Annotated in this window: 46 protein-coding genes and 1 tRNA gene (1 of these 47 only partly in view); 27 read left to right on the top strand and 20 right to left on the bottom strand. The window is 36.6% G+C overall.

Annotated features, from left to right (window positions below; all coding sequences use genetic code 11):
• The 4 genes from WC747_00595 to WC747_00580 all read right to left on the bottom strand — a co-directional run.
• A protein-coding gene (locus WC747_00595) for an ATP-binding cassette domain-containing protein (protein MFA5998505.1) crosses the window boundary here: on the bottom strand, positions 1-10 show its 5' end (the start). Its footprint begins 767 nt before the window's first position; only the first 10 of its 777 coding nucleotides appear in the window; it begins with the start codon at positions 8-10; its stop codon lies beyond the left edge, outside the window.
• A 3-nt stretch (positions 11-13) separates the two neighbouring features.
• Positions 14-796 carry an ABC transporter permease gene (locus tag WC747_00590; protein MFA5998504.1) on the bottom strand — a complete coding sequence of 261 codons (783 nt, stop codon included), beginning with the start codon at positions 794-796 and terminating at the stop codon, positions 14-16.
• Positions 797-856: 60 nt separating this feature from the next.
• Positions 857-1,177, bottom strand: coding sequence for a preprotein translocase subunit SecG (secG, locus tag WC747_00585; protein MFA5998503.1), 321 nt, complete (start codon positions 1,175-1,177; stop codon positions 857-859).
• A gap of 111 nt (positions 1,178-1,288) precedes the next feature.
• Positions 1,289-1,987, bottom strand: coding sequence for a hypothetical protein (locus tag WC747_00580; GenBank protein ID MFA5998502.1), 699 nt, complete (start codon positions 1,985-1,987; stop codon positions 1,289-1,291).
• Between the two features lie 101 nt (positions 1,988-2,088).
• Here WC747_00580 and WC747_00575 point away from each other — a divergent pair, with 101 nt between their 5' ends.
• Entirely contained in the window at positions 2,089-2,859 is a 771-nt protein-coding gene (locus WC747_00575; GenBank protein MFA5998501.1) for a hypothetical protein, read from the top strand.
• Between the two features lie 102 nt (positions 2,860-2,961).
• Here the strand turns inward: WC747_00575 and WC747_00570 are convergent, their stop codons facing one another.
• Positions 2,962-3,279, bottom strand: coding sequence for a hypothetical protein (locus WC747_00570; protein MFA5998500.1), 318 nt, complete (start codon positions 3,277-3,279; stop codon positions 2,962-2,964).
• Between the two features lies 1 nt (position 3,280).
• Between WC747_00570 and WC747_00565 the strand changes: the two genes are divergently transcribed.
• Together WC747_00565 and WC747_00560 are read left to right on the top strand one after the other, a co-directional pair.
• Positions 3,281-3,850 (top strand): hypothetical protein, encoded by a 570-nt coding sequence (locus WC747_00565; protein ID MFA5998499.1) that lies wholly within the window; start codon positions 3,281-3,283, stop codon positions 3,848-3,850.
• 16 nt (positions 3,851-3,866) lie between these two features.
• Positions 3,867-4,283: a hypothetical protein gene (locus tag WC747_00560; GenBank protein MFA5998498.1), complete on the top strand. Its 417-nt coding sequence runs from the start codon at positions 3,867-3,869 to the stop codon at positions 4,281-4,283.
• Between the two features lie 89 nt (positions 4,284-4,372).
• Here WC747_00560 and gatB read toward each other — a convergent pair whose 3' ends face one another.
• Together gatB and WC747_00550 are read right to left on the bottom strand one after the other, a co-directional pair.
• Entirely contained in the window at positions 4,373-5,845 is a 1,473-nt protein-coding gene (gene gatB, locus WC747_00555; protein ID MFA5998497.1) for an Asp-tRNA(Asn)/Glu-tRNA(Gln) amidotransferase subunit GatB, read from the bottom strand.
• 36 nt (positions 5,846-5,881) lie between these two features.
• Complete coding sequence (locus WC747_00550) at positions 5,882-7,417, bottom strand: Rne/Rng family ribonuclease (protein MFA5998496.1); 1,536 nt, start codon at positions 7,415-7,417, stop codon at positions 5,882-5,884.
• A gap of 584 nt (positions 7,418-8,001) precedes the next feature.
• On the opposite strand from WC747_00550, the gene WC747_00545 reads away from it, so the two are divergent.
• The gene (locus WC747_00545) at positions 8,002-8,658 is read left to right on the top strand and encodes an OmpA family protein (GenBank protein MFA5998495.1); all 657 of its coding nucleotides are present in this window, start codon (positions 8,002-8,004) and stop codon (positions 8,656-8,658) included.
• A 48-nt stretch (positions 8,659-8,706) separates the two neighbouring features.
• On the opposite strand, the gene mnmE is transcribed toward WC747_00545, so the two are convergent.
• The 3 genes from mnmE to WC747_00530 all read right to left on the bottom strand — a co-directional run bounded on the left by mnmE (position 8,707) and on the right by WC747_00530 (position 11,237).
• Positions 8,707-10,107 (bottom strand): tRNA uridine-5-carboxymethylaminomethyl(34) synthesis GTPase MnmE, encoded by a 1,401-nt coding sequence (mnmE, locus tag WC747_00540; protein MFA5998494.1) that lies wholly within the window; start codon positions 10,105-10,107, stop codon positions 8,707-8,709.
• The gene (locus WC747_00535; protein MFA5998493.1) at positions 10,085-11,056 is read right to left on the bottom strand and encodes a Jag N-terminal domain-containing protein; all 972 of its coding nucleotides are present in this window, start codon (positions 11,054-11,056) and stop codon (positions 10,085-10,087) included. The genes mnmE and WC747_00535 overlap by 23 nt, the downstream gene beginning before the upstream one ends.
• A 105-nt stretch (positions 11,057-11,161) precedes the next feature.
• Positions 11,162-11,237 (bottom strand) — tRNA-Gly (locus tag WC747_00530).
• A gap of 163 nt (positions 11,238-11,400) precedes the next feature.
• Here WC747_00530 and ruvA point away from each other — a divergent pair.
• From ruvA to WC747_00515, 3 genes are all read left to right on the top strand, one after another.
• Positions 11,401-11,997, top strand: a complete 597-nt coding sequence (gene ruvA / locus WC747_00525) for a Holliday junction branch migration protein RuvA (protein MFA5998492.1) — start codon at positions 11,401-11,403, stop codon at positions 11,995-11,997.
• A gap of 189 nt (positions 11,998-12,186) precedes the next feature.
• Positions 12,187-13,179, top strand: coding sequence for a hypothetical protein (locus WC747_00520; protein MFA5998491.1), 993 nt, complete (start codon positions 12,187-12,189; stop codon positions 13,177-13,179).
• 224 nt (positions 13,180-13,403) lie between these two features.
• Complete coding sequence (locus WC747_00515; protein MFA5998490.1) at positions 13,404-14,693, top strand: amino acid carrier protein; 1,290 nt, start codon at positions 13,404-13,406, stop codon at positions 14,691-14,693.
• Here WC747_00515 and WC747_00510 read toward each other — a convergent pair.
• A complete protein-coding gene (locus tag WC747_00510) occupies positions 14,690-16,876 on the bottom strand; it encodes an ATP-grasp domain-containing protein (GenBank protein MFA5998489.1) in 2,187 nt (728 codons plus the stop codon). The two genes, WC747_00515 and WC747_00510, sit on opposite strands and share 4 nt — an antisense overlap.
• Positions 16,877-17,070: 194 nt before the next feature.
• Here WC747_00510 and WC747_00505 point away from each other — a divergent pair, with 194 nt between their 5' ends.
• The 3 genes from WC747_00505 (at position 17,071) to orn (ending at position 20,553) form a co-directional block, all read left to right on the top strand.
• On the top strand, positions 17,071-17,856 hold the full coding sequence (locus WC747_00505) for a hypothetical protein (protein MFA5998488.1): 786 nt from the start codon (positions 17,071-17,073) through the stop codon (positions 17,854-17,856).
• Between the two features lie 128 nt (positions 17,857-17,984).
• On the top strand, positions 17,985-19,889 hold the full coding sequence (locus tag WC747_00500) for a hypothetical protein (GenBank protein ID MFA5998487.1): 1,905 nt from the start codon (positions 17,985-17,987) through the stop codon (positions 19,887-19,889).
• A 91-nt stretch (positions 19,890-19,980) separates the two neighbouring features.
• A complete protein-coding gene (orn, locus tag WC747_00495) occupies positions 19,981-20,553 on the top strand; it encodes an oligoribonuclease (GenBank protein MFA5998486.1) in 573 nt (190 codons plus the stop codon).
• On the opposite strand, the gene priA is transcribed toward orn, so the two are convergent.
• Positions 20,534-22,498 (bottom strand): primosomal protein N', encoded by a 1,965-nt coding sequence (gene priA / locus WC747_00490; GenBank protein ID MFA5998485.1) that lies wholly within the window; start codon positions 22,496-22,498, stop codon positions 20,534-20,536. The two genes, orn and priA, sit on opposite strands and share 20 nt — an antisense overlap.
• 32 nt (positions 22,499-22,530) lie before the next feature.
• Positions 22,531-23,244, bottom strand: coding sequence for a hypothetical protein (locus WC747_00485; GenBank protein MFA5998484.1), 714 nt, complete (start codon positions 23,242-23,244; stop codon positions 22,531-22,533).
• A gap of 206 nt (positions 23,245-23,450) precedes the next feature.
• On the opposite strand from WC747_00485, the gene WC747_00480 reads away from it, so the two are divergent.
• Positions 23,451-24,374, top strand: a complete 924-nt coding sequence (locus WC747_00480; protein MFA5998483.1) for an endonuclease/exonuclease/phosphatase family protein — start codon at positions 23,451-23,453, stop codon at positions 24,372-24,374.
• A 17-nt stretch (positions 24,375-24,391) separates the two neighbouring features.
• Positions 24,392-26,485 (top strand): hypothetical protein, encoded by a 2,094-nt coding sequence (locus WC747_00475; GenBank protein ID MFA5998482.1) that lies wholly within the window; start codon positions 24,392-24,394, stop codon positions 26,483-26,485.
• A 15-nt stretch (positions 26,486-26,500) separates the two neighbouring features.
• Here WC747_00475 and WC747_00470 read toward each other — a convergent pair whose 3' ends face one another.
• Positions 26,501-28,018 (bottom strand): YifB family Mg chelatase-like AAA ATPase, encoded by a 1,518-nt coding sequence (locus WC747_00470; GenBank protein ID MFA5998481.1) that lies wholly within the window; start codon positions 28,016-28,018, stop codon positions 26,501-26,503.
• Positions 28,019-28,197: 179 nt separating this feature from the next.
• Here WC747_00470 and WC747_00465 point away from each other — a divergent pair, with 179 nt between their 5' ends.
• Both WC747_00465 and WC747_00460 read left to right on the top strand, forming a co-directional pair.
• A complete protein-coding gene (locus WC747_00465; protein ID MFA5998480.1) occupies positions 28,198-30,963 on the top strand; it encodes a hypothetical protein in 2,766 nt (921 codons plus the stop codon).
• Between the two features lie 20 nt (positions 30,964-30,983).
• Positions 30,984-32,297 carry a hypothetical protein gene (locus WC747_00460; GenBank protein ID MFA5998479.1) on the top strand — a complete coding sequence of 438 codons (1,314 nt, stop codon included), beginning with the start codon at positions 30,984-30,986 and terminating at the stop codon, positions 32,295-32,297.
• A 78-nt stretch (positions 32,298-32,375) separates the two neighbouring features.
• Here the strand turns inward: WC747_00460 and WC747_00455 are convergent, their stop codons facing one another.
• Positions 32,376-33,584: a hypothetical protein gene (locus WC747_00455; GenBank protein MFA5998478.1), complete on the bottom strand. Its 1,209-nt coding sequence runs from the start codon at positions 33,582-33,584 to the stop codon at positions 32,376-32,378.
• 123 nt (positions 33,585-33,707) lie between these two features.
• On the opposite strand from WC747_00455, the gene WC747_00450 reads away from it, so the two are divergent.
• From WC747_00450 to WC747_00415, 8 genes are all read left to right on the top strand, one after another.
• Positions 33,708-34,910 carry a type II secretion system F family protein gene (locus tag WC747_00450; GenBank protein MFA5998477.1) on the top strand — a complete coding sequence of 401 codons (1,203 nt, stop codon included), beginning with the start codon at positions 33,708-33,710 and terminating at the stop codon, positions 34,908-34,910.
• Between the two features lie 46 nt (positions 34,911-34,956).
• Positions 34,957-35,379 (top strand): type II secretion system protein GspG, encoded by a 423-nt coding sequence (locus WC747_00445; protein MFA5998476.1) that lies wholly within the window; start codon positions 34,957-34,959, stop codon positions 35,377-35,379.
• Positions 35,318-35,935, top strand: coding sequence for a hypothetical protein (locus tag WC747_00440; protein MFA5998475.1), 618 nt, complete (start codon positions 35,318-35,320; stop codon positions 35,933-35,935). The genes WC747_00445 and WC747_00440 overlap by 62 nt, the downstream gene beginning before the upstream one ends.
• Positions 35,913-36,371, top strand: a complete 459-nt coding sequence (locus WC747_00435) for a prepilin-type N-terminal cleavage/methylation domain-containing protein (GenBank protein ID MFA5998474.1) — start codon at positions 35,913-35,915, stop codon at positions 36,369-36,371. Before WC747_00440 ends, WC747_00435 begins: the two co-directional genes overlap by 23 nt.
• A complete protein-coding gene (locus tag WC747_00430; protein ID MFA5998473.1) occupies positions 36,368-37,327 on the top strand; it encodes a prepilin-type N-terminal cleavage/methylation domain-containing protein in 960 nt (319 codons plus the stop codon). Before WC747_00435 ends, WC747_00430 begins: the two co-directional genes overlap by 4 nt.
• Entirely contained in the window at positions 37,320-38,354 is a 1,035-nt protein-coding gene (locus WC747_00425; protein ID MFA5998472.1) for a hypothetical protein, read from the top strand. Before WC747_00430 ends, WC747_00425 begins: the two co-directional genes overlap by 8 nt.
• A 13-nt stretch (positions 38,355-38,367) precedes the next feature.
• Positions 38,368-39,915 carry an MlaD family protein gene (locus tag WC747_00420; GenBank protein MFA5998471.1) on the top strand — a complete coding sequence of 516 codons (1,548 nt, stop codon included), beginning with the start codon at positions 38,368-38,370 and terminating at the stop codon, positions 39,913-39,915.
• A 101-nt stretch (positions 39,916-40,016) separates the two neighbouring features.
• On the top strand, positions 40,017-40,301 hold the full coding sequence (locus WC747_00415; GenBank protein ID MFA5998470.1) for a hypothetical protein: 285 nt from the start codon (positions 40,017-40,019) through the stop codon (positions 40,299-40,301).
• An 85-nt stretch (positions 40,302-40,386) separates the two neighbouring features.
• On the opposite strand, the gene WC747_00410 is transcribed toward WC747_00415, so the two are convergent.
• A complete protein-coding gene (locus tag WC747_00410) occupies positions 40,387-41,595 on the bottom strand; it encodes a M23 family metallopeptidase (protein ID MFA5998469.1) in 1,209 nt (402 codons plus the stop codon).
• Positions 41,596-41,735: 140 nt separating this feature from the next.
• Here WC747_00410 and WC747_00405 point away from each other — a divergent pair, with 140 nt between their 5' ends.
• The 5 genes from WC747_00405 to WC747_00385 all read left to right on the top strand — a co-directional run bounded on the left by WC747_00405 (position 41,736) and on the right by WC747_00385 (position 54,182).
• Positions 41,736-43,340 carry a hypothetical protein gene (locus tag WC747_00405; GenBank protein MFA5998468.1) on the top strand — a complete coding sequence of 535 codons (1,605 nt, stop codon included), beginning with the start codon at positions 41,736-41,738 and terminating at the stop codon, positions 43,338-43,340.
• The gene (locus tag WC747_00400; GenBank protein ID MFA5998467.1) at positions 43,340-44,620 is read left to right on the top strand and encodes a hypothetical protein; all 1,281 of its coding nucleotides are present in this window, start codon (positions 43,340-43,342) and stop codon (positions 44,618-44,620) included. The genes WC747_00405 and WC747_00400 overlap by 1 nt, the downstream gene beginning before the upstream one ends.
• Positions 44,617-50,283: a hypothetical protein gene (locus WC747_00395; GenBank protein MFA5998466.1), complete on the top strand. Its 5,667-nt coding sequence runs from the start codon at positions 44,617-44,619 to the stop codon at positions 50,281-50,283. Before WC747_00400 ends, WC747_00395 begins: the two co-directional genes overlap by 4 nt.
• A 17-nt stretch (positions 50,284-50,300) precedes the next feature.
• The gene (locus WC747_00390; protein ID MFA5998465.1) at positions 50,301-51,533 is read left to right on the top strand and encodes a GIY-YIG nuclease family protein; all 1,233 of its coding nucleotides are present in this window, start codon (positions 50,301-50,303) and stop codon (positions 51,531-51,533) included.
• Between the two features lie 87 nt (positions 51,534-51,620).
• Positions 51,621-54,182: an AAA family ATPase gene (locus tag WC747_00385; GenBank protein ID MFA5998464.1), complete on the top strand. Its 2,562-nt coding sequence runs from the start codon at positions 51,621-51,623 to the stop codon at positions 54,180-54,182.
• Positions 54,183-54,231: 49 nt separating this feature from the next.
• Here WC747_00385 and WC747_00380 read toward each other — a convergent pair whose 3' ends face one another.
• From WC747_00380 to WC747_00365, 4 genes are all read right to left on the bottom strand, one after another.
• Entirely contained in the window at positions 54,232-55,134 is a 903-nt protein-coding gene (locus tag WC747_00380) for an AAA family ATPase (GenBank protein MFA5998463.1), read from the bottom strand.
• A 28-nt stretch (positions 55,135-55,162) separates the two neighbouring features.
• Positions 55,163-55,525, bottom strand: a complete 363-nt coding sequence (locus WC747_00375) for a hypothetical protein (GenBank protein ID MFA5998462.1) — start codon at positions 55,523-55,525, stop codon at positions 55,163-55,165.
• A 24-nt stretch (positions 55,526-55,549) separates the two neighbouring features.
• Entirely contained in the window at positions 55,550-57,322 is a 1,773-nt protein-coding gene (aspS, locus tag WC747_00370; GenBank protein MFA5998461.1) for an aspartate--tRNA ligase, read from the bottom strand.
• A 27-nt stretch (positions 57,323-57,349) separates the two neighbouring features.
• The coding region (locus tag WC747_00365; protein MFA5998460.1) for a hypothetical protein at positions 57,350-57,671 on the bottom strand (322 nt) is incomplete at its 5' end.

Raw genomic sequence — 57,671 nt, 5'->3', positions numbered from 1 at the left:
TTTTATCCATACGTTAGATCTTTTCAAATATCATTGTAGACAGGAAATAATTTGAGACCAGTATCATAATTGAAGAAACAACTACAGATTGAGTTGTTGACGTTCCAACTCCTTTAGCACCACCTCGAGTCTGATACCCAAAGAAAGAACCAATTGTTGTTAAAATAAATCCAAAAAAACTTGATTTAATCAAGCCGCCTCTAATGTCAGACAGCTCAAGCATTTTTTTAATACCTTCAATGAAATCAACTGGATTTAAATTGTAAACATACACGTAGACAACGTAACCACCCACAATCCCAAAAAACATCGCAAACATGGTTAAAAATGGCAAAATAATAATGCCCGCTAAAACGCGTGGCACCATAAGATATTGGAAAACGTTGATGCATAAAGTTTCAAGAGCATCAATTTGCTCGGTAATGCGCATGGTCCCAATCTCTGCCGCAATTCCAGATCCACAACGACCTGCAACCATGAGGCCTGTAAGAACCGGCGCCAGCTCACGAGTAAGTGACAAAGCAACGACAGGACCAATCATGTTTTCTGATCCGAATTTAGAAAATCCGTAATAAGCTTGCAGTGTCATAACAGCACCTGCAAAGATCCCTGTCAAAACACTAATTAAAAAAGAATCAACACCGATGCTTTCCATTTGAACAAAAAGCTTATGAACTTTTATACGTTTCGTGAACATGTTCAAAATTGTTTTGGCTACAAACTCGCCATACTCTCCAACCCTGTTACATGCTCTAAGAGTTGTCTCACCAACTGCATTAACAAATTGTATAATCACATACTCCCTTTTCTAGTTATCGCAGCACTTGCTATAAAGCAAAGTGTTTTTATGTACGACTTAAATTTCGTCAGACATAGGATATTGATCATCTGGCATCGATTGTTGAGATCTTGATGATGAGCTAAAGCGAGAGCTTGAAAGACTATTTTTACCTTTAACAATCGATAGAACTAAAGACCCAGCAAGCAACAAGAAGCAAAAAAACCACGTAGCTTTTTGAAAAATGTCTTGTCCGCCAGAACTTCCAAATAAAGCTTGGTTGCCTCCGCCAGCATTACCAAGACCCATATTTCCTTTTCCGCGTTGATAAAGAACTGTGATAATAATTAAGAAACATAAAAAACCATACAACGATGTAAGCAATGATAAAAGAAACATTGATAATCTCCAACTTGATAAAAAACAATTATCAAAATTATACCAGGGATCTTACGTAAGACAAGTTTGAAAGACATGAGTCAATCGACAACCACCATCAATAGTAAAATCTTAAAAATCTCGCAGCCTAGGTCGCGTCCTTCCTTCTATCTTTTCATCATTGTTACTAACATATCTCTCTCCGAAATAATCCGACCCATACCCGGCTTCGCCATTCGAGCTACGGCCAGGCACGTCAGATCCATAAAAGTTATGCTCTCGATCAAACCGTGGTTGCCGCACTCCTCGTTTTTGTTTTTCTTTGTTGTGTTTGTACAACTCTTTCATCCATAAAACAACTATAACTAAAGCACTTGTAATGTAAGCACATTTTTTAATTTTAACTCGTAAAGGAATGTGTGGGTTACTTACAAGCTTGGGAATATGCCATGCAACTATTTTTCCTAAATGTATGGCATCTCTACCTATTTCAACTAAAATTTGATCGTACACGCTGTAAGAATCCGGATAATATCCGCTACAGTACAAAGCCGTAGTTTCAATAATTTTTCTATAAACTCGTCCTAAAATAGCCCACAATTCTTGCAACAATTTTTCTTCTTCTTGCAACAATTTTTCTTCTTCTAAGTCATCCGATGCCTCAATTTTTTCAATAACTTTTTGAAGCCTACGCGATATATCGCACATGTCTTCTTTTAATACTAGATACGATATTTGCTCGTCGTCTGAAAAATTAGATTGCATTGAGCTAAACGCACTCAGAAAAACAAGAATCATATATTTAATGCATTTTCTTGAATCAAGACCCATATGTATACCATCTTGTTTAAAGAAATGTTTTTATAATTTGACTACCTCACCACATCAGCCAATGTAAACTTTTAAAGCATGCAATGTAAAAGGAATTCTAAATGCTTCAAAAAAACCAAGCTTTGTATGTTTTTTTATTGTTCACTTTTAGTGCAAACTTGCCGCAAAACATGCCACACCGTAAAGAAATCACGACGGACTTGATTGTGCCGTATGTTTATAACTTTTCGCCTGTTGTAAATGATTTACAAATACAACAATGGCTCTCAAAAAGCAGACTCATCATGATTCCTACCATTGTTGCCATAGCACTTTATGTTAAGAAAGAAAGCATCGCAAATATGATCGCCGACTATCCTCTTACATTTCTTGCCACATCATGCTTCGCCTGCAATTACTTAATCGATACCATTTCGAAATATCGACAAATTAACCAAACCCTTAATTATTTTCTCTTTTCACAAAGCATGAGCCGCTACATGCTCTGCGCCATGGCCATAAAAAACACTATGAAACAACAGTGTGAAATAAAGAATATATCGTTTGATGAAGATGATTTTTTTAAAGCTATCCAGGCAGAAACAGGACATTCATTTCAGGAACTGGAATCATTTACCTTTGAATTAATCAATAGCAGCCTACATTCAATTAGTAATCTCTGTATCGATATGCACAAAACAGACATCGAAGAAAAAATATATTTTTTATTTAAAGATAAAATCTCCATTGAACAAATGTTATTTTTATCAAAAAATGATAAAAAACTACATTCAGAATTATTAAAATTTTACAACAATCCAGAGCAACAGTACCAACATATAACAACGACTCTCTGCACTCTTTTAAAGAAACATCTCAATTGCTTCCTGTAAAAAAAGCTTCACTTTAAAAATTCGTCAATGTATACATATAAGGTCCAAAATATTTCATAAAAAATGAATCAAGGAGACCTTTGTGAAAAAATCATTTCTGCTTTACGCAATGATAACACTTTTTTCTTTTTCCACGCTAACACCAGCTGTTCCCGCAGCAAAAAAAACTGTAACGCCTGTTGTAGCTGCTGTAAAACCACCAGTTGCGATAAAGCCTATTGTAAAACCAGCAGTTGTTGTAAGACCAGTAGTTGCACCGAAACCAGTTATGCCGAAACCTGTTGCTCCAAGGCCTGTTGTGATAAAGCCCGTTGTTGTAAAACCTGTTGTTATGCCTGTTGTGGCAAAACCAACACCACTGGTTGCAGCAACCCCTGGTAAATATACACTTATTATTCCAACAGCAATAAAAGTTAACAATATGCATCCTTCAAATACTACCACTCTTACAAGCGTAACTATTAAATATTCAACATCAGATGAACCGACAAAAATAAAAACTATTACAGCTTCTGGGCTTACAGCATCAATCGCGGCAAAGAGCACGTTAAGCTTTCGTCCAAAACTGATCATACCAACATCTTCAGCAGCAGTCAGCGCATCATTCATAGGAGTTTCTGAGTTAGGTATAAATAACAAACCACTCAAACTTGCTAAGGTATGGACAGGGCTTGATAGTGATAAAATTTCAGTCACCATAAAAAAAGGGGCCCCTAAAATTGCAACTAAGGCTGAAATAAAAGCATACAAAGAAAAAAATGCTGCTACTGCCTCAACTAAAACTGACGATAAACTAGCGAAACCTACGTCACCAAACCCTTCAACTATCGAAAACTTAGCCGCTTCAATGGTAAATACAAAAAAGATTAAATCTTCAGCTGCTAATAAAACTAAAATTACAAAAACAAATAAAAAATCAAAAACTGGAAAAGCTTCTGCAAAGGCCATCAAAACAACAACGGCAGCAAAACCTACAGCGCAAGTAGCTTAGAAGTAAAGAGGTACTCATGAAAAAGAATTTGATTTTATGCATTTTAGCAACTTTTTTCACTACGCAACAGATACAAACATCCTTCGATTGTTCTTGCCTTGCTGGATGCTTTGGTTGGTTAATTTCTAAATGTAAAAAACCATCAACACAACAAAACATTAATCAGCAAGTACTAATTACAGCTAAAGATCCATTTCAAGCGTTTGAAGAAGAAATGCAACCCCGAACAGCGCTCTCTACAAATCAACTCCCTCTTCCTGAGTATAGTAACATTAAATTCACCGATCTTCTTGAGACTTCAGAATCTTCTGCTCCTACTAACAGTTTATCTAATGCTGCAGAGCAACATTCAAGATCTTTATCAACATGTTCTTCTTTTGATATTATTTCTTCTAATATTAATTCGCCTATTGAAGAAAAGAAGGATAAATAAATAACCCGGCTTCGCTTTCAGCTACGCCGAGGCACAAGTATAAAAAGGCGCCTGGTTAAAGGCGCCTTTTAAAATTCGAATATTTGCGTTTACTGTAAATGTTTTTTTAGCAAATCTTGTAGCATTTTAGGATTACCTTTTCCGCCGGTAGCTTTCATACAAGCTCCAACAAAAAATCCAAAAACGTTTTGTTTGCCAGCTTTGTACTGCTCAATAAGCGCTGGATTTTCTTGTAAAATAGTTACAACTATTTTTTCTAGCTCATCTTGTGATCCGATTTGTTTCAAGCCTTTTTGCTCAACGATTGCTTCAGGCTCTCCACCCTGCGCAGCAATAAGTTCAAAGACTTCTTTTGCAGCTGTATTATTAATGATACTTCCATCAAGCATCTCAACAATTTTTGCCAGTTTTTCAGGAGTCACAGGGCATGCTGACAACTCTATTTTTTGCTCATTAACCAAACCGATCACATCACGCAAGAACCAATGAACCGCTGTTTTTTTCGGATAGATTTTCATTACAGCTTCAAAATATTTCGTGAACTCTACATCAGAAGTAATGACATCTGCTTCGTACGCAGAAAGATTCCACTCTTTCATGTAGCGATGATATTTTTCATAAGGCAATTCTGGAAAATCTTTTTGTATCGCTGCTAAAGCGTCAGTAGAAACTTGCACCAATGACAAATCAGGATCTGGACAAAATCGGTAATCTGCAGATTCTTCTTTTGATCTCATCGGCATTGATTTGCGGTTCTTTGAATCCCACAATCTTGTTTCTTGTCTTATTTTTCCGCCAGATTCAAGCGATTCAATTTGACGCTCTGTTTCATATTCAATGGCGTCGGAAATAAATTTAAAGGAGTTAATGTTTTTCAATTCACAACGAGTACCCAATATCTGAGATGTTTTTTTGCGAACTGACAGATTGGTATCAGCTCTAAACGATCCTTCTTCCATGTTGCAAGTGCTTACGCCCAAATATTGCATAATCAAACGCAATGCTTTCAGATACGCTTTTGCTTCTTGAGCATTTTCAATGTCTGGTTCGGATACAATTTCGATAAGCGGAGTTCCGGTTCTGTTTAAATCAACATAGCTTTCACCAGTCAAATCAGAATGCGAGTTTTTTCCAGCATCTTCTTCGATGTGAATTCGATTAATGCGAATTTTTTTCTCAGTTCCATCTTCCAAACGAATCATGACATAGCCATTTTTGCATATTGGTAAGTTGTTTTGAGTGATTTGATAATTCTTAGGAAGATCAGGATAAAAATAATGTTTACGATCAAACTGTGAAACAGAAGAAATTTCACAATATGTTCCAAGCCCGGCCATCACAGCAAACTGCACAACTTGATGATTAAGTACCGGCAAAACTCCTGGATACCCAGCACAAATCTGGCAAATATTCTTATTTTGTTCATCGGTTAAAGCATTAGAACAAGAACAAAATATTTTACTTTGTGTATTTAATTGAACATGAACCTCTATCCCAATATCCATTCTATAATCAGGATATCTTTCAAGCGCAAAAGATTTTTCAACGGAAGACTTTTCCATGTTTTTTCCTCTGAGATTTTGTATATATCTAGAATTTTATTTTTCTTTTATTGTAAAATCATGACGCTTTATCTGATCATTGCTGAGCAAAGTGATATTGCAGCTAAAGTCCTTCTCAAGCTGTAAAATCGAATTGAATTCAATGCTCGATATAAAATCAAACACCGCACCATTTATTTCAAAAAGTAGATTTTTTTTAGCAAACTTTGTTTGAATTTCAACTTTTAATTTTCTAAGAATTTCATAGCTCTCTGCACGCACAGATGGCAACCGGCCAAGCCCTGAGCAGCAATAACAAACGTCAGTTAGCTGACGCATGAGTGTTTTACCTGAGCGCTTACGCGTCATCTGCACAATGCCAAATTCAGAAACTTGTAAAACGACCGCTTGAAACTTATCAAGCTCTTTAAGCGTTTGCTCAAAATAAGAAACCAATTTTAATTTATTTTTGGTATTAACCATATCAATAAAATCAATAACTATGAGTCCACCAATGTTGCGTAATTTTAATTGCAAAACTACTTCGCGAGCAGCTTCTAAATTAGTTTTTGAAATCGTATCTTCTAAGTTACCCTTACCAACAAATCGTCCCGTGTTAACGTCAATAACCGTTAAAGCTTCTGTTGTTTCAATAATAATTGAACCGCCCGATTTTAACGAAACTTTTTTCTCAAGAGCGCGCTCAATTTGTCGATCAATGTCATATCTATCAAATAAATTTCCGACAGCTTCATAAAGTTTTACTTTGTATTTAAATTCAGGAGCTACCTTGCTTAAATATTTGTATATCTCTGCGTGATTTTCTTTATTGTCGGTAATGATTTCTTCTATGTCGCCATCCAAATGATCTCTAACGACTTGCAAAGAAACGTCAACATCTTCATAAATTTTTGTCTTCGACTCAGCTTTTGCATACAACGCTAAAACACTGTCCCAATCGGAAGTTAAAAATGAAAGATCTTTTTGAATTTCACCTTCACTTTTTCCTTCTGCCGAAGTACGAATCACAGCGCCCATTCCTGATGGCAAATGCTTTGAAATAATTTCTTTTAAACGAACTCGTTCTGCTCGATCTTCAATTTTTTTTGAAACCCCAATGCGCGGAATATTGGGAGTAAGAACAATAAAGCGACCTGGTAATGTAAAACAGGTTTTTAACTTTGCACCCTTTTCGTCAACAGGTTCTTTACTTACCTGCACCAAAAGATCTTCGCCTTCATGCAAAATTTTGGAAATATCCATTTTTTCAGAAGACATGCGAGGCTTAACAACCTCATCATCAGTGTCTTTTTCGCTGTCTTTGATTTCATCAATTTGATCAGTTCCCATGATCCGGTTGAGAGCAAGATCATGATCAATTTCTGATATGTGTAAAAAGCCAGCTCGCTCTTCGCCAATATCAACAAAGGCTGTTTGAATTCCTGGTAAAATTTTTGAGACTCTACCTTTAAAAAAAGATCGTTCAAGCTCCGTGTTGGTGCTTTTGCCGAAAAATAGATTTTCAAGCTTGTTATCGCGAACGATTGCGATTCTGGTTTCCCATGGACTTTGATTTATTATTATTTTTTTCATACGACCAAATTTATTTAATGACCAAATCTTTTTTTAAGTTAAAAAACTTTTCCTCCATTTTTTTAGTATACACCATTCTTCAGGGCAACAAAGTTTTAAAGGGGTAAGTTTCTACTGCCAAGTCCTTGCCCGAGCCAAATGTAACAAAAATACAAACAGATCGATGAATTCATTAGCCGCATCTCAGCGACTCATTGACTTTTTTATAGGCAAAAAATAGACTGCTTGCAAATCAATATCTTTAAAAAAAAAGGATTCTTTAATGCAAGCTAAATCAAACAAATTTATTTTATTTTCAGTTACCATCCTAGCTTTATTTCTTAGTGGTTGTGGAAACTCTTGTTGTAATAAAAAAACTACTCCAAGAAAAGCTACACCAGTTGTAAGGGTTCGAGAGGTTTAATACCAACTTCTTATTTTCAGCCTTTATTTAGTACTAAGAGTAACGAAAATATAAACCAGCTCGATAAATTCATTAGCCGCATCTCAGCGACTCATTGACTTTTTCATAGAGCAAAATAAACTGTTTGAAAATCGATCTTCACAAACAATAAAAACTCAAAAAAACAAAAAAGGTTTCTCGTATGCAAACAAAGTCTAACAAAGTCATTTTGTTCTCATTTGCCATTCTAGCGTTACTTCTTGGCGGCTGTAAAAAAAATCAAAATAAATCTGAACCAAAAAAAGATTCATTTTTTTCAAAAGATCAAAACAAATTTAGCAAAAATAAAAAATCATCTGCGACAGAACCTTTTGACCTTGATGATAACTCAATGAAAACTTTTGCTCTTGATGATCATCTATCAAAGCATAAATCAACGGAACAAGGCTTACAAACCCCATCAGAAAGCAAACTGTTTTCTTGGGAAGATTCAGCAGCAGAAGAAAGCAAACATCTTTTCAAAACACTGTATTTTGACTTCGATAAAGATATCTTGAAACCTGTTGAACACAGCAATTTACATAAAAATATTGATCAAGCTAAAAAAATGATCAAACAAGGTAAAACTATTGTTATTGAAGGACATGCTTGTCACTCAGCAGGATCTGCAATTTACAACTTAGCTCTTTCTGAAAAACGTGCTCGTCATGTTGCTCAAAAGTTTGCTGAAGCAGGAATCGATTCATCAAATATCAAAATTGCTCCTCGTGGCCAAGAAATGCCAGTCGTAAAAGACGGCAACAAAAAACAACAAGCTCCTAACAGACGTGTTGAAATTTTTGCAATTGATTCAAAATAAATTTAATTTAGACCTAAAAAATGGCTGCCTAAAAAGCAGCCATTTTTTTTATTTTCCAACACAAAAAGATTGAAATACTTTATCGAGAACAGCTTCGCTAACGGACCGACCGGTCATTTCTGAAAGCAAAACTAACGATTCTTTTAGTTGGTATGAAACTAATTCATAATCAACAGAATTTTGTAGCATTGGCAGCACTTGCTTAATATGCTCTAAGAATTTTACCAAAAGATCATGTTGACGATTGTTGAGCAGACACGTAATTGCCTCTGATCCTTTTAGCTCGTCTATTTTTTTTGCAGTAGCATCAAATAAATCTTGAACATGCTTATTTTCTTTTGCAGAAATTTGTACAACAGGCCCATCAAATATTATTTTTGACGTTGCTTTATCAAGATCAATTTTATTCTGAACTAAAATAATTTTTGGTAAGTATTTTTCTATAATTTCTGTATAAGCTTGCTGCTCTTGCTCAGACAACTGCTGCGATTGGTCAACAATGAGTAAAATTATATCTGCACTTGCAGCTTCCTTAAAAGATCGATCAATGCCTTCTTGTTCAATTTCATCATCTGTTTTTCTAATCCCTGCAGTATCAACAATGGTTAAAAAGTTGCCATCACGAAACATTCCAGCTTCTATCGTGTCACGAGTTGTTCCAGGAATTGGTGTGACAATTGCACGTTTTTTATCAAGTAAACAATTCAAGAGTGATGATTTTCCGGCGTTAACAGAGCCAATTAAAACAATGCGAATGCCTTCTTTAATGTATTGCTGCTTGCTGTATGTTTTCAGTAAAGCTTCAATTTTTTGTATTAATTTTTCCATTTTTACAGAAACATCGTGAGCAAATTCTATCTCTTCATCAATAAATTCAAAGCTTGCTTCGCAAAAAGCAACCATTTCAACGACTGCAAATTCAGCGTCTGCTATCCATGAAGAAAAACTACCTTCAAGCTGCTGTAGCGAGTATTTTAAAGACTCGGCCGTTTGAGCATGAATCAAATCATTCATAGCTTCTGCTTGAAGCAAATCAATTTTTCCAAGCATGACAGCTCGCTGCGTAAACTCTCCTTTAGAGGCCAAACGAGCTCCGCACTGCAAAGCTCTATCAATAATTTTTTCAATTAAAAATTGATTATTATGACATGAAATTTCGACAACGTCTTGTCCTGTAAATGTTTTAGGTGCTCGCATGAGCAAGAAAAGAACTTGATCAATGTGAGTTTGATTGTCGTCAACGACCCATCCATAGTGAATGGTATGACTTACTTGCTGCGATAATTTTTTTCCAGACGGCAAAAGACTTAAACTGTCAGCTATGGCGAGTGCGTCACTGCCCGACAAACGAATCAAACCTATTGCCCCTGAACCCTGAGGGGTGCATAAAGCAACGATAGTCTGTTCATGCTGAGCAAGTAAACGATTAGAAGTTGTCGTCGGAATCATTAGTATTTTTTGGAGTAGTTGATGTCGAACTTCCACCATCGCCATCAGTTTGTCGAGGTCGAGGTGAATGGTAACGAGATCTTCTGCGATTAGGATAATTAGGTCGCTGTGATCTTTCTGATCCAGAATCCTGCAAACCAGATCTTTCTTGACCTGACTGATCAGATGAAAAACTATCATCTCGACGAGGCTGCTCTCGGCGAGGCTGCTCTCTACGAGACTGGTCTTTGTTAAATTCGTCTCTATTAAATTCGTCTCTACGAGACTGGTCTCTGTGAGGTTCATTTCGACGAGCTTGATCTCTGTCAGAAGCTTCACTGCGAGGCTGATCTCTAGTGAATTCGTCTCTAGCAAATTCGTCTCTACGAGACTCGTCTCTGCGAGATTCATCTCTGCGAGGCTGATCACGACGAGGCAATTGACGCTGAGGAATATCTTGTAGTCTGCGCTGCGGTCTTTGCAAGCTATCTGTTTTTTCTAAAGATCGAACTTGTTGAGGTCGGGCCTGAGGTTGATTTTCTTTAACTTGAGGAGTTACCGGTCTCAGCTCTCTTTGCAGAAATTGATTTGGTCTTCTTACTGTTGTTTGTGCAGGAGCTTGAGGCCTTACCACGACTTGTGGTCGAGGAGCGACTGGAGCTGATGGCGCCGGTTTCACATCTTTTTGAGATGGCACATCTCTTTGTTGATTGTCTATTTGTTTTTGCATGGATTGATTATTGAAAAGTTTTTCGTATGAACTTTGAGCAAGAACTCCATCGCCTCTTTGCTCAAAAGACTCTTTTCTAAAAAATAATGCGATTTTTGCTTTTTTTGATCCAAAGCCCAGAAAGCCCGATTGAGCTTCTTCTAGAATTTTTACAAAAAATTCTTGTGGCATGTCTGCTTTTTTCAACGCTTCTTCGATAGCCTTAACAACGGTTGCACCTTGCGCAAGGACTGATTTCATCGAATTTCTTGTCTGCATATTGTATTTACCCAAAAAAATTGTCTGCTTATTTAGTACTAGAATAATCTAAAAGAATCTGTGTTTGCAATAGATTTGAAGGATTTTTGGAGTGGGAAACGGGACTTGAACCCGCGACCTTTGCCTTGGCAAGGCAACGCTCTACCAACTGAGCTATTCCCACAAATTTGATAACTCTTAAAGTTTAACAGCTTTAACGGCCATGTCAAACCGCTTTTGCGCACGCAGCGCGTATTATCAGTGAACGACAAGATTTAATCTTGATCTTTTTAGTTCATAGTTAATACTAGTAGTGCTTAAAAACCTTATAAATACTGGTGTAATCAATGATTGGATCAATCTCTGGGATCATAACAAGCATTCAAGAAAATAAAATAATTGTACAACAATCAGGCATAGGCTTTGAATTATTTTGTCCTGAGGCAAAAACTTTAACCATAAAACAAGAAGTTGCACTGCATACCTACATGCATTGGTCTGCTGAAAACGGACCTAGCTTGTTTGGATTTACTCAACAGCTTCAAAAAGACGTTTTTTTGCTTATCATCGGTTGCTCTGGCATCGGCCCAAAGCTTGGACTATCAATTCTTGAACAAGTTAATCCTTCGATTTTTTTAGAAATGATTTCGCAGGAAAATATGTCAGGACTCAATGCAATTAAAGGCCTTGGAGCAAAAAAAGCAGAACAGCTCTGCATTCATTTGCGAGAAAAGGCGCCAAAATTAATTAAGGTCCATCCACACCTTGCTACGCAAACGTCACTAAGTGCGTGGGGCGACCTGCACGACACGCTCGCGTCACTGAATTATTCACCTCTTGAAATCAAACAAGCAATGAGCATGCTCAAAGAAAGTATAACCGATCAAGCGCCAGCATTTGATCTACTGCTTCGCAAAGCCCTTACAATTTTAGCCAAAAAATAAATGTTTTCTGTAAAAAAACTTCATGCTCACAATACTCGATTCGAGTCCATGATTAGCTTGATAAAGAGTTCGATTGTTAGATAAATTCAATATTAATTTTAAAAATTTTATGATAATGCTTGCCCTTGCGTACATATTTTTGTTATCCGATACATAACATGATGATAAAAATAAAAAAAGGATTAGCTCATGAACTTTCATAAACTTTTTAAAATAATGTATAGCTTATTTATAACATATTGCTTTTGTGGGATAATACATGCCGCCGCAACTACAAATCCACCTCGTCTTTATCGACCAGAATTTGGTGATATTAATCCAAAAATAAAAACCCCTGAAGAAATTAAAGCTGACAAAAAACGTAAAAAACTTGCAGATCAAAAAGAAACTCAAGGAACTCGAGAATTAGGAAATACAAAGCTTAGCGCAGAAACTATAAACTCGCTGAAAGAAAAATATCCAACCATAGCAAAATCTTTTCACGATTCAATGACTATTCAAAAAGCAATGTCTATTGTTGTTAATTCTGATTTAGATGAAACAGAAAAAGACAAGTTTTTCTATAAACTGAATGACTCTCTGAACCTAGAAGATATATTGAAAATAGACTCTATTGTAAAAGAATATAGATTGCAAGAGCAGAAGGCATTTTCTTCATTACTTTCAAAAGAAAAGAAGGTTTTTTTAGACTCAGAAGCTCGCAAAAGCAAGAAGGCTATGGAAGAAGGCAGAAAAGAAGGACGTCGTGACCGTAAAAACCCTGATAAAGTAAGAGAAGATTTTTTTAATGAACCAATATCAGATCCAACTGCTACACGTGAAATAAGTTCTAAATATTATCAAGGATCTCCGGAACTATATAAGCCCGGAGTAACTACTGTATCTGATTTATTAAAACAAATTGTTAAAAAAACGCATGACCCTAAATATGATAAAAATCTTTTAAGAAACCCGGTTGAAACCGTTCATAGAACTATGCATAATGCATTTATCTCTGATCCTAGAAAAACAGCTAAATATTTTAATGATAAAAACCCGATTATTGATGAAAACATTATCAACAACCGAATTGAAAAACTAGAAAAAGAGCATGCAGAAGAGATGAGTAAAAAGTTTGATCAAGCAAAACAAGAAGCCCTTACTTTATCAAGAGACGCAACAAGATCACATGGAGAAATGTAATAAAACAGTCAAACTGCAATAAAACTTTATGGGGCTGGCATGAATAAACGCATATGCCAGCCCCATAAAATTTTGCTAGATGTAAATCGAACAAAAAACAACCGTCATTCATATTCAAATAAAAAACTTTTCAACCTATTAATGTGTGACTAAATAAATTTATACATTTATACGTTCTGAGCTATTCTAAGCAAAACATGTTTTTTCATAATGTAAGGGCTTTGATGATCACACTGAAAACAATTATTCATGCGATAGATGTTCCCCTTGCGTGTATATTTTTAAGCTCAGGAATCATTTTATCTTTCATAACTAAATTTCCACAGCTCAGAAAATTCAAACAGTTTTTACACATCATCCAATTAAAAAAATCACAACATTCAACACAAAACACCTTGAGTCCAATGCAGGCTTTGTACACTGCAATGTCAACTAGCCTTGGCATGGGTAATATTTTAACCCCACCTATTGCGATTGCCATTGGTGGTCCGGGTGCTCTTTTTTGGATGGCAATTTATGCTTTTTTTGGATCGGTTACGAAGTTTACTGAAGTTACCTTTGCGGTAAAGTATAAACGTTACGCTAAGGATGGATCTATCATTGGTGGGCCGACTGGATATCTGTATCAAGTACATCCGTTTCTTGCAAGCTGGTATGGAACCTTAAGCATTTTTCTCTTTTCATCTTGGTCAGCACTGCAGTCAAAAGCACTGGCTGCCACGTACGCTTACCACGGAGTTCCTGAACCAGTCACCGGACTGATCATTGCCATATTTGTTTTATTCATGTTGATTAGTGGCACAAAAACGATCGGTTTTTTTGCTTCAAAAGCCGTACCTTTAATGTACACGACCTATTTGTTCTCATCTTTTTTTATTATTTTTGCAAATATCCCAGCACTCAAAAGCGCTATCATTTCAATTTTTACTCATGCATTTTGCCCGACTGCAGCCGTTGGTGGATTTCTAGGATCAACAGCTCTTATGGGACTTCGTCAGGGAATTTTTAAAGGTGCATTTACGACTGAGGCCGGTGTAGGAACCGCAGCAATTCCCCATGCATACTCAGACACTGACAGCGCTACCAATCAAGGAATTTTGGGAATGTATTCAATTTTTATGAATACCTTTCTATCTATAATTTCAGGACTTGTCACTCTTGTCACTGGAGTATGGACTATGGGAAAAGTCTCTAATGACTTAGCTATGCATGCTTTTAAAATTGCACTTCCAATTTTTGGTACCTTTGCCTTGACTACAACAGTTACCATATGCATTATTGGTGCAACACTCGGTAATAGCTTTAACGGAAGTAAATGTTTTGGATTTTTAACCAACAATCGTTGGTTAACTATTTATTACGGCTTTGTCTGTTTCTTTATTTTCCTTGGAGCAATCGTTGACACTCCAATGCTTTGGGATATTGCTGATTTAATTTTACCGCTTATAGTTTTGCCAAACATTGCAGGACTTTTTATTTTAACGCTGCGACACAGAAAAGAATTGTCAGCTTAAAGCTGCTTATGGCTCTGTAAAATTTGATCGACGCTGACAACTTCATCTTGTTGGTGCGCTTGAAATCCAAGCTGAACTATTTCATCAAGTAAATCCATTGGGCGCAACCCTTCTTCTGCCGCTTGATGAAACAAGCATGTTGCGGGTGTTAGTGCAGGAAGCGTGTTACATTCTAAAATCACAACTCGCTTTTTACCCGTTGGTGACTGCTCTGCTGTTTGGAAAAAACAGTCAATGCGAGAATAGCCAGCGCATGTCATAGCCACATAAGCATCTTTAACTGTTTTTTGAACCAGTGCAATATCTTCTGGAGAAAGCCGAGCTGGAGTTTGATTTTCTCCTGCTCCTGGTAAAAATTTTTCTTCACTGCTTAAAATACCAGCTTTAGCAACAGACTCACTTGGCGCAAGAGCTCGTGGATTTTCATTTCCAACTACTCCAACCGTTAATTCCATGCCAAAAATTCGCTCTTCTAACAGTACCGACTGTTTTTGCATAAAAATAGCTTGTAATGCCTCTTGCAGTTCTTGCTCATTTTTTGGAGAAAACACCATCACGCTGCATCCATCATCATGAGGCTTAACAATGCACGGAAATCCAACATTTTCGGTAAACGCGTTCACACTTTCCATGTTTTTTTGTTGCCACTCTTCTTTTGAAAGAAGCAGTGATTGTGGCACTTGAAAACCTTGAGCTCGCAGAAATTGTCCCGTTTTATATTTATCCATGCATAAAGCACTCGCAAAAACTGATGGGCCATTGTATGGCAAACCTAGCATTTCAAGCGTTCCTTGAACTATACCATTTTCACCTGGACCACCATGCAATGCAATAAATACAAAATCAGTAATGTTTTTTAAATCAGACCAAGAAATTGCCTTTGCTTGCGCAATGTTTGCTTGAACTTCTCGGGTCGATGTATGAACAAGCAAACGATTGTCCAATATATGAAGCTTCATATTATTATCTACAAACACTGGCGTGACATCATATTTTTCTGGAGATAATTTATAACAAACGTTACGTCCTGAATTAAAAGAAGTTTCTTTTTCATTGCTCGGACCGCCAAGCAAAACAGCTACACGAATTTTTTTGGATTCAACTTGTTTTTTCACTTGTTTTTCCATGTTATAACTTTTCAATTCTGTTTTAATAAGGTGATTGATAAGCTGGCCGTGCCCTATGCCTACTTCGGCAGCTTGTCGGAATAAAAACGTAGCAGGTCCCATGCCAGATAAAGGATTACTATCAATTATAATCACACGTTTATCTGCCGTTAAAAATCCATCAATGCGTGCCATGTTAGTAAATTGCAGCGCCTGCATAGCTTTTACGCAAGTATCTTGAATCAATTGTAGATCTTGCGCACTGCATGAAGCTGGTGTTCTTTCATTGGCTGCACCAGGCATATATTTTTGTTGGTAATCAAAAATTTCAGCGCCCTTTTGGAGTAAAATTTCTGTTGGCGGCAAAGGCAAAAACTGATTATTGATATAATCAGTTAAAATAATGCACGTAAATTCCATTCCAACAATTTTTTCTTCAATCAAAACTCCTTGACCGACAGATCCACTGATAAAGCATGCTTTTGTTATAAACTCTTGTAGCTTTTCTGGCCCATGCACCACAAAAACACCAAAACTTGAGCCTTCGTTTTGAGGCTTAACAACTACAGGAAATGTTATATTTTTTTCTTCGAACTTTTTTTGAATTTGAATTACGTCATATAATTTTACTTCATGAACCGTTAAACCAAAACATTTTGGAGTTTCAATCCCTTGAAAATGTAAAAAATGATTATGTAAAAGTTTATTCATGCCAAGAGAGCTACCAAAAACTTTTGAGCCAAGATATGGAATTTTAAGCAACTCTAGCATCGCCTGGAGTCGTCCATCTTCAGCGTATTTTCCATGAGTTGCAATGTACATAAAATCTACAAGGCTTGGCAGATCATCCCATATAATTTTTTGAGCTTCTTTTTCTAATCGATGCTCAAAGTCAGCAATTTTTCCACGATATAAAAAAGACCAAGGTAATAAATATAAATCGCCGGCTGCTGTTTGAAATATTGGTAAAACTTCAAAAAGCTGCGTGTCTAAATGATCACAAATTGTTCTGCCAGAATTAAGCGATACTTCTCGCTCAATCGATTTTCCGCCCAACAGCACACCAACTTTTAACATGTCTTACCCCAATATGATCACTATGAAAACTTATAAAATCTACTTTTTAGTGTACAGAATTCATGATGTTTTTCAAAAAAACATCTTCTGCTATGCAATAATGATTTTTGACTTTCTATTTGAAAACATTACACTTTTTATAGTTTTTATTTCATACTTTTTACTTTTTCACTTTATAAACTTTGGAAAATTATATGCATAGTTCTAAACGACTCCCAATCTTATTTTGTCTTTTTAGTTCAATGCTGCTTGAAGCTGCTTTTCCTACCAAACCAGAAACTGAGATCTCTGTAAAAAAAACTCAAAGAAATTATTACACACATAATCCTTATGCTTTTGGAGAAAAGCTTAAAGCAGAAAAAACTGCTTCATGTCTAATCCAAGCAGTTATAGCTCAACAAAATAATTCTCAAAATCTTGCAGCAATTGCTCAAAATAATGACGATAGCGACAATGACAACACAGTAACAACTCAACGTCGATTTAATTTTCAATCTCAGCAAGAGTTTCTGTCTGCTCTACAGCAAGAACAAAACCCACAGACCATGTTAGAGATTCTTAGGTCTATTCCAAAGGAAATGTTAAATGAATATAATAACAAAGGACAAACAGTTGCTCACAAATTCTTTCGCATATACAGAAAGTATGATCCTGTCCTAGAGGCTGCTGCTTTAGGCGTAGATTTTACAAAACCTTCAAGCAACAATGATAAATATCCTGGTTCAACCATAGCTCATGATATTGCAGGATTGTTAATAAAACTTGCAAAAAGTCGCAATTCTAATCAAAATTTTATTAAAAATAAATTACAACGTTTACACTTATTATGGCAAATTGACAACGGTGTTCACTTTAACACAAAAGAATCAAACGAACGTCAAAGGACCGTATGGGACCTACTAGAATTCTCTGGTCTTTTAAATGATTTTCTTGATCTTTTAAAGGATCATACACGTGTGCCAGAAAACTATCAGAAGTGATATCAAACCTACTGTGAGCTCAAAAATAATATTAAAAAGGTTATTGTTGAAAACAATTTACAACAATAACCTTTTTAACTATAGTTGCAGCAAAGTTTTAATTTCTCTTAAGTGCTTTGGAAATTTATATGAATAGTTCTAGCCAACTCACAATCTTATTTTGTCTTTTTAGTTCAATGCTTCTTGAATCTGCTTTACCAACAAAAGAAGAGGCTTACTTTCCTATAAAAAAGACTCAAAAAAAATGTTACACCCATAATCCTTATGCCTTTGGAGAAAAACTTAAAGCAGATAAAATTGCTTCATACCTAATCCAAGCAGCTACTATTCAACAAAATAACTCTCAAGATCTTGCAGCAGTTACTCAAAATAATGACGATGATGACGATGACAATGCAGTAACAACTCAACGTCGATTTAATTTTCAATCTCAGCAAGAGTTTATGTCTGCTCTACAGCAAGAGCAAAATCCACAGATCATGCTAGAGATTCTTAGATCTGTTCCAAAAGAAATGCTAAATGAATATAACAAAGAAGGACAAACGGTTGCTCATAAATTCTTTCGCATATACAGGAAGTATGATCCTGTCCTAGAGGCTGCTGCTTTAGGCGTAGATTTTACAAAACCTTCAAATAACAATGATAAATATCCTGGTTCAGCCATAGCTCATGATATTGCAGGATTGTTAACAAAACTTGTAAAAAGTCGCCGTTCTAATCAAAAATTTATTAAAAGTAACTTGCAACGCTTACATCTATTATGGCAAATTGACAATGGTGCACATTTTAACATTAAACGTCCAAGCTCTGTGTGGAGCCTTTTAAAAGGGGCTGGTCTTTCAAAAAGCTTTAAGAAAGAATTAAATAACTTAGACCATCTGCTTGCTTATCATCAACCAAAAGATCAATCGGTCAAGCCTTTAAATTACGACAATTCAGTTGATCAAGTATCTGATTCAACATCTAAAGCTATCGCTCAAGATGACGATAAAGCCTGCGCACAGCAACCTCTTCAATATCGTATACGACGTTACACTCATAATCCTTATGCTTTTGGAGAAAAGCTTAAAGCAGATAAAGCTGCTTCTCTCCTGCACTCAACGCCTACGATTCAACCACCAAGCTGTTTGCAGCATCTTGCTTCTCAACAATTATCAGTAGCTCAAAATGATAACGATGATGACGATAACGCGCAGCAATCTCAACGATCTCGTATACGGCGTTACACTCATGATCCTTATGCTTTCGGAAGAGAGCTTGCAAAGAACGCTGCAGAGATTAAAGCAAAAAAAGATGCGTCGTGCCTAAACCAAACAACTACTGATCAACAACAAAATCAGTTACAACGTTTTTTACCAGCTCCTCTAATTGGTGGTCATGATGACGATTGCAAGCTAGTAACAACATCTACCTATAAACAACCAAATCACTCACACAATTTGGTGCGTATTTCTCAAAATGATAACGATGATGACGATAACGACACAGTAACAACTCAACCTCGATTTAATTTTCAATCTCAGCAAGAGTTTATGTCTGCTCTACAGCAAGAACAAAATCCACAGACCATGTTAGAGATTCTTAGGTCTGTTCCAAAGGAAATGTTAAATGAATATAATAACCAAGGGCAAACAGTTGCTCATAATTTTTTTCGTACAGATAGGAAGTATAATCCAGTGCTAGAGGCTGCCGCTTTAGGCCTAGATTTTACAAAACCAACAAACGACAATGATAAATATCATGGTTCAACCGTAGCCCATAATATTGCAGGAGTATTAATAAAATTTACAGAAAAACGCCATTATAAACAAAAATTTATTAAAGCTAAGTTACAATGCTTACATCTATTATGGCAAATTGACAATGGTGCTCACTTTAACACAAAAGAATCAAACGAACGTCAAAGGACCATATGGGACCTGCTAGAATTCTCTGATCGTTTAAATGATTTTCTTGATCTTGTAAAGGATCATACACATGTACCAGAAAAATATCGAAGGTCATATCAAATCTACTGTGAGCTTAAACAATAATAACTAGCAACTATTATTGAAAATATTTACAACAATAACCTTTTTAACTATAGTTACAGTAAAGCTTTAATTCCTCTTAAAGAAAGTTCATATGAAAAAAAGTAATAATTATTTGGTATGGATTGACCTTGAAATGACAGGTCTCGATTATAACAATGATGTTATTTTAGAAATCGCAACCATTATCACAGACAATGACCTTAACGTTATTGCAACTGGTCCAGATTTAGTTATCAAACAATCTAATGAGGTTTTAGAGCGTATGAATGCTTGGTGTGTTGAGCAACATGGTAAAACTGGACTCACTCAAAAAGTTAAAGATTCTACTATCACTCTTGAGCAAGCAGAAGAAGAAACTTTAAATTTTTTAGAAATGTATTGTGAAAAAGGCTCTTCTCCTCTTTGTGGTAACACCGTATGGTTTGATAAAATTTTTCTAAAAAAGGAAATGCCTCTTCTTGTTGATTTTTTACATTATCGCGTTGTCGACGTTACAGCATTTAAAATTATGCTGAGCAGATGGGCTGGGAAAAAGATTGAATACAAAAAAGTAAATTCTCATAGAGCTTTAGATGACATTAAAGAATCGATTGAAGAATTAAAATTCTATCGCGCAAATTTTATTACTATCCCTGAAATCTTACCTAAACAGGGTCAATCGTAAAATAAACAGCTGATTTCATTTTATAGTTTTTAAGATCTGAAAAAAGTTCTATCATAGAGCTTCTAGAAAAAGATTTTAGAAATAGCTTTTGGCTGTACACAGTTTTAATCTTATAAATCATAGCTGGAATTGGTCCTAAAATCTGCACATCAAATCCTTGTTGCTCTGCGCATTGACGAAGCATAACTGCAAATCTTTTTGCATCTTGTTCAACTATTTTTTGATCAGAACCTTTTAATTCAATTTCAGCAATGTGTTTGTAAGGAGGATACTGCGCATCAACTCGATTTTGAATTTCTTGATCGTAAAAAGCTTGATACTTAGTTTCATCCACAAATCCAAAAATCTTATGCTCATCAAACGCTTGAATAATCACCGTACTTTCCTGCGACTGTCGACCAGCACGTCCTGCAACTTGAATTAGTTGTTGCAAAGCAGTTTCTGCAGCGTTATACACGGGAAAATGCAGGTTCAAGTCAGCCCACAAAACTCCAACTAACGTAACGCCTGCAAAATGATACCCCTTGGTAATCGACTGTGTTCCCACCAAAATATCAATAGCCCCTTCTTGCATTTCTTCAACAGTATTTGCCCAACTTCTTTTTTTCACCGTTGTATCTAAATCTGCACGCTCAATGCGAGCTTGAGGAAATAATTTTTGCAAAATTGAGACAACTTGTTGCGTACCAATACCTTTTTTTAAAAATTCTTCATGACTCACGCCACACGTAGGACATATTGTGGGAATAAAAGATCTGTATCCACAATAGTGACACAACAATGAATCATCTTGGTGCAACGTCAAGCTTACTGAGCACTGACCGCATGAAAACACAAAACTGCAGGGACATTGTACAAAAAAACTATATCCACGACGATTTAAAAAAATAATGGTCTGCTCTTTTTTTTCCAGGCGATCTTGCATTGCTTTGTGTAGTTCATCTGTAATCCAAAAATGTTTTCGTTTCTTTTTCGTTTTCAAAGAAGCAAACTGAATTTTAGGGAAGTTACCTGAAAATCGGTTAAGCATGGTCAGCAAAGTCCATCCACGCTTTTTAACGTTCCATAAAGATTGAAGTGATGGCGTAGCAGAACCGAGAACAACAGGTACTCCATACATTGCAGCTTTTAAGATTGCCATGTCGCGAGAATGAATTTTTGGATGTTTCTTTTCTTGATACCCATGGTCATGCTCTTCATCAACAATGATTAATCCTAAATGAGCTATAGGTAACAAAATAGGCATATGAACACCTATGATAATAATCGGCTTTTGTTCAAGCAGACATTGCCAAAGCAGTCGTTTTTGCCCTGTAGGTGCAGCAGAATGAAATCCTATGACGGGAGTTTGAGCAAAATATGAAGCAAATATTCTTTCGAAGCGCAAAGCTAAAGCAACTTCTGGTAAAAGCAAGATCACTGCTTTACCCTGCTTTATAGCATCCTGCGCAAGCCTTTTATAAATTTCTGTTTTTCCAGAACCAGTAACTCCATGAAGTAAAAACGTTTGATGTTTTTTATCTAAAACATAAGGAGCAATTTTGCTGTAAGCATCTTCTTGCTCACTGGTAAAAGAAACTTGCTCTGCGTGAGTTACAGACTCAAGAGGTACTACAATATCTGTTATTTGCTGCTTTTCTGATAAAAATTGCTGCAAGCGCTGCAGAAAATATAAAGAATCTGTTTGAGAGTAGTTGCCAATCGTTTCAATAAATGAAGCGTACAAAGTATCTTTTGGAAAAGGATAAATCGAGTGAATTGGCTTAATAGTAAAGGTATATTTTTGTGCTGGGTCAGCAACTTGGGATACGACTGCAGGAATAATACGATTGCCAAGTGGAGCTTTGACGAGTACTCCTGGAGAAATTTGATGCTGCAATTCATGGGGCACACTGTATGTAAAAAATTTTGATGCATAGTGCAACAAACGGACATGTATAATCATATTTTATTTTTCCATAGCCTGCTTAGGCTGCATTACCACTTAGGATAAACCGATTTTATATTCATACCATTATACAGAGGATGAAAATAAGCAGCGTTTCGTAATCGAATTAATTCAATTTTATATACATAATTTGCCAGTTTTAAATCAATCCAACGAGTATGCAGCCTATCTTCATACTCACTTACTTTTTTTTGATCTTGTTTGACCATTACAATAAGTTCTTTAAGGCCTGTAACGTTTGCCTGATCAACGCCACAATCTTGCAGCAATAAAACAATATCTTCACCTTGATTAATACAGTCCCATAGCGTAGACCATCTTTGTTTTAATCCTTGATGAAACACAGCAATGTCATTATTCAAATCATATTTTTTTATGTAAGAATACATATCTACATAGTCTTGATAATATTTTTTCAGCTCTTCGATACTTTTTTCTAAAACAGAGTCTGTAGTCTTTTTACGTCGCTGCAACCTTTTAAGTTTTTTTAAAGCTTTTTTCAAAACTGCGTTATCGCCTCTCATCTGCCGGATAAGTTCATCAGATGGTTTATTTATCAATAAAAAAAGATCGTTCATCGATAAACCATCAGCAAGCAACTTTTTTTGTTTCATGGAAAGAAAAAGGCTGAGCGACTCTTGATATTTTTTTTGAATTTCATCGACAGACGGCTTTTGCGCACAGACAAATGCGCCAAAAATAAACAGAATAAAAATAATTTTAAAATAAAACTTTTGAAACACAAAAAACCCTAAATGTTACCATGTTGCCGTATAAACATGCCATGCACTTTAACAAGTATACCACCTGCAAAACCTTAGTCCAAGAAAGCTCTGTTTTAATCAATTAAATCTGCGCATGCTTTTACACGCACTTAGATATTCCTACAAAACTCTTGAAATAACCAGTTGTCACCAAATAGATTATTTTTATTTATAAAAGGACGCGCGTGAAGAAATCATTTTTTATCATGAGTTTGTTTTTGGGCATCGGACTTTTTGACAATGTCTATGCTGCGGCAAAAAGCAAACCCATGTTTAACAAGCCAATGCTTGGCAAACCAATGTTTTCTGTGTTCAGCTGGAATATTTTAGGACCAAACACACAAGACGTAGATAGTTTTTTTCCTGAAAAAAAAGGTGACTATAGTAGATTAAATCAAACTTTAAAACACATACCAAATTATGCAGACAAAGCATCATTTATGCCGTCAATATTATCATTTCAGGAAGTTGACCAAATATCTCGAAAAAAATTAGGTAACGCACTTAAAGCAAAAGGCTATGTTGAAGTTGCATACCAACCAAAAGGTCGGAACGGTGGAACAGTTTTGTATGTTAAGCAATCAGACTTTAAAGTAATTAAAAGAGGTGGTATTGATTTGGGCGATGGCGGTTCTGCTGCTTTAGGACTTTTACAATCGAAAAAAACTAACACAAAAATACTAGCAAGCTCTCTGCACCTGAGCAGAGGAGATGATAGTCGAACAGACAATATACAAAAAGGCGAGCGTCAGCTTACAAAGCTGCAAGCAGCTTCCCAAAAAATACTGGCTGGAGAAAATTCTAAAAAAGTTCATAAAATTTTTGCTGGCGACTTCAATACCAATGCTCAAGAAATGAAAACTAGCTCATTAGGATTCCTACAAAGAATTGATAACGATTTCAAAAAATATTTTGATATTTTTGCTGGAGCTACAACTTCAAACGATGTATCGGGCCAGCGTAAAGGTATCGACCATATTGTGTCGTCAGACAACCTGCTCAAAGTTTGTCAGTTCTCTAAGATCATAGGAAATAACCCCGGAAAAAGAATTCATGATCAGGTGCCATCAGATCATGCAGTGCTTTATGCTGTATTCCAAGACCAATAAGCTAAAAAGGAATGTTCATGGTGTGTAAAAAACAATTATTTATCATTACGCTTTTATCAATTAGTCAAACGTTTGGAGCTGACCTGCAACAAGCAGAAAAAGCAAAAAACTCTGATTATTCATCTCCGCAAGAACGTATAAAAAACATCGTCATTATTAATGATTCTTTTGAAACTCAATGGTTAAAAAAACAAGAAAAGCCTATTTTGTTTTTACAAGATCAAGATATTGAAAATATAGCTTCTTTTGCCACCTCTTATTTACACGCAGCTTTACGACAAGAACAAATCGTTCTTTGCAGTAAATCTTTATGGAGAAATCTGCACTTTAGAGCTCAAATCTGGTCAGATTTTTTAAATATGACTATGCCCGATCTTTGGATAAAATATAATTATCATTCCAATTTTTCAAAATCTAATTTCGCTTTCATAAAATCTGCGATAACTAGGATTAGTCTTCATATGGCCAAAAAAGACCAGCTAGACAGTGATGATTATTATAAAATTTTAACATCTATAATTCATGATAAAGATGTAAGTGAGCATTTATTATATTTTTTATTTGCTGAACATAAAGGATACCAAAATATCATTACAGAAGACTTATATGATTGCTTTGATCTTGATGCCTATCTTTTATTTATTCCTAAAAACGAACGCTTTAATTTTAAACAAACAAAAAAATCTGCGTCACAAAATTTCGATAAAAACCTATATGATTTATATATGGGCTTAAACGTGGCATCTTTACAGCCTTATCATTATAAAGATAATTATTTCTTGGAAAAATTTAGAGAAATAGACAAAGTTACAACTGAACAGTTAAATAATGAGCGGCTGGGAATATTGCTGCAAAACGTTCTTGAAAAATTATTTATAAAAAAGTCAGAATTTGAAAAAAATACCGAATTACAATCAAAAATATTATTACCTCATTTTAATATTTTTATGACTGGTCACGGAGAACCAAGTGCTAGTATCGCAGGCATAGAAAATAATAGTCTTAAAAAAATTATATCATTTTTAAATAACTATGTTTGGACTAAAAGCTTAGGACTACAATCTTGTTATATCGGTGGACTTCGTTTTAAAGAAATCGTCCAACATGACCTGCAAAAATCCAGCTCTTGGGCTGGAGATCTGCATTATCCAATTCTTTTTATTGGAAGCTTTTTTACAGTTACTTATGGACCTAGTTCCAATACATATTTTGATGAAACGATACCGCTTACTTATGAATTTGAAGATTATTTTGCAGCACTTAGTCTTGAAAAGCAAGATTACAATGAGGCTTTAAAAGTTTTTACCACAAACGACTTTGCAGATTCTTATTTGAACAATTATGGAAGTATTAAATTTCCCCATACCAATTGGATTATGACAAATGATTATGATAAAAATGTAGCAAACATTACCAATGTAAAAGTTGCAACAGCACCTGATAATAATATTGTAATTCCTACTTCTAAAGAAATAGTTCTCATGAGTACCAATAAGCTATTTGTATCGTTAACAATCGAGCATGTAGCAGACATGAAAAAAACACATTTACCTCAATTTTTACCCGTTCATTATCTCGATCAAAATTATTTGTTATTTGATATGAAACTTTTAAACGTGCTAACAGAACTAGATACTCCTAAAAAATTTGTAGTTGCTGAAGTATTAACAAAAATGTTTCTTTTGATGTCCTTCGAAAGCATTGAAGAATCAATTGATATTGTAATTTTGTCTGCACAAATTGGCGACAGTAAGGTACAAAATATTTTATGTGATTTACGCAATAAAACACTTTATTTTGAGCTACACGATCAAGGAACCATTCAGCATCATTGTGCCACAGCAGATCAAGAATTTATTAATTTTAGAGATTGTAACTACCAAGAATATAAAAATAAAATTAATTCCATTTATCAAAGGGTTCTTTCTTCAGATCAGACAAATATAGACAGACAGTTCACACAGAAATTAGAACATGCTTTACGTACTGGTCCTATCAAAAAAACTGCTTTAAAAAAACCTGCCATAAATCAACGCAATGGCAACCTACCTGCTAAAAAAAGGTATACTCACAATCCCTACCAAAAAACAGTTACGCCTAAAACTCAATAATAGTGCTGTAAGAATCTAGGATTTGTACATAATCGCTTCTTGAATGTGTTTGCTGTCGATTTTTTCAGAGCCGTCCACATCAGCAATGGTTCGGGCAATTTTTAAAGTTTTGTGATAACTGCGCATGCTCAAATTCAACTTTGCAAAAGCTTTTTGCATAATAATTTCTGCTTCAGGTGTTAGCACACAATAAGTTTTAACTTCTTGTGCTGTCATCATACCGTTTGCTTTACCTTCAACTCCAAAGCGTTGCTGCTGAACATCAAGAGCTTTTTTAACGCCAATTTTTAAAAATTCAGAACTGATTTCATCAGCTCTGTTATCACGAGTTGCGTCTTGATAGCTTACCGCTTGCACTGACACTCGAATGTCAATTCGATCAAGCAGTGGACCAGAAAGTTTATCTTGATATTTTTGTATTTGGGCTTGTGAGCAAGTACATATTTTTGTTGTGTCACCCAAGTAACCACACGGACATGGGTTTAGCGCTGCAACGAGTAAAAACGATGCAGGATACTGCACTGATTGTTGCACACGAGCGATATCTGCAACACGGTTTTCAAGCGGTTGACGAAGCGCTTCAAGCACATCGCGCTTAAATTCTGTCAGCTCATCTAAAAATAAAATTCCATGATGAGCAAGGCTCACTTCACCTGGCTTTGGAAAAGTTCCACCGCCGATAAGTCCCGCCTGAGAAACTGAATGATGCGGACTTCGAAAAGGTCGCTGAACAACTAATGATTTATTTCCAAGCTTTCCGCTAATTGAATAAACTTTGGTTGTATCAATAATTTCATCAAAGGTCATATCTGGCATGATAGTGAGCAGCCGCTTAGCAAGCATTGTTTTTCCAGATCCAGGTGGACCAGAAAATATCACATTGTGCCGCCCTGCTGCTGCAATTTGTAATGCACGCTTAGCCCAAGCTTGCCCTTTTACATCAGCAAAATCGAGCTCTGTTGTTTTTTGAGAATTAATAAATTCAGAAACGTTTGTTTTAGTAGGTGTTATATTTGATTCACCGTTTATATAATGAATTAAATCGACCAAGCTGCTTACGCCGATAACATCTACGCCATCAATAAGTCCAGCCTCTGCTGCATTTTCTTTAGGCAAAATAAGACGTTTTTTTCCTAAACGTTTTGCGTCGCATGCAATTGAAAGCGCACCTTGAATTGGATTAATTTTACCATCAAGTGATAGCTCACCAATAATAATTGTTTCTTGTAAAAATGATTGCGATAGCTGAATCATGTTTCCTGCTTTTAAAATTCCGAGTGCGATAGGAAGATCAAAAAGAGTTCCTTCTTTTTTTAAATTTGCAGGAGCTAAATTAACCGTAATCTTTTTTTCTGGCATTCGAAAACCGGAATTTTTCACAGCAGTGAGTACTCGTTGTCGACTTTCTTTAATGGCAACATCGGGTAACCCGACAATGAAAAAATTGATAAGTCCAAATGCTAAGTCAACTTCAACGTCAACTTGATGAGCATTGACTCCTATGGTGGTTGCTGAAAAAATTTTTGTATGCATAAAAAGATCTAATTTTTTTGAATTTTGTGTAAACTACCAATACATAAACAGCTCAGAACTACTCACACGAAATTAAAGATATCATTTTTGAAGCAGTTAGAAAAGTTATAATTATAAAAAAACGCAATTCTGCTCATGTTTTTTAACAAAATGAATGCTCTTAAGTAAGGATGAATACAATGAACAAAATCTTTCATATTCTCGTGCTCACATCTGTTTACTGCGCTCACTTGCATGCTCCACTTGCTATCGGAGACTCAAGTGCTACAACTGGCGAAACATTTAGTTTCGATATCGGTTTTGCATCTTTTGACGCTGGATCAGACACATCTTTTCCTCGCTTATGGACCGCATCAAACGATCTCGCTATGAGCACCAAAGCAGACTCAGTCAAACAATATGGTCTCAGTTTCATTAATCAACTTTCTTCATATGTAGCTCCAAACGTAAGACCAGTTGCAATCCCAATGGCAAATTCAGAAAATGCAATAACTTACGCATGGAATGGAACATCGGCAATGATAGGATCTGTTGCAAATCCAATTTGGGGAGGCATATTTTCTTTCTTCGACGTATCAATACAAAAACCAGTGTTTACGGTTACCAGTGATCCAACTAAAATTTACGCTGTAGAAAATCTTGTACATTATGCTGTTACAGATGATAACCATAAAAATGTAACCGAACTTTTAGTTCATGATTTTGGAACTGGCGATGAAGTAAAAACACTTTTAGCTTCTGGAAATGAAATTTACGCAGCTCATGCTGTTGGAGCCTTTGGAGCTGACGCAACTTCAAAAATAACATTACTTGCGCGTTCAAAATTCACAAGTGAGCAAGGCGTAATTCCTTATCTTAAACTAATTGCTGATACCGAAATCACTACAACAACACCTGCTCTTTCTGGTGGACTTGCTCCACTTCTAGAACTTTGCCCAAGCGTCACCATTAGCAATTTGTTTGGACAAGTTTACGTAGGAGTTGACGCCACTGCATCGTTAGGATCAGTCGCAGCAGGTATAACTATTGCTCAATTAAATTCTGTAAATCCTGATGGATCTGGTGGTTTTCTTTTTCAGTTCAAGCAAATTGCACCAACGTCTGTTTTAAATCCAGGATTTGATACGGTTATTTCAGCTAATTCATGCAATGAAATTCGTATTAAAAATATTACCGGAATGAAAACAAGCACAGGCCTTGATTACTTGATCGTTGCGCGTGACAACGGTGCTGCTCCGCAAACTATTTATGCTGTTCCAATTGTTTCAACAGGTTCTGATACAGGAAAAATTGCAGATTTTACCAGTGTGAAAAATTATTTTAATACGAAGCCTGCTATTTTTTCATCTCGACAATTTACTACCGTCATTTCTGACGCGGCACAAATTGATCCAGTGGGCGCTTACAGCGCGCAACTTTCAGTTGGTGCTGGAGCTCTTCCTTTAGACGCTCCAAATTCAATTCAAAGTTTGTATGCAGTTGGTGATTCAGTTTATGCAGTCATTGGTGATGCTTACACAGCAACACAATCTCCTGGAACTTGGCATAGTCAGGCTATCTTTGATCAAGATGGACACATCACTTCTTGGTCGCCATGGGCACGAGTGCTCGGTTCAGATGAACAGATGAATTATAGCGTTGTTGATAGAAAAACAATCTCTGGTTTTTATGTGGCTCACGTAACTACCAATTTTAGAGCGGTGCAACAAACAACATTTGTAACCGATAGCAACTTAGCTCCTTTTTTAACTGTTGCTCAAGGTGCTCCAGGAGGCATTCAAGGACTTTTTAATTTTCCACAATCAACTTCCGGTTTTAACAATGCAGTGTCACTTCTTTTGGCAACAGGCTACGGAAAAGTAACCATTGGACAAACTGGCGCTTTAAATGCAGGAATTTTTGAATCTTTAGCTATGACTTCAGCAGATGTTATTTCTTTTGAGGGATCAGATTTAAATGATCATCGAGCACTTATTGCATCAGACATTGCACACAATGGGGCAAATCATTGGATCTTTGTCGGTGGAATCAATGGAGTTTCTGTTTTAGCAGAAGACATTACGAGTTTAGGAGGCCCTTCGGGCTGTAGCTGGATTGGAAACTTACCAAACGTTGCGGCTCTCAATACAGGACAAACATGGAAAACAGTTGGTGAGTTTACATCAGTAAAAAAACTAGTATGGGATCAAACATACATTTACATACTTACGAGCACAGAGCTCTATCGCATTGCGCTTAATCCAAATAAATTTTTAACAACTCCAACAGTCGCTTTAGGTGAGCAGCTTGTTGCTTCATCTTCAGATATTTCAAGTGGTAGTTATTTCCTTGATATCATTATCGACAATGGATTTGCGGTAATTGGTACAACAAACGGACTGTTTACAGTCAACGTTGGTTCTAAGCAAACAACACAAATCAAAATTCCCAACGGACTGCCAGCAGTTACAAAGCTCATAGCAGTTTCACCAAGCTTGCAACCACAACGTACATTTAAAACATTATCAAACTTAATAGTGCTCAGTAATTCATTTGGAACGCAACAAGCACGCTTAAACAGATTTGTAATTGAAAATTCTGTGCTCACACCGTTTGATGATTTTCTAAGTGTTCAATCCAATGGCACTGGTGCTCCATCATCATTTATTAAATTCGATAATTACATGTCCAGTTATTTCACCAATGGTTCTTGGAATCTTGCAAGTTCATATTTTCTTGGTTTAACTCAACCATTGCAAGGTGTTCATACAACACCACTTGTACAACAAATATTTGCCGGTGTTAGAGCAGGACTTTCAAGCAGCCAAATTATTATGACCAAGCTTTCTGCTTACGCTCCACTTCCATTTGCTTTCGGAACAGACAACCTGGGTGGATTTGTCCAAGAGAGTGTTACAGGTAGCTTGATACTGTTTGGTAATTTTGCCGCACATGCAAACGTTTAATACAAAAAAAGGACTCAGAAATGAAAACAACAACCAATAACAATTTTTCTAAACAACTCATTGCGCTGTGCTTTTTTATGAGCATGCATAACACACAAGCAATAACTCCGCTTGGAATGTTTGTGCCATACGATATCAACCTCAGGCTCAAAAAACCTGCTGTTAAAAATTGGCAAGGACACATTCTTGGCGAAAAAAGTTATAACGTCAAAGGCTTTGCGACTGATTGCGCAGAAGAAGAAACTTTTGAAGTTAACGTTTTGCAAATTTATGAACCAATACAAAACGTCGTTTCTATGTACCAAGGATTTGACACCAACGGAGCAACTGTTCAAAAATTATCCACACCTTTCACACAGCTCCTTGATAGCATTGCTGGAGGACCTGGTGGTGGCGTGAGCAACCTTGAAAATGGTATCTACAGACCGACAGGAACCCTTTCATGTGGTCAAATAGCGCTCGGTACTACCTACAGCTTTAGCAACTCTTTTTATGTAAGCGCTTATCTTCCAATATACTTTGCAAAACTTTGTAACGTGCAATGGCAGTATCTCGGAAATAACTATTTATTTTCTGGTGAAAAAATTCAACAAGAGCTTATTGATTCATTTGCGCAGGATTCGCAAAAATATTTTGGCTTATGCGTTAACGGCTGGAAACAATCTGGTCCTGGAGATTTAACGGTACTTTTGGAATGGCAACAAGATTTTCCGCAACGTCGTCAAGTCCTTAGAAATGTTCAAGCAAACATTCGCGTAGGATTAAGTTTTCCAACTGGTGTAAAAACAAACGAACATATCATTATGCCTGTATCTTTTGGAGCTGATGGAGCAGTTGGATTACCTTTTGGTGGCGGACTAAGCATGAAGCTTGGAACAGTTGGCGAAGTTGGATTTAGTGGACAATTCTGGTATTTTTGGAGCAATCAAAAGCTGCGTCGTATTAAATCATTCCCTACACAAACAAGCTTACTTTTACCAACGCTCACTCAAACGTTCAAGCAGTATGCGTTCTTGCAAAACTTCAACCTTCATGCTCAAATTTTTAGCCCTTCTCAGCGGTATTCATTTAAAACATTTTATCAATACTGGCGTAAGCAAAAAGATACTCTAACAACGATATGTCCCGATTTTAATTTTGAAGTCGTTAACTCATCACTTAGCATTGATGAAATGACTCGTCATGATATTGCCCTTGTAGCAGTTTATAGTCCACTGCGTGGGGACTATGAACGCGTTATTCCTCAGTTTGAAATTTTCTGGAAAAATTCATTTAAAGGAATGCGTGCAGCAATAGCTTCAACGTATGGCGCACAGTTTTCACTGATCTTTTAAAGAATTAAATTTTATACGAAATAAAAATGGCGCAACCAGTAAAAGTTGCGCCATTTTTGTTACATTGTTTTTTAGACTTTAAATATTCATCTTCATTGAATCAAAATTCATAGAGCAACATAGATCTTTACATGCTTGCATGCGCATCATCAAATGTGATTTTTTCGACGTCATCAAATCTTCTTGTTCTTCAAGAGCAACTAAAATAAGCGGCTTTGTTTGCAGATCATGAAGCACGTGGCAGTAAAAATCTTTATTGAGCGATCCTGACGACAGCTCAACAAAATAACAGAAGCGATGAATAAACGACCAACACATATCATCAAGCGCATCTTGGTTGCATAAAACTTTTTGATCAAGACAAATCTGACATTCATGAGCAAGCCTGTTACATGTATACCAAACCTGCAGATCATCTTTCGATGACCAGACCAATTTATTGGCACAAAGCTCTAAGAACCGTAAAACGTCTTTTTTCAGGTGTTCCACTTCAATGTGCTGTTGAGTCACGCTTTGGTTTGTTTGTTTTGCAATCTGCTCAGCTAAAGAATCCATAAATCCATCAGGATTTTTTTGAAAATATGAAAAATATTTTGAAAAAATAGTGGTCAGTTTTTCTTTTAAAACAATCTGCATTTCATGCAAAAAGTTCGCTTCTTTTTTTTCCAAATACGGCTTCATAGCCTGAGTTAATTTTGGTAAAAATTCAGCAAAAGCTTCTGCTTCAACGTACGAAACTGCTTTGATTTTTTGCATAAACATTTTAATAACTGAAGCTGCAAACACCTCTGTTTGGCTAGACTTTTGGCCATATTCTAAAAATTGAATCATATGAGAAAGGCTGTACGGCAAATAATTAATATACTCAGGATGATTGTATACATACTTAAAATAATAACTAATGCCATCTGGTGTAAAGGTAATTGGTTTACAAAAAAAACTAATCAGATCAACTTCTTGCCGCGACAATGAATCACTCGTTAGTTCACTGCTTGATAAATTTATAGCAGAGGATGATGCTAACTTGTCCGGCGCCTTTGAAAGATCCGATGTATTGCTGGTTCCACGGCGCAAGTCCGACGAAGCCTTGGCCGTGTCCGGCATAGCCGAAGGCGACGCCTGGGCGAAGTCTGGAATCAGGTCCGAGGACTTCGTTTTTACAGATTCCTTTGCAAGAACAACTTGATTGTTTTTAACTTTGGTTTGTACCTGTACCGTAACCGCATCGCGCTGTGTTACCATCAATGCAAGCATAAACCACGATGCAAACTTAATATACTTGTGCACATTTCCCCCATATGCTAACGTTATGTAAGTTTTAATTTTTCACAGGTATATTTTTACTTTAAATTAAAATAAAAGTAAATTTTTACAAGTTTGATGTCTCAAAAAAGATAAAGGATTTCGAAAATGGCACTTTATTTTTATCGTGCTTTATCCAAAGAAGGAAAAAAAGTAAGCGGTCATCTTGACGCTTCTTCTGTTGAAGCAGTTCGCTCACAGCTCACAGCCAAAGGGCTTTTTCCGTTTGAGGTCAAAATACAAAAAGAATCTGGTGTTTCATTTTTCGCTTCACTTTTCGAACAACCTGTATCGTTTAAAGATATCATCTTTTTTACAAAACAACTTGCAGTTCTTTTAAAATCAGGCGTCCCACTCCTTCAATCGCTTGAACTTCTCTCTGATCAATTTACAGGAAAACTTCGTTCCATTATCATCAGTTTGAAAGATGGTGTTAAAGAAGGTAAATCACTTGCCGACGGACTTGCAGCGTACCCTAAAACATTTAGTAATATTTACATTCAACTCGTTAAAGCTGGTGAAGCAAGTGGTAAACTTGAAACTATTTTAGAACGATTAACTGAATATTTAGAGCGCACAGAAGAAACACGAAAAAAAGTAAGTAAAGCTTTTTCTGGGCCACTCATCCAGCTAGGAATCATTGCCGCAGCAGTCGTGGCGATCATGACTTTTGTTATTCCAGAATTAAAATCTATGCTCAAAACAGCTGGCAAAGAAATGCCGCTAGCAACTCAAATACTGCTGACAGGATCATATATTTTAACAAATCACTACCTTATTCTTGTCATCATCATTCTTGTAATTGCTGTAGCATTTCAATATTGGAAATCTACTCCACAGGGAAAACGAACTCTTGATAACCTCAAGCTCAAAATTCCTATTGTAAATTTTTTTGCACGAACAAGTGCTGTTGTACAATTTTGCGGCACACTCGGCATGCTCCTTGAAAGTGGTGTAAATTTATCGCAAGCTTTAGATATCGTATGCAACATTATTGATAACAGCATTTTGGTTGAAACTCTTGAAGCTGCAAAAGATAAAATTATAAAACAAGGTAAAATTTCACCATTTTTAAAAGAGACTGGTCTGTTTCCTCCTATGGCAATTTATTTAATTAACACCGGAGAACAAAGTGGTAATCTTGATTTCATGCTCTTGACTGTAGCAAAAAATTATGAAACAGAACTCAATGATTTTACCGACAGTCTTACATCAAAATTAGATCCTATCATGACCGTTTTAATGGGTTTCGTCATTGGTTTTATCATGTTTGCAATCATGGGACCAATGATGAGTATGTATGAAATGTAAAAAGTATGTCCATAAAAAATAGAATCATAAATGAAAGGAACTTATTATGATCTCAAACCAAAAAACATTACAGCAAGGTTTTAGCTTTATCGAAATGATGTTTGTGCTTGTTTTAATGGGAATACTCATGACCATGGTCGGACCTCGCGTTATGAGCCTACTTGGTCGCGGCAGAGCAACGACAACAAAAAACACTCTCAAAAACATTCAAGTAGGACTTAAACAATACAAAATGGATTGTGGCAAATACCCAGAGCGACTTGAAGATCTTTTGAAAAAACCAGAAGGCTCTTCAAATTGGCAAGGACCTTACGCTGGTAACGAAGATAGCGGAGTTCTTGAATTACCAAAAGATGGTTGGGACAACGATTTAATTTATAAATTAACTCCAGGAGCAACTCCTCCATATGAACTATATTCAAATGGCGATCCAGAAAAAGAAGAAGATAGAATCTATGCTTCAAAGTAAGAAGCTATCGCAACATACAACAGCAGGGGTCTCGTTTATCGAGATCCTTGTTTTATTACTTTTGATTTCAATGTTTATGTCATTTGTCGCGCCACGCTTTTTAACAAACCCACGTGGCAAAGAAAAAAAAGAATTCTTTTCACAATTTTCTCAGCTACTCTCAGATACCATTTATCAAGCAATTACATCCAAAAAAATTCATCAAGTTTTTTTCGATTTTGATCATCGTGAAATTAAAGTAAAAATTCATACTCCTTCGAAAGAAGAGCAAGACAAGCACAAGCAATTTAAGCCAGTGCCTGAGGGAATATTTCACAGCTCCACAACGATTCCAGAGCGCTTGGTGATTAAAAACTTTTTCATCCAAGGCGTTGATGAAATGGGCCAAGGTAAAGTTACGCACGATGCATGGTTTTACATTATGCCTGATGGCACAAGTCAGACCGTTACGATTAACATTGAAGATGAAAACGAAGAAACCAACAATCAATTTGCTATCACTATCAACCCTTTTTATAGCCAGGCGAAACTTCATGATACCTTTGCAAAGCCGTAGTGGATTTACCTTTATCGAAATTATAATCGCGCTGACACTACTCACCATTATGGGTACGTCACTTTTTATGATGCAATCAACTATTTTTCAAAAACTATCCAAGGCACATAATTCGGTCTCTAATCTTTTAGAAATCGATAAAGAATTGATCGATTTTAAACTAACACTAGCGCAAGCGCTACAAGAAAAAAAGAGTGTAGCCGATGTTAAAATTCATCAAGAAAAACATAATCCTGATGTAAAATTAGATATTGCTATCAAGCCAATTGCGCAGTCATCACAGCTGTATAAAAATTTTTCAAAAAATGTTTTTATAGTGCAAGCAACAGCAACGCGTGACAAACAGGAAGATCAATGGTTTTCATTTTTATACATTCCACCAAAACAAGAAAAGGAAGAAGCTCCTTCTGCCAAAACTCCCAAAGGTGCTGCATGAATAACCAACGCGGATTTACGTTATTTGAGTTTGCCATAAGCATGATGATTTCAACCATGCTCATGACTGCAGTGTTTACGATTTATAATCAAATAAATAAAGGTGCAGCAACAGTTCAACGCATCACAACAAGCGATACAAAGATTATGATTTTACGTGATCGGTTAAGCACTGACTTTGAAGGTATTTCGCCCCTTTGGTTTACTTCAGAGATCTATGAAAAATTAAAAGCAACAGACGAAACAGCAACTAAAGCAATTAACTCTGACTCAAAAATAAAACGAAACAACTTTTTATACGCACAAAGTAATGACAAAAACCTCAGTTTTTTAACCTTTGTAACCACTAATGCGCTACAAATGTATGGTGACAGTACTGCTTGCTTTGTTCGAGTTGTCTACACATTAATTCCTGATCCAAAAAATGAAACTGTTTTTAAACTCATGCGCAAAGAAGATAAGAAACCATCGGCTGATTTCGATATTGAAAAAATGAAAGAAGGCACTTTTTACGAACTAGCTAGCAACATTACAAAACTTTCTATCGAATTTGGCTATATTGATCAAACCCAAAAAGATGACAACAATAAAAAACTTTCTTTCATCTGGGCTAAAGAGTGGGACAACAAAAAAAAGAAATCTGCACGTGATGATAAACAAGACAGTAAGCAAAAAGAAGCTAAAAGCGATGATGCAAAGAAAAAAGATGATGACACTCCAGACTTACCAGAAGCAATAAAATTAAAAATTTCTTTTGTCCATGACATTGAAAAACCAGAAATTGACTATGAAATATTTTTTGCTGTCCCAATCAATCAAGAGCAAAGCTTACAATCATTTGCAGAAAAAAGATCACAAGCAGAGCAAAAAGCTAAAGGTAATCAAGCTAAGTCACCTACAAATAATACAGCTATTAGCGCTGCAAATCCAGCTGCTTCAGGAGGACCTCGTGCATAAAAAACCAGGTTTTATTTTATTTTTATTGTTTAGCATTTTATCTGTATGCTCCGTCATCGTTTCTTTATATTTTATGCAAGTAGTTACTTACCGGCAGCTGATGACAGTGCTGGTCGCAAAACAAAAAACACATCGCCTGGCGCTCAGCGGTGTTGCTCTTGCTCACAGCGTCATAACCCCTCAGGAGCCAAATGATCAAACTCCAAAAGAAGAAAAAGCAGCTGTCGCAAAAGCAGAGACAAACACAGATCAAACACTCCTTAAGCAACTTGCTCCTTTTTTTAACAAACAAGAATCATACAAACTCACGCAGAAAGCTGATGGCGTTGATGCAACTCTTTCTATTGCCGTACAATCCGAGCAAGGAAAATTAAATTTAAACAGCTTATATGACTTCGAGAAAAAAAAGTTTTTAAACGAAGGGCAGCCCAATGATCGTAAAAAATTATGCACGTGGTTGTTTGAAAAAATAGCTTCGATCACAAAAAAACCTTCTCTATTTCCAGCATTTGAAAAACATCTAGCCAGCCGCGGACTTGATTTTAATGATGTCACAGAATTACTGTCCATTAAAGAATTTGAAACAGCTTTTCAATCAAACGTTTTTTTAAATTTTGAAGCGTCTGAAAAAGAAAATGTTTTTCTAACTGATATTTTTACCGTTTCCACCGAGCAAGATACCATTAATCCTTGGCTATTATCGCAATCCTGGTGCAAAATTTTAGGACTTAAGCCAAAACAAAATATGTCGCAGGAAGAAATAAATAAATTATTTTCAAAATGTGCAAAAACTGCAAAATGGGAAACTGATTGGAACAATTCTTTAAAAGATTTATATCAAAAAGAGTACAAAGATCTTGCTCAAGAAGTAAAAACAATATTGACGACACAATTTGAAGCTAATATATTCTCCTTATTGCTCAAGGCAAATATAAACGAGACAAGTTCGACAATCTTTACTATAGTAAGGTCGAAGGCAAAAAATAGTTTGATAAGCATTGAGGTTATGAAGGCCTATCAGATATAAACCGGAGAATAATTTGCAGATTAATACAGAAACAAAAGTTGGCATATTTGTCATCCTTGCCGTCAGCGTCTTTATGTTCATGGTTTTGGGTATTGGAGCTTTTCGGATTACCTCTTCAGGGCATTATCCGTTCACAGTTTCTTTTGATGATGTTTCTGGATTATCAGAAAAAGCAGAAGTAAAAATTGCTGGTGTAAAAGTTGGTTGGGTCGACAATATTGAACTCACCCAAAAAGGCACTGCTCAAGTAAAAATTATGGTCAGCAAAAAATACGCTTTATATGACAACGCTTATGCCATAGTCCGTCAAGAAGGTTTAATTGGATCGAAGTACTTAGAGATCATTCCTGGGGACCCTATGCTCCCGCAACTTCATTCAGGAAACAATTTAACTCGTCCAGGACGCGAAGCGGTTTCTGTTGATGAACTTCTGTTTAAATTTAAAAATATCGCAACGCACGTTGAACAAATAACCGATAGCATGAAAGATGCGTTTACCGGTCCTGAACGTTCAGAACAAATGAAAAACATCGTTGAAAATATTTCAAACGCATCTTACAAAATCAACAACATTGCATCGTCTCTTGATGGCGCACTTTCTGATAAAGATGCCTTAAAAGCTATTATCGACAACATGCAAAGCTTTACAGCAACACTTAAAGAAGATCTTCCAGCTCTTAAAGAGCAGTTAAGTGGCTCTGCGCAGTCGCTTTCACGCGCAGCAGATGAAGCACGCGAAGGATTTGGAAGCATTACTTCAGTTTCTCAAAAAATCGATGAAGGTCGCGGCCTTCTTGGTAAATTGGTCAATGAAGATGATATGTACCGAGATATTAAAACAGCTGTCTCTGGTATAAAAAATTATTTAGCAAAATTTGAATCACTCGGCGTTATTTTTGACGCTCACTCAGAAAATATGCAACGACCAAGTGATCAATACAGATGGACTGACACAAAAGGTTACTTTAACGTACGCATTCATACTGGCAGCAGCTTTTTCTACATGGGACAAATTGCATCATCTGAAAGAGGTTTCGTCAGTAGAGATTGGCAATATACTACCTATCTTGATTCTCGAGAAAATACCTTCTCAGAAATTCCATACAATGAGATTCCTACTGATCCTAATGATCAAGTTGCTTCTCTTAACCGTCGTATGCATGCGCCACAAATTCTTACACAACATCGTCAACCGTTTGCTTATGGATTCCAATTCGGAAAAATTTATGACAATCTTGCGTTGCGCATAGGTCTTTTTGAAGGAGCTTTTGGTGCAGGTGCAGACTTCTTTATTCCTGTTGGTACCGATAAACTTTCTTGGATTACCACTCTTGAAATATTTGATATGCACGGTCTACAACGACTTCAATACGGCGATGAACGTCGTCCGCACGTAAAATGGTTAAACCGAGTATTTGTGCTCAATAATCTTTACATGACGTTTGGTGTTGATGACTTTGTAAGTGACAATGCTTCTCCATTCTATGGACTTGGTCTTCGATTTGCAGATGATGATATTAAATATCTTCTCTCAAAAATTACTCTGAATGTTGCAGCTTAAAAAATAGCTGTTACATTTGATACAAGACCATCTCTAAAAAAGTAGGCCATGTAATGAAACACTTTTAAATTCAACTTTTTAATATCTATTTAGGGAACATTATGCAAAAAACATACACCTTACTTGTTTGTTTAAGCTTCGTAACTTTTAATACTTTTACAAGCCAAAGACCAACTCAACAAGATATAATAACTCTACAAGAGTTTTTCTCCAATCTTCATCAAGGGCTAAAAGAATTACCAAAAACTGAAGTTTCGTCACCGATGCATTATAGAGCTGAGCTATATGCAAAAAAAGCGCTACAAGAAACAACTCGTATCAAAAATAATATGACTCAAGCTAATACTTTGCAACTTAGTTCAGCAGCAACATCAATCCAGTCTTAAAAAAGTTTTAAAAAAACAGATAAAGAAAAAGGCTCTCGAAATTTTATTTTCGAAAGCCTTTTTCTTTATCTAAATTTCTATGTATTTATGACCAGCGTTGTGTCCATTGCATTGGTTCAACGGCAGTATTATTTACGCGAATTTCCCAGTGTAAATGATCACCACTTGCATAACCAGTCATACCCATACGTCCAAGAGGATGTCCTTTTTTAACGCGCTGACCGACAGAAATATCTGCAAAATCAAGCAGGTGATAATAAAGACTTAAAACGCCACAACCATGATCAATCACAACTGTGTTGCCGCTATGTGTAAAACGATCTTTTAAGACAATGATACCGTTGTTTGATGCCCAAATAACGCTTCTTGGCTCCGCTATCAAATCGAGTGCCTTGTGTACTCGACGACCACGTTCTTGTGATGTTCGAATAACGCCAAATTCTGTTGTAATTCCTTTACTTACGATTGGAACTTCAAATACACCACTCCACAATTTTTCAGATACTGAATCGGCAGAAGCTTGTGCAAGTGCGTTTTCAAGATCTTGTTCTTGCAACTGTGTAAATGCCAATTCTGATTGAAGCTTATTACCTTGAACGTTCAAAATTCTTCTTTTAAAAGCCACGCTCATAACTTGAAATTTATTTTCTAAAGTTGTTTTACTGCCCAAGCGATCTACCACTTCAACAGTGAATGGATACTCTCCAGCGTCTTGCTCACACTCAATTGGAATAAATATTTCATACACCAAAGAATTTTTGCTTTCTGGGAAAAATGAATATGTTCCTGTCAGTACTTTTGCTGTTACCGATTTAATTTGTTTGTTAACTTGAACCTGAATGTGCAGGCAGCTTCCTTGTGAAACTTTATAACCAGATGATAGCGAAACAAGTGCTGCTTGTAGTCCTACATTGTCGGTGTAAAAAGAACGCTCAATGCATGTTTTATTTTGACTTTTTGTTCCATCAACAATTTCAAACTTCAACGAATGTAGACCGTCTGCAATTGTTTTAACGGGAATTGAAATAGGATGATCAAACTGTTTTTTATTAATTCTAAAATCACGATGCATCAAACTGTCATCAATCCACATTGATATGTGTGAAACTTTGTAAGGACTTGATCCTTTCAAAGAACCTGTTACATCGCCGGCGTATGCCTTGCCATCTTCAAAACCAATTACGGTTACTTGAGGCTGAGTTGTGTCAAAATAATATAAATATGTTCGTCTTGAAACGTATGCTACTAAGCAAAGTGTTAGACATAATACAATGTATCGCCCTTGAGGAATCATGCACAATCCTTATCCGTGTATATGGTATTTGATTAAGAAACAAATCTTGATTTTCATGATATTTATTGTAACAATAAAACGAAAATAAAACATTGATTTTTTGTTTTAAAAAAGATTTTTGTTCTTAAAAAAGAGAACTCATGAAGCTGAAATATTTCTGTATCACGCTCTTGATCGTCGTCGCTACTTCAAGCCTGCAAATCAAACCAGATCTATTTCTTTCCGCTCAATTAACTCCAGAGCATACTCAAGGCGTTAAAGGTCTTATGGATACCGTCGCCACGTATCCACTCACGACCGTTATGGCCGATGGCACAGTTCAGCAAGGAATTCAAAATCGCACCATTAAAGCTATGACTCCTCCAGGAACCTGGCCGATTTTAGCTCATGGAAATTTTACAGTCCTAAAACCAAAAGCCACAGCATTTCAAGTCTGTCCTAGTGGATCTGCTCTTTTTCCTGGATACCCAGACGTTGCTGGAAAGTTTGACATCATGATTGCAAGCATGAAAAACAATCCAGGATTCGTTCCCTTTTTTAGAAAAATTCACATCAACGCTCTCAACGAGCTGTATCACTATCTCATGAGCATCTATACAAATTTTAATCTACAGCACGCTGGGACTATTTTAACTCAGGGTGGAAAAATGCAAGTAAGTATTCCTAAGTTTTTAAACGATGAACAGCTGTATGATGCAAATAAAAAAACGCTCATTATCAATCATTTAATAAATATTATTGAGTCCCAATTCAATGGAGCTATCAGATCTTACATTCCAAAAATTCCTCAGACTTTTGCATCGTTCATGGGAAAAACACTTATTCAAAATGATTACAGCATTGATCTCACTCAGTTCATCGTAAAACAGGTAGAGCCAGAATTAGTTAAGTATAAGAAAAAATATCTTACAGCGCTTGCAGCGTATCTTGATTTTTATCAAACATATACCAGCCATTTGCACAATCCTCATCCAAAGCACACGGAGCACTTTACAGCTTTTGTTGCTATCGCAGAAGACTTCAATCAATTTATCTACGGAGATAGTTTTGCTAACGTTGCAGCAGATAAAGAAGCCATCATGCTACAAAAAATGGATCCACCTTTATTTTGTTTTGGTTACGATGACATGCGAGCATTAAAATTAATTCCTCACCTAGCAAAATCACTATCGAAAAACTCAAAAAAAATTATGTGGCCTGACCATATTGTAGACATTGCAAATCATGGAGGCGTTATCAACGGCCATCCAATGGCTTATTTTAAAAACAGTGACGGCAAAGTTGTTAAGGGTAGCCAAGGTGATCCAACAAATAAATTGTTTTTATGTATGCAAAGCGGTGCAAATTCTTTTGAAGAACAGCTTATCGCGCAGCCTGATTGGCTCAATTCTTGGGAAGGTGTTTCTAGAATTTTAAGCGCATGCTTTGGTGATTTTTCAGCGCTTCTCGGGCTTAACATTTTTGATCCATGCATGGAGTCACTTGTTGAAAGTGTCGTTGCTACGCAGCAAGGAAAAGATCCAAATGAAACAGACTTACCTGCTGGTACGTGCAAGGCTCTTATGCAATCATGGAAAAAAGAAACGGCAACAGCAGCAGTGTCTTTACCGTTAGCAACACTCACTCCAAACATTTTAGGTCCACAGCAACACCCAGCAAATGCTTCAATATATACACCGTCCAACCTTATCCCAACACTCGCTGATATAACTCCAACTTCTGGTCTACAAGCAGGAGCACAATAATGTTAATACTGTTACTTTTATCTTTATTTTTTGTGCAACCCTCAGTGCAAGCAAACATGATGGCCGATATGGCTATCATGCTTGGTGGCCAAATGGGAGCGTCGATGGCTAACCAATCAATCAGTTCAATGTATGCAAATATGGGTAGCGCTATAGCCGAAGATCAAAATAATATAAATACTTCCAATAGCGCTTTTCAAAGCTATGTACAAAAAGCTGGAAAATCTGAATTAAAAAATATTTTTAAAATGTTTAAAACAGCCCAGACCCATATGGGCAAATTAACAGAAGATCAAACAGCTATCATGAATCAAATGGATACATATATTCAGCAAGCAATCAGCTTGGATGCACCGCAAGATGATTACATTTTAAATGGCTCGACATCTGATCAATTATTTACTCTTGGAACTATGTACACACCTAAGGGTCAAACGTGGAAGAATATCTTTCCCGTTGGAAATTGGGAATATGAAGAAGTTATAACAAAAGGGAAGGTTCCTTCTCAAGATGAAATATTTGATAGTTTTTGGCAAATGAGCAACGAGCCTCTTATGATAACTCAAACTAATCCAACAACGCAAGCTGTAACAACTTCTGCCGATAAAGCTCCCAACAATTCAATTTTTACTGAATGGATTACCAAGCAGTCTTCCTATGAAATTTTATGTGAGCTTACTTTGTATCAAGTAAATTATCCTTTTTTTGTTGGCATTATTTTTAACAAAGCTCGATGGATTTCTGGAGACAGCAGCAGACTACAAAAGTATAGACTCTTAGGGCTTTATGGAAATAACAACAAATCTGTTCAGGTCGGTTACGGTGAACAGTACACACCAGCAGCATCAACCGCTAAAGATATAACAGCTCCAACCATTTTGTATCCTTTGCAGCAAATTATAAACAACGCAGCATCAACTTCGCAGCAAACTACGATAAATCAAAGCGCATTTACAACGCTCCTGTTGCAACCAGCAACCTTTAAAATAAAAATTATAACATCGCCACAAACCATTCAGTACAAAGTCTGGCAGTCTACCACGCCAGAACCGCAAAAATTTATCACCGTAACAAGTAAAGATGCAAATTTGTACCTTTATCATGGCATCGGCTTTATGTCGCCTGGAGCAATTGCTCAATTTAAAATCATTAAACCAAAAGAAATTATTTTTTCACCAAGTGCTCGAATAACTTTTAATGCTGAAGTTAAAACTTTACTTACTAAAGAAAACCCGGCTTCGCTTTTAGCTACGCCGAGGCGCGAAGGAGCTACTTCATGAAAAAAATATGTTTGATATTTTCTTTGTGCATGTTCTATGTCAGCACTCTTTTTTCCGTAACGCCAACAACATTTAGCGATCATGAAGCAACATCTATTTTTGCAGCTATCGATTTTCCTCTTTCTGCAATCACGCAGCAAAACGATCCTTTCCTCTACACTATTTTTGCAGAAATTGATAAAACTTTTGGAAAATCTGGAATAGCTTTAGATTCATATTCAATTGATACAATAAAAAAAACTTATCTGTATCTTGTCTTTCTTGCCAAGCTAGAAAAGGTAAAAAAGGATCCACAAGTCAAACAACATTTTCCTGATTTTTTAGAATTTATACAAGACAACAATCAACAATTACCTCATCTTCCCACAGAGCAATTAATCACTTCTGCAAGCTGGAATGCTGTAAAAATCACCAATCAAGATCTTGTTAATTCTCAAACATGGCAACTTTTTTGCAAAGCAATGATTACCGACACTAATATATATTTTTCTATAGCGCTTCAAACAATTCATAACGTTGAAAAACAAACATTCAACTATATCCCTCATTTCGAGACATCGTTTTATAATGCGGACTATACAAGCCTGCGCACCATCAATGAAATCACACGTGCAAGAATTGATTTAGAAGAAACATTAAAACAGCGTTACCTTGCTCAGTGTCCTGATTGGAATGCAATTGCAAATCCTCCACGAACAACAGCTGCAAAAAACCCAAAGAGCCAAAAGCCGCAAGATCCTCAAGCGATCTTTGGAAAAACTGTTGTAACATTTATGCACACACTATTTTACCAAGCAACACATAACATGACTGTTTTAGCCGGTGCTAATAATAATCCAACACCTCAATTTAAAAGCCCGATCAAAGAGCAAGTCTGGTGTTATTTCATGCTGCATGAAGTGCACGGGCTGCTCACAAAACATATGACCGATCAAAATCTTTCACAAATGCTCGATGTGATGTCAAACAGTCAACTTATACCCAATATATTTCCATACACATTAGATGATTTTGTTCTACTCGATGAGCTTCTTGCTGCAAAAAGTAAGACCGAAGGAAATAATACAGACTCAATTCATCCGTCTCCTTCCAATTTTCATGTTGAAGAAAATATAAGCACCAAACAAGTACAAAATGATCCTCGACTGCTCAGACATGTAAAAGAACAAGTTGCAATTCATAGCAAAAAAGAAGTGCAAGTACAATCAATTTGGTCAGATATTGGACACGCCTTTACAAGTGCGTTTGACGACGTAAAAGATGAAGTTGAAAAAGCTACTAAAGCAACTGAACATATTGCAACACAGGCAGCGCTGGGAGCCTGGGGATTAATAAAAACTACAGGTGAAGATATTGCTCATGAAGGAGAGCTTGCAGGGCAAGACATGAAAAACGCTGGAATATTAGCAGGGGATGCAGTTTGGCATGTTACACAAGCTGCTGGTCAAACAATTGCAGGAGCGGGAGCATCACTTGCAGGAGCTTTAGGCACAGGTATAGAAGCTGTAGGATCTTTAACACATATCAAAGGACTTGCAAGCGCAGGAGATTCACTACATAGCGATACTGCAACCTGGGGGAAAAACGAACTTGCTGCAGCCCAAGCACATTTTAATCTAGCAGCTACAGACTTAATTTCATCTGTTGATGATTTTAAAGACAGCCTTGAAAATGGTATTGTTGCACCTTTTGCTGAAATTACCGGTGAGCTGACAGGAGTTATTTTAGATGATCAAGCAATAGGTACAGATATTTCAACAGTTATAAACCAAGTAACTGACACGCTCATTAATGTAGCAGCTGAAGCAGGTGAAGTTGTTGTTCAAACTGAAGCAACAGTCGGTGCTCTTGCCATTAGAACAGTCCGGGTTACAGCAGAATTTGCACAAACAGTTGCTGATGCTGCGTGGGCTATTTCTTCTAAGCAAGGACAACAAGCTTTTTTACAAGATGGTGAGGATTTGGGAAAAACTTGTTTAACAGCAATTACTCAAACATTTACCGGACTTTTAGACATGACCAAGGGTGCACTGGAAGCAGTTTTAACTGGCCTTACCACTATTACTAATTCACTTACGACACTGTTTATTGATCTTGCGCGCGAGATAACTTACTTGGTGCTTTCTGGAAGAATTTTAGCACTCGCATTCGGTGGACCTCTTTCTCAAGTTGCTGCTCTTGCTGTATCAGAATATATTCCTGTAGGAAATAAGTTTGCCGATCAAGCTCGCGATGATGTTTCCAATACTCTTAACGCCCATCGTCAAACAATTAACCAGGTTATGGGCGTTGCCATTTCTCTTGTACCTGCGGTTGCAGCAATTGTTATGAGCGGTGGCACAGCTGCTCCAGCTGTGATAGCCGCAGAAACTGCTATGGTCACTGCGGAAGCTGGCGCATCAGCAGCGGTAACAGTCGGAGCTGAAGCTGCTGCTACTGCTGCAACAACTGCCGCCACAACTACTGCGACTACAACTGCTACCATTGCAGCTGGTAGTGTTGAAGCAGGAACCACAACCGTAGCTGAGACTGCTACTCAAGAAATTGGAGAAACAGCTGCTCAAGAAACTCAAGGTTTGACCGAAGTAGGTGGAAAAAGTATTTTTAGCGAAGAAGTGGGTACACAGGTAGCAGAAACGAGTGCTAAAGATGCTACGCAAGCAGCAGAAGAAGAAACAACACAAATTGCAAAACAAGAAGCAGAAGCAGTTGCTAAAGCTGTAGGCAAGCAAGCAACAAGGCAAGCAACCAGAGAGGCCGCAGCAAAAGCTCTGGAAAATGCTACTACAGAACTTAATGATGCTTCAAAAGCAGCCCAGCAAGCAGCTGATAGGGTTAGAGAAGCTCAAGCAGCTTTAGATGAGGCAATGGCAACCGGTGATCAGGTTGCTCAAACAGCTACAAAAGAAGCTCTAGACTCTGCTACCAAAGAAGCTGAACAAGCTACAGAAAAATATTCTGAGAAACTAGCAGCAAAACTAGCAGCTAAGCAAGCTGTCGCTGTCGCTAAGATATCAGCTAAGCAAGCTGCGAAGTCAGCTCTTAATGTTGCTACCAAAGAAGCTGAACAAGCGAGTAAAGAGGCTGGTCAAGCCATAATTAATTCTGGTCTAAAACAACAAGCAAAAATGGATGCGCAGTCTGCCCTTGACGATATTATGGCAAAAGAAGGAAGCACTGAGGCTGAACAAACTGCAGCAAAAGAAACTTTGGATAAAGCTACACAGGAAGCTGAACAAGCAGCAAAAGAGGCTGAACAAGCTACTGCAAAATCTGTCGAAAAAACTGCTGCAAAATTAGCTGCTAAACAAGCTTTTGATGCTACTCCTAAATATGCTACAGCCCTAGAGGCTCTTCAAGGTGAAGCTATCGGTCTGGTGATGAATGCTGGCTTCGGTTTATTTAATATAGTCGGTGGTTTCAACCAAGATCAAAACGCTCTTTTAAAAGAAAACAATCAATCTAACGCTTTAAAAAACTTATGGAAATTTATTAACGAAAATAAAATAGCAACAGCTCAAAGTCAGCTTACATATCTTGACGAGATACAAGAAAAACAACAAGCAGAAATTGGTAATCAAACGTTAGCTCTCGCTTTGTACCAAAACCTCATTTATGCAGGCGTTGATACAACAAAAAATCAAATTGCTTCAGCTCTCGCACCTCAATACATTCAAAATTTAACACCTGACTCAACCACCAATTTGCTACCTGCAGACATTGGAAGCTCGTGGGGGCTTGTTACAAATTATCTTGATCTCTATCTTTCACAAGGTTTTTTCACCTCGACAACTGGCCGCTTCAATTTCCCTTACGCTCAAGAGATTGCTCAAGCTCCACTTGCAGCAACGCAAGCTACATCAACCGCAAAATCAGCAACACCAATACTAGATAAATTATGGTTTAATCAGCGCGCTACAGCTTTAGACTTACAAGATGAAAAAGGAGTAGCTAAACAACCTTTAGATCCTTTAACCGTGCAAATGGATGTTCAATTTATCTATACCCTCGACTCAGCATTTCATGTTGGATTATATTTGGGTGGCAACTATCAAAATTACAGTTCACGAAATTTTCTTGCACGACTTTTAAACACAACCGTAGCAAATGTTACACAGCAACTAGCAAGCTTTCAAAGCTATTATGTCAGCAGCAATTTTAACGCAGATGGCTCTTTCGTAAAGACTCCTCCTGCAAATTTAATCAACTCCAGCGTGATTGATCTTGACCAAGCACATCTGTCAAAAATGTTTGTGCTCTATCGTGACTTGGCAACTGACGCGCTAAGTATCGGAGTATACGAGCATGAAGGATTAGGATGGATTTTACAACAATCTCTTCCAGCGTCGCTACAGCTCGACAAACAACATACCTACCAACTCACAGCAGTGCTCAGTGGAGCAAGTCTTACCATTACGCTTTGTGCTGATAACAATCCCGTTGAAATAGTACAAGAAACTATAAGCGTTACTCCAATTGCAAATCAAAGAACATATGGAGTGATTTGTTCTGGTGCTGCTATAGAGTGGAATCAAATTTCTCCAAATCCTCAGCTCATAGTAAATGGTGCAGCTCGCCCTGCAACAAAAGATCAACCAGAAATAACACGTGAGAAGCAAGCAAAAATTGATCTTGCAAAAGAACTCAATCCAAAATTTGGTTTATTTAATCTTACAAGTCTTTCGAAAAGAAGAATCTTACTGGGGCAATATGTGTATCACACAACTGACACTGATTTCAAAAAAATAGATCCTACTGCTGCCGACTTTGTTGTTTTTGCAACAATGCAAAATGATGCCATAGTCGACAAGAGTTTAGGAAAACATCCAAGCAACGCCATAACCCCAGGTCAAACAACTGTTCTTGTTAGTCTTATAACTGGCACAGTTTATGATTCAACTGGCAAAAATATTGCTTCTGCTACAGACGTATGGAAAAATTATGAAGCCAGCACTCATGGTCCACTTCCTACAAGCCTTGGCGATTACATCACCAAACAACAAGCTGTTATAGCGACATCTTTATCAAATATTAACTTTGGTAAATTTGTACTCGATATTATCAGCCCAGAGTCTTTAAGCTCTGGTCAATATATTTATACTTGCACGCAAACTATTAACGCAAAAGACAGCACTGGAAAACCAATGATCGATTATTTAGTTATGGCAGAAGTGACAAACAATGCTTTAGGAAATTTAGTTGGCATGTCACCAATATCCTCAAACGCTCAAGGCTTAATCAGTCTGGTTACAGGAAATCTGTACTTGAAAAACACGGTACTTGCAAAAGGAATTACACCAAAACCAATTGCTTCTTACTTAGCTTCTGCAATGCTTAGTCCTTACGGCAACTCTGCAGATTACACAACTATCATAAATGCTGAAACTGCGTATGATAATTACTTAACAGCTCAACAACAACAAAAATCTACTACTACGAGCAAGTTCAAAATAATACCAGTCACCAGTACAACTTCATCGTCTATTGCAGGAATTCATCCGCCACTTCATGGAGTTAAAATAGGATTATCAAATAAAGCTCCAGGAGTTCACTTGCACTTCCCAGGCGAAAAAAGTATCTCTGATCGACAACAAAGTGCTGCCGGCAATGCAGGGTTCGAGCTTATACCCAAAAGAAGTGGTGGCGTTCACCTGAAACTATAAAACAAAGAGGGGCTGGCATGATGCAAAAACCAAAAAAACTTACTGAAAAATCTGGTGTTTATCTTTTTAAAAATAAAGACCAAGAAATTATTTACATCGGTAAAGCAAAAAATATTGCCGATCGCATCGCATCATACTTTAATCAGCCCGATGACTTCAAAACAAGTTTACTTTTGCATGAAGCAACAACACTTGAAACAATTCCCACAAGTAGCGAAATAGAAGCTTTATACCTTGAAGCTGAATTAATTAAAAAATATCAACCAAAGTTCAACAAGTTGCTCAAAGAAGGTAACCCTTTTATCTATTTATTTTTTTCGCAAGAAAAAATTCCAACACTCTCAATTGTCAGAACAAAAGACAAAAAAGGAGTTTACGTTGGACCGTTTCTTACTAAAAAATCTGCTCACGGTGTCTACAGCTTTTTAACCAAAACCCTGCAATTAAAACTATGCACAAAAAAGATTGAGCATGGATGTTTGCAATATCATATTGGTGTCTGTGCTGGATTTTGCACAAAAGAATTCGATGTAGAATTTTATAAATTCCGACTGATGCTCGCGCAGCAACTTTTAACCAATGATTCAAATCTTGCCCTTAAAGCTATCGATAAAGAAATAAAACAAGCTTCAAAAAATTTACAGTTCGAACGAGCTCGGCACTTGCTTGAATACAAGCAAAATTTTGAGCAGATCGCACAAACTTTGCAAACCCTACAAAGTATGCCAAGCAAACAAAACGCTCCTGACAATCAAAAAAATCTAGCTATTTTAATGGCACTGCAAAAACGTTTACACTTAAAACATGTTCCGTATGTTATCGATTGCTTTGATATTTCTCACATGCAAAGTTTAGCAATTGTTGGAAGCTGTATTCGTTATGTACATGGCCTACCGGAACCAAAATCTTTTCGACGCTTTCAAGTTAAAACAATTATTGAGCAAGATGATTATGCTGCTCTTGCCGAAATCGTACAACGTCGTTACAAATCTGGCCTAGAGTATCCAAATTTAATTGTTGTTGATGGTGGCAAAGGACAAATCAGTGCCGTCAAACCATACATTGGCACAGCAGAACTGGTTGGACTAGCAAAAAAAGAAGAGACTATTATTTCTGCTGACTTTAAACATTTTATAAAACTTGATCCTCACAAATCTGAAGATCTTTTACTTCTACAAATTAGAGATAAAACTCATCAGTTTGCGATTTCATATCATCGAAAAAAACGAAATCTTGTAAAAGATTTATAAATCCCCATATCATTAATCTTGGATTATAATTTTCAAAGTTTCTATAATATACATATATCAAATATTGTTTTACATAAGGGTTTAGGTATGGATTTTCAAAAATTTACCGATTCAGCTAAAGATCTTTTTCAGGCTGCTATCCAACTTGCAATTGAGCATCACAATCCAACATTGCTACCACTTCATACGCTTGCAGCAAGTTTAGATAATGAATTTTGCATGTCATTTTATAAGCGTCTCAATTTACCTATGCAAGAACTTGCAAAATTGATCGACACCGAACTTACACGACTGCCTCAGGTCCAAGGAGCAGAAATAAAACTTGACCTTCAAACAGCACAATTTATTGATGTATGTCAGAAAGAAGCTGAAAGCTTAGGTGACAGTTTTATAGGCATTGAACATTTTTTACTTCAATGGGTACAAACTACATTACTGCCAAGCTCGATAATTCAATTTTTTAAAGCACATGACTTTAATAAGCCAGCAATACTTAAAATTATGACTACTTTACGTAAAGGTAAAAAAGTGACTGATAAAAATGCTGAAAAACAGTACGAAATTTTAGATAAATATTGTCAAAACATTGCCAAACAAGCAGCTGATGGAAAGCTTGATCCTGTCATTGGTAGACATGAAGAAATTAGACGCGTCGTACAAATTTTATCACGACGAACTAAAAGTAATCCGGTGCTCATTGGTGATCCTGGCGTTGGAAAAACTGCAATCGTAGAAGGTCTTGCGCAACGCATCATCAATAATGATGTTCCTGAAAGTTTGAAAAACAATGTCATCTATGCTCTCGATATGGGATCACTGATGGCTGGCACAAAATTTCAAGGAGAGTTTGAAGAACGAATCAAAGGAATTTTGACAGCAATTGAACAATCAGATCAACGCATCATTCTTTTCATAGATGAACTTCATATGCTCGTAGGGGCTGGTTCATCTGGTGGCGGCATGGATGCATCAAACTTGCTCAAGCCTGCTTTAGCCCGTGGAAATTTACATTGCATCGGCGCAACAACAATTAAAGAATATAAAAAATACATTGAAAAAGATGCAGCACTTGAGCGTAGATTTCAAAAAGTTTTAGTTGAAGAGCCCTCAATTGAAGATGCTATTTCTATTTTGCGCGGACTCAAAGAAAAATACGAACTTCACCATGGAATCAAAATTACAGACGCTGCACTCGTGCAAGCAGTACAACTTTCTGCAAAAAATATTCCTGATCGATTTTTACCCGATAAAGCAATCGATTTAGTTGATGAAGCTGCATCCATGGTAAAAATGGCTATTGAGTCAAAACCAGAACAACTCGATCAAATGGAACGTAAAATCCGACAGCTCGAAATTGAAAAAGTTGCACTTACCAAAGAAAAAGATAATCAGCAATCACAAGAACGTTTAAAAGATTTGGTTAAAGAACTCACAGCTTTAAAAGAGCAACATCAAACGTTACTCAATCAATGGCAATCAGAACGTGCTCCTTTAGAAAAAATTAACCAAATAAAAGAAAAAATTGAGCTTGCAAACTATGAATTTGCTCAAGCTGAGCGTATGGGTGATTTTGCTCGTGCATCAGAAGTAAAATATGGAAAAATTGTTCAATTTGAAAAAGAACTTGCAAGTCAGCAAGAAAAGATAAAAGCTCTTGGCTCTCATCTTTTAAAAGAAGAAGTTACACCAGAAGACATTGCAAAAGTTTTATCACGATGGACTGGCATCCCTGTTGAAAAACTACAAGCATCTGAATCTAAAAAATTACTCGAAATGGAAGATGTCTTAGGACAAAGAGTGATTGGACAAGATGAAGCAGTTAAAAAGATTGCTAATGCAATTCAAGTACACCGCGCAGGACTTACTGATCCAAATAAACCAATCGGTTCATTTTTATTTCTCGGGCCCACAGGCGTTGGAAAAACTGAAGTTGCAAAATCTTTGGCTGATTATTTATTTAATGATGAACATAAATTAGTTCGCATCGATATGTCTGAATACATGGAAAAACATGCGGTATCAAGACTGATCGGATCACCTCCTGGCTACGTTGGCCATGAAGAAGGTGGACAGTTAACCGAAGCTGTCAGACGTAATCCCTACAGCATTGTACTTTTTGATGAAATTGAAAAAGCTCATCCAGAAGTGTTTAATATCTTTTTACAAATTTTTGATGATGGTCGGCTTACTGATGGACAAGGCAGAACAATCAGCTTTAAAAATTGCGTCATCATCATGACATCAAACATTGGTTCTGAAATTATTCTGCAAGCTAAAAAAATCGATGAAAAAGTAAAAACTGAAATCGAAAAAATACTGCATAAAACATTTAGACCAGAATTTTTAAATCGAATTGATGATATCGTATTCTTCAATATGCTTGATGAAAAAGTCATCAAAAATATTGCAAAATCACACATCAAAAATTTTGAAAAACGTATGCACGCAAAAAACATTGATGTGTCGATATCAGATAAAGCTCTCGATTTTATAGCGCTACAAGGGTTTCAACAAGAGTTTGGTGCACGACCACTCAAACGCGCAATTCAACAATTTATCGTGATACCAACATCACAATATTTACTGCAACATCCAGATGTAAAAACAATAAGTGTTGATTATAAAGATGATAAAATTGTCATTTCATAAAGACAACAGAGTTTATTATATAAAGAAGGGAGCTACAAAGCTCCCTTCTTTATATGAACTTTGCTAGATAATTTTTGATGCACGTAGCGCATTCATGCTGTGACATCGTGCCCGTATCAACACATACATCATATGAGCATCGCGAAGTAATGTGAGCGAAATCACTACCGTTGCCACTAACTTGTAAAAATGTTTCATGAAGCAAATTGTGTAATGTTGCGGCCAAACTATGCCTGCTGGTTTCTAACTCATCTGTTTCGTTCATTACCCTGCTTACAATGGTTGAAACTTCTTTTTTTGTAATGTAACCCACTATTCGTTGGCAATCATTCGCGCTTGCTACTGGTTCATACATGCCACAAAATGATTTCATGACACGAGCAATATCACGCCTTTGTTTATGATCAGCGCCAGCATTACGTTGCAACACATGCTGCAAAAGTACGGTTGGAGAACAGTAAACTAAAACTGAACATATGGAAAAGCCTGACATTATTTTAGTAAAGGAGCTTGTAGCGGTAAATTCCGAAGCATCTAAAACCGTATCAAGTATAATATTTTCACCACGTTGTATTCGTTGTTTTACGTCTTGATACATATTTGTTTTTATACTTTCCCAATTTGCACCATGCCACTGTGCATTATCAAAAACTTCTAAAATACTGCCTATGTTTTCTGAGATATTTTTATGAATTTGTTGCTGCGACATCGTGCTAGTTGAGACAAAGCCCAAATCTTGGGCTGCTTGAAACACTGCTGGATATACAAAATCATCAATTGATATAATTTTGTAACCACCAGCCAGCTGTTTTTGTAATTTTTTTGCCAGTACAGATTTTCCGGATGATGAAGCACCACTTAGCAAAATCACTGATCCTTTTGTAAGCACACCTTTTCCAAATGCGCAAAACTCAGCCAATAAAAAAATGGATATTATTAGTTTTTTAAACACGTTACTACCTCCACAGTGTTTTTTAACACTAATCACATGAGCCAGGAACATCTTCTGCTGTCACTATCCCATTTTCGATTATTCCGTAAATACACGATGCTCCAATCAGATGTATTATTGTTATCGGTTTACCATCTTTTGTTAAATGAGAGATAACGTTACCAGCAATAGTAGAATTTTGTAAGATAAAATTTTTAGTTCCTAAAAGGAAAAAACAGGGCCCTTCTAGCTGACAATCTGTCAGCGTAACTGTTTGCGCGCAAGAAGATGCTTGAGGCATAACAAATGCAACATCCTGTCTTTTATATAATTTTAACTCTTGAGAACAATGAGTGCTGGAAGAAAATCCAACACTCATTATAAAAAAAATTATTGTTCTTTGATTTTTCATGAAATCAATTTTTCTCGAAACGTATTATTTCTTGTCCTGCTTCTTAGGCAAAAATCTCAAGCCGTACATTTCTAAATCTTTTTCTGCTATTTCTCCAGGAGCTTGCATCATTGCATCATGACCCTTTTGAGTTTTCGGGAATGCTATAACATCACGAATAGATTTGCAGTGCGTCATAAGCATTATGATACGATCAAGACCAAGAGCTAGACCACCGTGCGGAGGACAACCAAGAGAAAGAGCATTGAGTAAAGCTCCAAATTTATCTTGCATCTTTTCTTCATCAAGTCCTAAAATAGCAAACATTTTCTTTTGAAATTCAATATCGTGAATACGAATCGATCCACCGCCAAGCTCATAGCCGTTTAAAACTACATCGTAAGCCCGTGCTTTTATATCACCAAAGGATTTACCTTCCCAGCCAACTTGCGGGCTGGTAAATGGATGATGCACCGCATTCCAACGCTTTTCAGCTTCATCATATTCAAACAATGGGAAATCAGTTACCCAGCAAAAACGATACTCGTCTGCGTTTGCAAGATTAAGTTCTTGAGCAAGTGCGCAGCGCAATCGACCTAAAAGTGTCCAAGCTTCGCTATATTTTCCAGCAATTAAAAAGATGGTGTCGCCAGCTTTTGCTTGCGGCATAATTGTTTTAACATGTTGTAAGAAATTTTCTGGCAAGAATTTTGACACCGGAGATTCAGCTTCACCTTGGTCGTTGAATCGAATCCAAAGTAGTCCTTTTGCTCCAAAATGCATTGCTTTATTGACCCAGCTTTCAAGCTCAGAGCGAGTAAATTGTTTTTGTGAAACTAAAATTCCACCAATTTTACCACCAGCTTGAAAAACTGTTTGTAGAAATTTCAATTCAGTCTTTTCAAAGAGAGAGCTGCAGTCTTGAATTTTTAAGTCGTAACGCAAATCAGGTTTGTCACAACCATAATCAGCGAAAGCTTGATCATAGGTAATGCGCTCAAAATTTTTTGGAATTTCAATATTTAAGGCGTTTTTGAATACATGAAACAATAATTTCTCAATTGTTTGCATGACATCCTCTTCTTGTACAAACGACATTTCCACATCAATTTGTGTAAATTCTGGTTGACGATCTGCGCGTAAATCTTCGTCTCTAAAACAACGAGCAATTTGGAAATAACGGTCCATTCCTGATGCCATAAGCAACTGTTTGTACATTTGTGGAGATTGTGGAAGTGCGTACACACTGTGTTCATGTATACGAGACGGAACTAAAAATTCGCGAGCTCCTTCAGGTGTGTTTTTTGTCAGCATAGGAGTTTCAATTTCTAAGAAACCCTCTTTTCTAAAAAACTCTCTGACAAAAAAAGTAACGTCACTGCGAAGACGCATGATTTGAAACATTTTTTCACGACGAAGATCGATGTATCGATACTGCAAGCGTAATTCTTCTTCAACGTTATCAGCTTCTTCCATCATAAACGGAAGGCCAACAGCTTTGTTTAAAATGTCTACATGTGAAACTTGTAATTCGTATGCACCAGTTTTTAAATCTTTATTAACGAGTCCAGAGTCACGCTGCACTACTTTTCCAGATACGGCAATGACAAATTCACTGCGCAAGCTATGTGCAAGTTCATGTGCAACTTTATCAAAATCAGGATTGAAAATAACTTGCATGATTCCTTCACGGTCACGCAAGTCAATAAAAATTAATCCACCATGATCACGACGTCGATGAACCCAGCCTAAAAGTGTAATATCTTTACCAACATGCTGCTCACTAACTAAACCGCAATAAGTTGTTCTTTGTTTCATAATTTTTATCCAATCAAGATTAATTTTCTAGAAAGCGTACACTAAACCAATGTTGGCTACATATCCTATATCACTACCACTTGGTTGCTTATCTGTGCCAATTAATGTGCCACATAAATCTTTATAATGCTGTCCTGGCAAGATCGCCCCAACATAACCTTCTAATTTTATTCTATCATAAAAATATGCTGCAAATTGTGTAGAAATTTCTGTGCCTATATAATTATCTGAAGCTCTTGTCCTTTCTGGAAACACACCTTTTGGAGAAATAATAACCTGCGCTCCTTCTGGCACCCAATACCCAATTAAGTTTGGAGCAATATTTACTTTATAAGATTTCAGCGATTGA

It is taken from the genome of Candidatus Babeliales bacterium (genome assembly GCA_041660205.1).
Taxonomy (GTDB): domain Bacteria; phylum Babelota; class Babeliae; order Babelales; family Chromulinivoraceae; genus JACPFN01.
This window is presented reverse-complemented; position numbering and strand designations above follow the sequence as displayed.

Excerpts from the sequence above, each read along its gene's own strand:
- mnmE (MFA5998494.1), bottom strand. The coding sequence starts at position 10,107 with ATGATTCCGACGACAACTTCTAATCGTTTACTTGCTCAGCATGAACAG.
- WC747_00445 (MFA5998476.1), top strand. The coding sequence starts at position 34,957 with ATGATCTCAAACCAAAAAACATTACAGCAAGGTTTTAGCTTTATCGAA.
- WC747_00440 (MFA5998475.1), top strand. The coding sequence starts at position 35,318 with ATGAACTATATTCAAATGGCGATCCAGAAAAAGAAGAAGATAGAATCT.
- WC747_00515 (MFA5998490.1), top strand. The coding sequence starts at position 13,404 with ATGATCACACTGAAAACAATTATTCATGCGATAGATGTTCCCCTTGCG.
- WC747_00565 (MFA5998499.1), top strand. The coding sequence starts at position 3,281 with ATGCATCCTTCAAATACTACCACTCTTACAAGCGTAACTATTAAATAT.
- WC747_00520 (MFA5998491.1), top strand. The coding sequence starts at position 12,187 with ATGAACTTTCATAAACTTTTTAAAATAATGTATAGCTTATTTATAACA.
- WC747_00450 (MFA5998477.1), top strand. The coding sequence starts at position 33,708 with ATGGCACTTTATTTTTATCGTGCTTTATCCAAAGAAGGAAAAAAAGTA.
- WC747_00430 (MFA5998473.1), top strand. The coding sequence starts at position 36,368 with ATGAATAACCAACGCGGATTTACGTTATTTGAGTTTGCCATAAGCATG.
- WC747_00560 (MFA5998498.1), top strand. The coding sequence starts at position 3,867 with ATGAAAAAGAATTTGATTTTATGCATTTTAGCAACTTTTTTCACTACG.
- WC747_00410 (MFA5998469.1), bottom strand. The coding sequence starts at position 41,595 with ATGATTCCTCAAGGGCGATACATTGTATTATGTCTAACACTTTGCTTA.
- WC747_00405 (MFA5998468.1), top strand. The coding sequence starts at position 41,736 with ATGAAGCTGAAATATTTCTGTATCACGCTCTTGATCGTCGTCGCTACT.
- WC747_00535 (MFA5998493.1), bottom strand. The coding sequence starts at position 11,056 with ATGAAATCAGTCCTTGCGCAAGGTGCAACCGTTGTTAAGGCTATCGAA.
- WC747_00505 (MFA5998488.1), top strand. The coding sequence starts at position 17,071 with ATGCATAGTTCTAAACGACTCCCAATCTTATTTTGTCTTTTTAGTTCA.
- WC747_00575 (MFA5998501.1), top strand. The coding sequence starts at position 2,089 with ATGCTTCAAAAAAACCAAGCTTTGTATGTTTTTTTATTGTTCACTTTT.
- WC747_00550 (MFA5998496.1), bottom strand. The coding sequence starts at position 7,417 with ATGAAAAAAATAATAATAAATCAAAGTCCATGGGAAACCAGAATCGCA.
- priA (MFA5998485.1), bottom strand. The coding sequence starts at position 22,498 with ATGATTATACATGTCCGTTTGTTGCACTATGCATCAAAATTTTTTACA.
- WC747_00470 (MFA5998481.1), bottom strand. The coding sequence starts at position 28,018 with ATGCATACAAAAATTTTTTCAGCAACCACCATAGGAGTCAATGCTCAT.
- WC747_00510 (MFA5998489.1), bottom strand. The coding sequence starts at position 16,876 with ATGTTAAAAGTTGGTGTGCTGTTGGGCGGAAAATCGATTGAGCGAGAA.
- WC747_00375 (MFA5998462.1), bottom strand. The coding sequence starts at position 55,525 with ATGAAAAATCAAAGAACAATAATTTTTTTTATAATGAGTGTTGGATTT.
- orn (MFA5998486.1), top strand. The coding sequence starts at position 19,981 with ATGAAAAAAAGTAATAATTATTTGGTATGGATTGACCTTGAAATGACA.
- WC747_00500 (MFA5998487.1), top strand. The coding sequence starts at position 17,985 with ATGAATAGTTCTAGCCAACTCACAATCTTATTTTGTCTTTTTAGTTCA.
- aspS (MFA5998461.1), bottom strand. The coding sequence starts at position 57,322 with ATGAAACAAAGAACAACTTATTGCGGTTTAGTTAGTGAGCAGCATGTT.
- gatB (MFA5998497.1), bottom strand. The coding sequence starts at position 5,845 with ATGGAAAAGTCTTCCGTTGAAAAATCTTTTGCGCTTGAAAGATATCCT.
- ruvA (MFA5998492.1), top strand. The coding sequence starts at position 11,401 with ATGATTGGATCAATCTCTGGGATCATAACAAGCATTCAAGAAAATAAA.
- WC747_00390 (MFA5998465.1), top strand. The coding sequence starts at position 50,301 with ATGATGCAAAAACCAAAAAAACTTACTGAAAAATCTGGTGTTTATCTT.
- WC747_00545 (MFA5998495.1), top strand. The coding sequence starts at position 8,002 with ATGCAAACAAAGTCTAACAAAGTCATTTTGTTCTCATTTGCCATTCTA.
- WC747_00395 (MFA5998466.1), top strand. The coding sequence starts at position 44,617 with ATGAAAAAAATATGTTTGATATTTTCTTTGTGCATGTTCTATGTCAGC.
- WC747_00580 (MFA5998502.1), bottom strand. The coding sequence starts at position 1,987 with ATGGGTCTTGATTCAAGAAAATGCATTAAATATATGATTCTTGTTTTT.
- WC747_00415 (MFA5998470.1), top strand. The coding sequence starts at position 40,017 with ATGCAAAAAACATACACCTTACTTGTTTGTTTAAGCTTCGTAACTTTT.
- WC747_00465 (MFA5998480.1), top strand. The coding sequence starts at position 28,198 with ATGAACAAAATCTTTCATATTCTCGTGCTCACATCTGTTTACTGCGCT.
- WC747_00400 (MFA5998467.1), top strand. The coding sequence starts at position 43,340 with ATGTTAATACTGTTACTTTTATCTTTATTTTTTGTGCAACCCTCAGTG.
- WC747_00435 (MFA5998474.1), top strand. The coding sequence starts at position 35,913 with ATGATACCTTTGCAAAGCCGTAGTGGATTTACCTTTATCGAAATTATA.
- WC747_00475 (MFA5998482.1), top strand. The coding sequence starts at position 24,392 with ATGGTGTGTAAAAAACAATTATTTATCATTACGCTTTTATCAATTAGT.
- WC747_00385 (MFA5998464.1), top strand. The coding sequence starts at position 51,621 with ATGGATTTTCAAAAATTTACCGATTCAGCTAAAGATCTTTTTCAGGCT.
- WC747_00460 (MFA5998479.1), top strand. The coding sequence starts at position 30,984 with ATGAAAACAACAACCAATAACAATTTTTCTAAACAACTCATTGCGCTG.
- secG (MFA5998503.1), bottom strand. The coding sequence starts at position 1,177 with ATGTTTCTTTTATCATTGCTTACATCGTTGTATGGTTTTTTATGTTTC.